The organism is Dactylosporangium maewongense (genome assembly GCF_039531485.1).
Lineage (GTDB): Bacteria > Actinomycetota > Actinomycetes > Mycobacteriales > Micromonosporaceae > Dactylosporangium > Dactylosporangium maewongense.
The window spans coordinates 730,025-785,283 of the sequence record NZ_BAAAQD010000001.1 but is presented as its reverse complement, the minus strand read 5'-3'; the positions used below and the strand labels follow the sequence as shown (position 1 = coordinate 785,283).

The window sequence follows — 55,259 nt, the reverse complement described above, 5'->3', positions numbered from 1 at the left end:
GAAGGAGTCCGTCTGGCAGGCCGTGGTCGTCGACCGCTCGGTGCCGATCAACGAGGTCAAGACCGTCATGGCGGCCTTCTGGCGCCCGGGCCAGGACGCGACGCTCGCGCCGTTCGCCGCCAGGTACCTGGAGCTCGCGCCGCAACTGCACCGCGGCGGGATGACCCCGGCGATGGTGTTCGCGAACCGTCTCTTCCCGCTGCACGGCGTCGACGAGCCTTACCTGCGCCGCGCCGAGACCGTCACCGCCGACGCGGCACCGGTGGTCGCCAAGTACATGACCGAACGCATCGACGTCGTCCGCCGCATGCTCCACACCCGCACCACCTGACCCACCCTCCCAACCAAGGCCAACGCCCCCACCGACGCGGCAAGCCGCCCTCCGCCCCCGAGACGGCCCCTACCCCGGATAAATCCAGGCGCAAGCGCCCGAATTTATCCGACATTTCGCATATGTCCAACCGACTCTCGTCACCGGGGAGCCGGACCATGATCGAATGACGGATCTGGTCGCCCGGACGACCGGATCCGTCCTTCGATCTTCGAAGGAGTTCGGCACTCAGCGGCGGGGCGGTTTATGCGACGGCGATGGTGACGATGTCGTGAAGAGCGACGTTGAAGGTCCTGCCGCTGCGGTTGAGATGGTGGCAGGTGGTGCGGCCGGACGCGGCAGAGAGTGGAGTAATCCCGCCGAACGCGGCTTCGCTGAGGATGCGGCCGTGGGACCAGACGGCGAGGAGAGCGACGACGGGACCGACGCCGGACAGGTCAGGTAGACCTATGCAGTCATGATCAACCAGGGCACGGAGTTGCCGGTCGTTTGACGGCGGTCCGTCTCTCCCCCGACCTTCAGGGCTGGGCCGCCGTGCACCAACCGGCCGGGTGGGTCAGTCCTTGTGCTTGCGGTCCTTGCGGCGGACTATGACGCCGCCCCAAAAGGCGAAGCCCGTGACGACGATGCGGGGGGCGCCGTGGCGGCCGGCGGTGGCGGCGCCGTGGTCGAAGCCGCCCATCACGCCCATGCCGGTGACCTCGACCGCGGCGTCGTCGGGGACGATCACGTCCACGCCGCCCATGACGGCGAACGCGCGGATCTTCAGGTCGCCGTACAGGAAGCGGGCGTCGCGCAGGTCGATGGTGCCGCCGCCCCAGAATGCCAGGCAGGTGAAGAGGCGCGGCGGGATCCAGGCGCCGCGGCGGTGGAAGCCGCTCATGACCGCGACCGCGCCACTGCGCTCGGCCACGTCGCCGGGGCGCGGCGGCTGGACGCCGTCCAGGTTGACCTTGGCCGATGAGTGGGCCGGCAGGTCAGCGAGGAGCGGCTCCAGGTCGGCGTACGTGCGGGAGGCGTACACGGTGCGCAGCCGCTCGTCGAGCTCGTCCAGGTCCAGCCGGCCCTCGGCGGCGCTGGTGCGCAGGACCTCGGCGACCTGCTCCCGGTCCGCGTCGGACGCGCGGAGCTGCCGGTGGTCCACCCGCTCGGGAAGCTCGCTCATGCCGCCCAGCGTAGACGCTGCCGCGCTAATCGGGTTGCCGCCGCCGGTACCGTCGACATTGGACACCGACCGGAGGGGAGCGTCATGCCGCACGCCGAGCTGCTCGACCGCGGGCACCCCTTCCGGCAGTGGAAGTCGTGGGCGATCCCCGGCGCGGGCATCACCATGAGCGGCTACTCCCGGTCCAACGACAAGACGTTCTTCCTGCTGCCGGAGCTGAAGACGGGCGTCGACTGCGGGCTCGTCGAGGGCTGGCAGCCGGACACGGTCTTCCTGACCCACACGCACATGGACCACAGCAAGGACCTCGACTACGTCGCGGTCAAGGAGACCGGCGTCGACATCTACCTGCCGGCGGCCGCGGTCCCGTACGCGGAGGGCTACATCCGCGCGACGAGCGAGCTGAACCACAACGCCGCCTACGACCCGTCGCTCGCCCCGGCGGCGCGGCTGCACGGCGTCCGCGGCGGCGACGAGTTCAGCATCGGCAAGCGCGGCGCGCACCGGGTCAGGGTCGTCGACTGCGAGCACAAGGTGCCGTGCGTCGGCTTCGCGATCTCGTCGGTGAAGCGGGCGATCAAGCCCGAGTTCGAGGCGTTGAAGGCCGACGGCCGACTCCTCGCCGCGAAGCGCCGCGAGGGCGTCGAGATCGACCACGAGGTGGTGACGCCGCTGGTCGCGTTCCTCGGCGACACCCGGCCCGACGTCTTCACCCGGTCGCCGTGGCTGCTGGACCACCCGGTCGTCGTCACCGAGTGCACGTTCCTCGGCGACGACCAGCTGGAGCGGGCCCGCCGCATCGGCCACACCGTGTGGAGCGAGCTGCGCCCGGTCGTCGAGGCCAACCCGGCGACCACGTTCGTGCTGACCCACTTCAGCCTGCGCCACACCGACCCGGAGATCGTCGCGTTCTTCGACAAGCAGGGCCTTCCCAACGTGCTCGCGTGGGCGCACCCGGCCAGCCGGCTGCCGGAGTCGTACCAGTAACTCCGGCAGCCGGCCGGGGTGGGTCAGTTGTTGAAGACGGCAGATCGTGCGTGCCGCCTCAGATCCAGCCGCGCCCGCGGGCGATGCGGGCCGCCTCGTGGCGGTTGGCGGCGCCGGTCTTGGTGACGGCCGAGGAGAGGTAGTTGCGGACGGTCCCCGGGGAGAGCGCGGCGCGGCGGGCGATCTCGTCGACGGGGGCGCCGTCGCCGGCCAGCCGCAGCACGTCGGCCTCGCGGGCGGTAAGGGGGCTGTCGCCGGCGCTGATGGCCTCGGCGGCGAGCTGCGGGTCGACGTACCGGCCGCCGGCGTGCACGGTGCGGACCACGGTGGCGAGGACCTCGGCGGCGACGGTCTTGGCGAGGAAACCGCGCACGCCGCCGGTGAGGGCGCGCTTAAGGTGGCCGGGCAGCCCGTGACTGGTGACGATCATCGTGCGGCAGGTGGGCACCTCGGCGTGCAGGGTGGTGGCGACCGTCACGCCGTCGAGGTCGGGGAGCTGGAGGTCCAGGACGGCGACGTCCGGGTGCAGGGCGCGGGCGAGGCTGAGCGCCTCGGCGCCGGTGGCGGCCTGCGCGACGACCTCCATGTCGTCCTCGAGGCTGAGCAGCGCCGCGATCGCACCCCGGATCAGGTGCTCGTCGTCGGCCAGCAGCACCCGGATCACGCGGCCACCGCCGGAGCGGCCGGCAGGAGCGGCAACGCGACGCGGCCACCGGCCGGAGCGGCCGGCAGCAGCGGCAGCACGACCAGCAGCCGGATCACGCGGCCACCGCCGGAGCGGCCGACAGCAGCGGCAGCGAGACGAGCAGCTGGAAGCCGTCCGGCGGGGTGCGGACCGCGGTCACCGTGCCGCCGAGGGCCGTGATCCGCTCCGTCAGCCCGATCAGCCCGCCGCCGAACACGATCTTGTCCGAGGCGGGGACACCGTTGTTCGTCATCGTGAGCGTCACGGCGTCGGCGCCGGTGCGCAGGGTGACGACGCAGGTGCGGGCCTCGCTGTGGCGCAGGAGGTTGGTGGTGCCCTCGCGGACGACCCACCCGAGCGTGCCCTGCAGCTCCGCCGGGAGGGCGCCGCCGTCGCCGATGACGCGGCACTCGATGCCGGCGGAGGCGAGCAGCGCCCGGGCGCCGGCCAGCTCCACGTCGAGGTCCGCGGCACGGTACCCGCCGACGACGGCACGCAGCTCGGTGAGCGAGTCCTGGGCGATGCGCCGCACCTCCAGCATCTCCGCCACCGCCTCCTCACGGCCCCGGCGGGCGAGCTGCGCGGCCAGTTCGGACTTCAGCGCCACGACGGACAGCGTACGGCCGACCACGTCATGCAGGTCGCGGGCGAACCGCAGGCGCTCCTCGGCGACGGCGAGCCCGGCCTGCACGTGCCGGGCGCGGTCCAGCTCGCGGACCACGCCGAGCATCCACAGCGACACCCGGTACGCGCCGACGATCGGGACGAGCAGGGCGCCGAGCGCGATCGCCGCCCCGGCGCTGCTGGTGACGGTGCTGAAGAGGCAGCTGCCGACCACGACGGCGAGCACGACCCGGGGCCGGACGGCGGCGCACAGCGCGGTCACGTACGTGACGACGAGCACGATGAGGATGGCGGTGGCGGGACCGTCGGGCCGGCCCGGGGTCGCGTGCGGGTAGGCGAGGAAGCCGAGCGCCATGCCGGCGACGGTCAGCGCGCCGCCGGCGAGGATCAGGCCCGTCGGGCGGGGCCGCAGCCCCAGGTACGAGCCGATGCCCGCGTGCACGAGCAGCAGGCACACGACGGTGTGCACGACGAACCCCGCGACGACGACCCCGAGCGCGGTGCGGCTCACCTCCAGCTGCACCAGGAAGCCGATGAGCACCGGCGACAGCGTGAGCTGGCCGTAGAAGGAGCCCCGCACGTACCACTCCAGCCGCGCCGCCTGGCTGCGCCGCCGCCACCACCCGATCAAGACCCCGAACCCCCATCTGCGACTAACGCCGCGGTGACCAGCGGAACCAGCGTCGCACGGCCACCCAGCCGAGCACGGTCCACGCCGCCAGCAGCCCCGCCGGCGCGGCCGCCGCCCCGAGGACGCCGAGGACGCCCGCCCCGGGCTTGCCGAGCCAGCCGAGCCGGACCAGCTCCAGCGTCGGCGACAGTGGCAGCCACCGTAGCGCCTCCGCGACCGGCCCCGGCAGCGCGTCCAGCGGGATCGCGAAGCCGGCGCCGGCGACGCAGACCAGCAGGACCGGCAGCGTCGTCACCTGCGCCAGCTCGACGGTGCGGGTGAAGGTCGTGCTCACCGCGGCGAGCAGCGCGAACACCACCGTCCCGAGCAGCACCCCGAGGAGCAGCACGGGGGCGTTGACCGGTGCGGGCAGCCCGAACGCGGTCGCGCCGACGGCGACGAAGAGCGCCATCTGCCCGAGCGCCACGGCGACCGCGGGGCCGGCGGTGCCGGCGAGGATCTCCAGGTCGGTGAGCACGCCGACCCGCAGGCGCTGGAGCACCAGGTCCTCGCGGCGGGCGACGTAGGTGCTGACCAGCGTGTAGTACAGCACCCCGACGAGGACGAACCCGAGCATCCCGGTGACGACCGCCGTGTCACCGCCGGCATCGCCGCCGGACGCGAGCAGCCCGATGATCATCACCGGCACGAGGACCGAGTTGAACACGGCCATCCGGTTGCGGGCGAGGAGGAGCAGTTCGGACCGGACCAGATGCGTCATGCCGCACCCGCGATCGACAGGAACGCCTCGTCCAGCGTCGCGGACCGCGCGTCGAGCCCGGTGAGCGTGATGCCGTGTGCAGCGGCCCAGCCGAGCAGCGTCGTGAGCGCCGTTTGCAGCTGCTGCGTGTGTACGAAGACCCGCCCGCCGGTCAGGTCGTAGGCGCCGACCACGTCCGGCAGCGCGTCGAGGGTGACGCCGGGCGGCAGGTCGAAGGTGATCCGGGCCGGGAACGCGGCGACGACCTCGGCGACGGAGCCGGTCGCGACCACGGTCCCGGCGCGCAGGATCGCCACCCGGTCGGCGAGCTCCTGCGCCTCCTGCAGGTAGTGGGTGCTGAGCAGGATCGTGACGCCGTCGGTGAGCAGCCCGCGCAGCAGCCGCCACGTGTCGTGCCGGGACTCGGGGTCCAAACCCGTGGTGGGTTCGTCGAGGATGAGCAGGTCGGGCCGGCCGACGACGGCGACGGCGAGGTCGAGACGGCGCCGCTCGCCGCCGGACAGCTGCCGGACCCGCACGTCCGCGCGGTGCGCCAGGCCGACGAGGTCCAGCGTGTCCGCGACTGGCCGGGCCCGCGTGCCGAACGTGCCGGCCCACATGCGCAGCGCCTCCGCCGGCGTCAGGTCGGGTGGGAAGCCGCCCTCCTGCAGCATCACGCCGGTACGGGCCCGTACTGCGGTACGGTCGCGGACCGGGTCACGGCCGAGCACCCGTACCGTACCCGCGGTCGGCCGGTCGAGCCCCTCGACCAGCTCGAGCGTCGAGGTCTTCCCGGCGCCGTTCGTGCCCAGCAGCGCGAACAGCTCGCCGCGCTCGACGTCGAAGGACACGCCCCGCACCGCTTCGAACGAGCCGTAGCGGCGGCGCAGCTCGTACACCTGGACCGCCGCCGTCACGGGAGGAACCGCATCTCGGGGAACGCCGCGCACGGGCCGTCGAGCAGGGTGCCCCCGCGCCCCGACAGCCAGCAGTCGGCCCACGCCAGCAGATAGGCGCGCTGCACCCGCACGGAGCGCTCGCCGTCGATCGTGCCCAGCTGCCCGGCGAGGTCCTCCGCCGGGATCCCGGCCTGCGGGAGCAGCACCTGGTAGTCGGTGAACGACATGTGCCCGGAGTCGCGCAGCTGCAGCTCCAGGCGCGGCCCGCGCAGCACCGCCCAGAACGCGGCCCAGGTCTCGTCGCCGGCGCGGCCGTGCCCGTCCGACCCGACGAGGACGAACGGCCGGTCCAGCCCCTCGGTCATCACGCGGCCCGACATGGCGCCGTCGAGGTTCACGCCGGCCTTGACGCGACGGTCCTCCAGCATGGTCTCCGCGGCGGTGGTACCGCCCAGCGAGTGCCCGATCATCCCGATCGTGCGCTGGTCCACGGCGTACCAGAGACCGCTCGGCAACGCCCGCTGGGGACGGGCGAGCCAGTCGAGGACGAACCGGGTGTCGGCGACCCGGGCGGCGAGGGCCTTCGCGATGAGCCGCTCCTCCTCGCCGGGCTCGCCGGTCGGCGGCGGCACCGCGCTCCTGGCGACGCGCCCGCCGGGGAACTCGACGAGCGGCGAGTCGTGCGTGTGGTCGATGGTGACGACGATGTACCCGTGGCTCGCGAGCTCCTCCGCGACGGCGGTGCTGGCGGTCCGCTCGACACCGAAGCCGGGCGAGTACAGCACGACGGGCCACCCGGCGCGCGGCCCGGGCAGCGCGGGCGCGCCGAGCCGGGCGTGCGTGAGGGGCAGCTCGTAGCCGGAGCCGGGCGGGTTGAGCAGCGCGGCGAACGCCGGCGACACCCACGGCGCGAGCGGCAGCCGCCGCGCGTCGTGGGCGGGGTACCACAGCTGCACCATCAGCTCCCGGACCCGCTCCGCCGGCACCCACGGGTCGGGGCGGGACCGGTCGACGAGGTGCAGCGCGACGGTGCCGATGCGGTGGCGCCCGGTCGGCGCCGGCAGGACCAGCCTCACCGGTCCGGCGGCGAACGCCGGTGCGGGGACGGCCGCCACCGCAGCCGATGCCGCCGCCATCAGTACGACTCTGCGTCTCATATGGACAGTCTTCGTGCCCCCGTGCCGCTCCCGTAGTGCCGTCACACATCGGTTGCGGTGCACCGTGCACGCCCGGCCGGTGACAAATGTCAGACGGCACGTCTCCCCGTTCGCTCCCGTTCCGCACCCGCGACGGGAAGGGATCGGCTCAGGAAGACCGGGCCGGCACCGATCAACGGACCATGTCGGTGAACGCGCTGGAGCAGCACGAAGGCGAGTACCGCGCCCGCCAGATCAGGCTGGGCACGTGGGTCGGCGTCGCGGTGATCGCCATCGGCGCGGTCCGGGTGCACCTGGACTGGCAGGGCGGGCCGCTGCTCGTCGCCGCGATCGCGTTCGTGGGCGTCGCGCAGGCCGCGATGGCGCTCCTGCCGTGGCGCCGGCTGGTCGACCGGCCGTGGCTGCCGCGCGCGCTGTTCGCCTGGTGGCTGGGGAACCTGGCGGTGCTGCTGGCGTTCACCGCGTACGACGTCGCCGCGCTCGCCATCTACCCCGCCGGCGTGACCCTGATCCTGGCGTCCACCGCGGCGCTCGCCTCCGAGCGGGCCGTCATCGGCATCGGCGCGGCGTCGCTGGTCGGGTACGTGTCGCTGGTACTCACCCGGGACCGCCCCGTCACCGGTACCCTCGCCGCGCTGAGCCTCGCGCTGATGGCCGGCGTCATGTGGTTCTGCGCGCGGACCGCCAGCAACCGCCGGCGCCTCGACGCGGCCCGGCTCAGCGCCGAACGGCGGATCGAGGCGCTGCTGGAGAACTCCTCCGACGCGGTCATCGCCGTGCTGCCCCTCGGCGGCGTCACCTACTGCAGCCCGTCGGTGCGCACCGTGCTCGGCTACGAGCAGGGGTTCGTCACCAGCGACCTGCTCATGGACATCACGCACCCCGACTTCCTGCCGGTGGTGATGGAGTGGTGGTTGAGCGTCGCCAACGGCGCCCCCGGCTCCTCCGCGCGGGTCGAGTCACGGATCCGCCGCGCCGACGGCGCCTGGATCTACGCCGACGTGATCGGCACCAACCGGCTGGACGACCCGTCGCTGGAGGCCGCGGTCATCAGCATCAGGGACATCACCGAGCGCAAGGAGCTGGAGGAGGAGCTGACCCGGCAGGCGTTCGCGGACTCGCTGACCGGCATGCCGAACCGGGCCCTGTTCCGCGACCGGCTCGAGCACGCCATCGCCCGCAACCGGCGCGGCGGCGGGCGGATCACGCTGCTGCTCGTCGACCTCGACGACTTCAAGCTCGTCAACGACAGCCTCGGCCACAACGCCGGCGACCAGCTGATCGCGTCGACGGCGCTACGCCTGCACCAGCAGCTGCGGTCCGCGGACACCCTCGCCCGGCTCGGCGGCGACGAGTTCGCGATCCTCGTCGAGGACATCGACGAGTTCGAGGCGATGGACCTCGGGGACCGGCTCCTCGCCGCGATCCGCCGCCCGCTGCGCCTCGGCAACCGCGAGGTCGTCTGCTCGGCCAGCATCGGCGTCGCGACCGCGAAGGCGAGCGAGGGCGAGGACGGGCCGGACCCGGGTGAGCTGCTGCGCAACGCGGACCTCGCGATGTACGCGGCGAAGGCCGCCGGCCGGGACCGCTACGCGCTGTTCGACCCCGCCATGTACGCCGAGATCCTCCGCGAGGCCGACGACCGCGCGGAGCTGGAGCGCGCGCTCGCCGACGAGGAGTTCGTCGTCCACTACCAGCCGATCGTGGACCTGCCGACGAGCCGCCTCATCGGCGTCGAGGCCCTGGTGCGGTGGCAGCACCCGGTGCGCGGGCTGGTCGGGCCGAACGCGTTCATCCCGCTCGCCGAGTCGACCGGGCTGATCGTGCCGCTGGGCCGGTGGGTGCTGCGGCAGGCGTGCCAGCAGCTCGCGCAGTGGTGCGCGGAGTTCCCCGAGTCCGCCGGGCGGATCCGCATGAACGTGAACCTGTCGGCGCGGCAGTTCCAGCACGAGGGGCTCGTCGAGGAGGTCGGGCAGATCCTCGCCGAGACCGGCATCGACCCGCACCAGATGGTCCTGGAGATCACCGAGTCGCTGCTGATGCAGGACACCGACTCGACGATCGAGACCCTCGGCCGGCTCAAGTCATTGGGTGTACGCCTCGCGATCGACGACTTCGGCACGGGCTACTCGTCGCTGTCGTACCTGAAGCGCTTCCCCGTCGACATCCTGAAGATCGACCGGTCGTTCGTCGACGGCATCGACACCGAGAACGGCGACGCGACACTGGCGGAGGCCGTCGTGCAGCTCGGCCGGGCCCTGCAGCTGCAGACGGTCGCCGAGGGCATCGAGACGCAGGAGCAGTGGTCGACGCTGCAGGACCTCGGCTGCGAGTTCGGGCAGGGCTACCTGTTCGCGAAGCCGGGCGCCGCCGAGGCGATCTCTTCCATTCTCGGCGGCGCCAGGTCTGAGTGACTACGCGGGGATCGAGAAGGGGTCCCCGTACACCTTCCAGCTCAGCGGCGGGTTGAGGTCGAAGTTGCGGTTGTTGAGGAACACCCGCTGCGCGGTGTCGACCCGGCTGGTGTCGCTGTGCGCCTCCTCGGTCTTCATCGCCGCGACCCGCGCGTCGAGGAAGGCGTTGAGGTAGGTGAACTCGTCGCCACCCTGTGCGGGGGTGCGGGCCTTGGCCATCGCGGCCCGGCGGATGCCGCCGAAGCTGACGGCACTGTCGCCGGGGCCGTGCATGACGATCGCGTCGTAGTAGGCGAACTGACCCAGGGCCCGCAGGCCGTCGGCCTTCGCCTGCTGCACCGAGGGGTTGAAGTAGACGCGGTCGCGCTCGTCGTTCTGCGCGGTCTGGAAGGCGGGGTCGGCCGCGGCGGTCTTCCAGTCCCGGGTGAAGTTCGGGTCGAGCCCGGCGTGCGAGTCGGTGCCGTCGACGTTGCGCAGCGCCGGCAGGTACTTGGCGAGCACGTTGCCCGGGACGCGTTGCGTGTAGAGCTGGACCAGCTCCAGCATGTCGCCGGTGCCGGAGCAGAAGCCGATGATCCCGGCGGTGTACCCGCGGCCGTCGCCGATGTCCTCGATGTACTTGTACTGCGCCTTCCAGTCCAGCGAGGAGTTCTCCGCGCTGGACACCAGCTGCATGGCGATGTCCTTCTTGCGCGGGTCGGTGAGGTCCTTGCCGGCGCTGGGGCTGCTGCTCGGGGTTTTCGACGGCGTGGGGCTGGCGCTGGGGGTCTTCGACGGCGTCGGGCTGGCGCTGGGCTGCGTGCCCGGCGTCGTGCCGTACACCTTGAACTCCCACAGCGAGTAGCCGTAGGTCGTGCCGCGGGCGGTGCCCAGGACCCGGACGTAGCGTCCCGTGCCGTTCAGGCCGGTGAGGTCGTCCGTCGCCCCGTTGCCGGTGGTGGTGCTGAAGATGGTGGTCCAGGCGCTGCCGTCCGGCGAGGTCTGGATCTGGTACGCCTTGGCGTACGCCGCCTCCCAGCTCAGGTTGACGTGCGTGATCGTCTTGGCGGCACCGAGGTCGACGCGGATCCACTGCGGGTCGACGCCCTCCGCGCTGGCCCAGCGGGTGCCGGTGTTGCCGTCGACGGCGTTGCCCGGGCCGAGCGAGGACAGCTCGTCGGACGACGACGTGGCCGGCCTGCCTTGTGAGAGCAGGCTCTCCGTGGCCGCCTCGGCGCCGTAGGTGGTCACTGCGACCGTCACCCCGCCGATCAGCGCGACCGCGGCACCGATGCCGACCAGCCTGCCGGGAATCTTCACGAGGCCTCCCTCTCGTTAGATAGGTAACTTACCTGACAGATAATCTGATTCGAATCCTTCGATGTCAAGGTGCCTAAGCCAGACTTCAGACTCCGTTAGGTCAGGGAACGTGTAACCCGTGGGTTACACTTCTCGGCGTGGACGACGTGGCGGAGGCGATCGCGGACCCGGTGCGCCGGGCGATCCTCGAGCTGCTGCACACCGGCGGCGCCGCGCCGGCGGGCCAGGTCGCGTCGGCGATCGGCGCCCGGTTCGAGATCAGCCGCCCCGCCGTGAGCCGCCATCTGCGCGTGCTGCGCGAGTGCGGCCTGGTCCGCGACACCCTCGAAGGCCGGCGCCGCGTGTATTCCCTGGACCCCACCCGGCTCGGCGAGCTGACCGGCTGGCTCGCCCGGTTCACGGCGCCGCCGATCTGGCAGCAGCGGATGGACGCGCTGGAGACCGAGGTGTACCGCACCCGCCGCGACCGCCTTCGCAACCCACCCATCGGAGAGGAACGCACCGCATGAGCCCGACCCCCACCGGCCGCTGGATCCCCACCGCCACCGGCGGCGAACTGGTGATCAGCCGCACCTTCCGCGCCCCGATCGAGGACGTCTGGGCCAGCGTCACCGAGTCCGACCGCACGGCCCGCTGGTTCGGCCCCTGGAAGGGCGACGCCCGTCCCGGCGGCCGCATCCGGTACCAGATGATCCAGGAGGAAGGAGCCCCCTGGTCCGAGGCGCGGATCGAGGCCTGCGAGCCCCCGCGACGGCTCGTCCTGACCGACTCGATGGCCCACCTGGAGCTGCGCCTGTCGACCGTGGACACCGGCACGCTGCTGGAGCTGGTCCACCACCTGCCCGGCCCCGACGGCGTCGGCGCCGGCGACTACGGCCCCGGCTGGGAGTTCTACCTCGACGCCCTCGTGGCCTCCCGCGACGACACCCCGATGCCCGACTTCAACGACTACTACCCGTCCATGAAGCCATACTTCGAAGCCCTGCTCGAGTGATGTCTCCGGCGTCCTCCTGACCTTCACCTGCTGTTGTAATCGGCGGCCGCGGCACCGACTTCTTCACCGACGTGCCGCCGATCCGCTCAGGTCGGCGCGTCCGTGGCCGATCGGGGGCGACAGGGCTGGAGCAGGGAGATGGCCGTGAAGCACAGGCTCGTGACGCGCAGCGACTTCGACGGCTTGGTGTGTGCCACGCTGCTGAAGCACCTGGACATGATCGACGAGATCGTCTTCGTGCATCCGAAGGACATGCAGGACGGCAAGGTCGAGATCACCGCGAACGACATCATCACGAACCTGCCGTACGTGCCCGGTGCGCACATGGTGTTCGACCACCACCACTCGGAGACGGTGCGCGTCGGGCCGCAGCCCAACCACATCATCGACGCGTCCGCACCGTCGGCGGCACGGGTCATCTACAACGAGTTCGGCGGCGCCGACTTCTTCACCGACGTGCCGCCGGACCTCATGGACGCGGTCGACAAGGCCGACTCCGCGCAGTACACCGTGGAGGAGATCCTCGACCCGACCGGCTGGGCCCTGCTGAACTTCCTGATGGACAGCCGCACCGGCCTGGGCCGCTTCCGCGACTTCACCATCTCCAACTTCGAGCTGATGATGAAGCTCATCCACGCCTGCCACCAGCTGGACAGCGTCGACGAGATCCTGGCGATGAAGGACGTGCGCGAACGCGCCGACCTGTTCCACGCACACACCGAGCCGTTCATCGACCAGCTGCGCCGCGTCACCACCGTCCACGACGACGTCGTCGTGGTCGACCTGCGCGACGAGGACACCATCTACGCCGGCAACCGCTTCATGGTCTACGCCCTCCACCCCGACGCCCGCATCTCCATCCACGCCCTGTGGGGCCGCGCCAAGCAGAACACGGTGTTCGCCGTCGGCAAGTCCATCGTGGACCGCACGTCCCCGGTCGACATCGGCTCCATCATGCTCAAGCACGGCGGCGGCGGCCACCGCGCCGCCGGCACCTGCCAGGTCGACAACCCCACCGCCGCCCAGGTCCTCACCGAACTCATCCAGTCCCTGTCCACCCCCCGCGTCCCCGCCTGACCGCGCAGCATGCTTCCGGCCGTGGCGTGGCGACCGCAGCCGTCCGGGAGCTGTGCCGGCTGGCGGCGGCCCGGCACGGGCTGCGCACGCTGCGGGCGGCCGCCTCCCACCAGAATGTGGCGTCCCGGAAGGTGCTGACCAAGGCCGGCTTCGCCCCTGCCGGTCCGGCCGACCCGGCACACCTCGGTGGCAAGGCAGGCACCTGGTATCAGCGCGACCTGATGCTCGAGCCGCGCCTGTAGCGGTGCTTGAAGGGCGCGGAGACGCCTGCGGGGAAGGGCGTCAGGAGGCGTTGACGTCGCTGGGGCGCATGAGGCGTTCCCAGCCGGCGTCGGCGGACATGCCGTAGGTGCGCAGGGCGGCGATGGGGTCGGGTTCGGTGGGGTGGTCGGCCGTGGGGAGGGAGACGCAGAACCTGGTGCCGCCGCCGGGGTTGTCCTCGACGGCGATCGAGCCGCCGTGGCGCTCGACGATGCGGCGGCAGATGGCCAGGCCGAGGCCGGTGCCGCCGTAGTCGGCGGGGCGGGCGCGGTAGAAGGACTCGAAGACGCGGGCCTTGTCGCCGTCGGGGATGCCGATGCCGCGGTCGGCGACGACGAGGACGATGCGGTCGGGGTCGGACACGGCGGTGACCTCGATGTGCGGGGTCTGGCCGGCGGGGGTGTACTTGATGGCGTTGCCGATCAGGTTGTCCACGACCAGGCGCAGCAGGCCCGGGTCGGCCTTGATGTGCGGCAGGTCGCCGATGTGGATGCGCGGCGTGGGTGGGAGGGCGACCGTGGACGCCTTCGCCAGTTGCATGGGCGGGGCGAGGGCGGTGCGGTCGGCGACGACGGACGCGACGACGGCGCCCAGGTCGACGTCGGTGAGGTTGAGCGGCGCGTCGCGGGCGGTGGTGTACGCGAGCAGGTCGTCGATGATCGACCGCATCCGGATCGCGCCCTGGCGGACCCGCTCGACCGCGACCTTCGCCGTGTCGGGGCGGCGCGGGGCGGCCTGAGCGGCGTCGGGGCCGGAGCGCGCGACGCCGGCCGAGAGCGCGTCGGCGGCGACGGCGGCGAAGCCGTGCACCGCGGTCAGCGGGCTCTTCAGGTCGTGGGCGACGACGGCGGCGAACTGGGCCAGCTCCGTCTCGTACCGGCGCAGCGCCGTGATGTCGTGCAGGACCGCGACCGCGCCGCGTGGGCCGCCGCCGGAGCGGTCCAGCGGGCGGGCGCTGACGCTGACGAGGATGCCGTCGGGGTGGGTGGGGTTGCGGATCACCATCTCGACCCGGTCGACGGAGACGCCGCGCAGCGCCTTCACCATCGGCAGCTCGGCGGCGGGGAACGGGGTCGCGCGGTCCGGCAGGTAGGCGCCGTAGTGCGCGGGCCAGTCCTCCAGCGTGTCGGGGTCGCCAGCGGTGCCGAGCAGCTGGCGGGCCGCGGGGTTGTGCAGCAGCACGCGGCCGTCGGCGCCGACGACGGTGACGCCCTCGGCGAGGCTGGTGAGGATCGCCTGCTGCAGGGCGGCCTGGTCGCGGGCCTCGCGCTCGGCGGCGCGCAGCTCGCGGGTCGACTCGTGCACCAGGGTCATCGCCTTCGAGCGGCGGGTCGACAGCAGGTACACCAGCAGCGTGACCAGCACGGTCAGCGCGGCGCCGGCGGCGGTCGCGACGAGGGGCCGGTCGGTGTAGGCGCCCGGCAGGTCGCGCGGGTCGGCGCTGACCTCCAGGTGCCACACGCGTTGCGCGATGCCGATGTCCTTGGCCCGGCGCAGGGCGTTGCCGGGCATGGCGAGGCGGTGCACGGTCGCGATCGGCAGGAGCCCGCCGCCGGTCTGGGTCGCGGACAGCGTCGCGGTGACCCGGCGGTGCAGCACCTCGCCGAGCGCCCCGCCGAAGAAGCCCTCGCCGCGCAGGCCGAGCACGACCCAGCCGCGCAGCGCGCCGTCCGCGCCGGTGACGGGCGTGGCGAGGCTGAGCGTGCGCCGCTGCCCGCCGGCGATCAGTGCCGCGTTGGACACCGCCGCGTGTCCGGACAGACGCGCCTGCCGCATGACGTCGGCGAGGTCGGGGTTGTCGCCGAGGTCGCTGCCGCCCTCCAGCGGGGCGTTGCCGTCGAGCTGCCGCGCGTACACGCCGAAGTAGTGCTCCTGAATGCCTTCCGCGGGCTTGAGGGTGAGCCCGGTGGCGCCGGCGGCCCGCCACGCGTCCTGGACGGCGGCGACCTCCGGTACACCGGCGGGAACGACGAACACGAGGGCGGTGGCGCCGGCGAGCGACGGGATGCGGGACGTCGCCCGGTCGAACGCCTGCGGGCTCAGCCCGTCGTGCGAGCCGAGCGCGGCCGCCACGTTGTCGATGGTGTCGACGTACCGGCGGACCTCCCCCGCGACCGCCGCAGCCGCCAGATCCGACTGGCGTTGGATTGCCAGCTGCGCCGAGCGCCGCTCCTTGCCGGTGATGACGCTCGTGACGCCGAGCGTGACGAGCGCCCCGAGGACCAGGACCGCGGCGGCGAGCGCCATCGAGCCGTACCGTCTCATCGCGACCGCCGCATCGCCCGCACCACGACCCGCTCGCTGGGCCGCACCGTCCGCGGCAACGCCACCCGCAGCTCGCTGTCGCCGGCGGCCACGCTGCCGCCGTGCTGCTCGGCGATCGCCCGCACCACGGCGAGTCCGAGCCCCACGATGCCGGCCGGCTCGTCGGCGTCGCCGGTGACGGTGACGGTGACCCACGCGCCGGTGCCGTCGCCGCCGGTGCCGACCCACAGCTCGGCGCACCCGGCGAAGCATCCGGCGGCATGGTTGAGCAGCGCCACCAGCAGATGCTCCAGTTGCCGTGGATCCGCCTGTACGACGCAGCTTCCGGCACTGTCCGCGCACCGCACCGCGGGCTCGCCGGGTCGCGCGTGCGCGTTGTGCGCCCGCACCGCGTGCTCGCACAGGCGGGCCAGGTCGACGTCCTCGACCACCAGCCCGTACGCGCCGGCGTCGACGGACGCGATCAGCAGCAGGTCGTCGATCAGGCTGTCGAGGCGGTGCACGCAGGAGTTGAGCATGGTGAGCATGTGCCGCTGCCGCTCGGTGAGCGGGCCGGCCTGCTCCAGCACCTCGCTGTAGCCGCGGATGCCGGTGAGCGGCGTGCGCAGCTCGTGCGACAGCTGCCGCAGGTACTGCGGCTCCACCGCTGCGGTCATCCTCGCGGCCTCCAGACTCGAACCATCCGGAACCACCATAGTTGAGCCAATTTGTCCATATACTCGGATCGGATGCTTCACATGGGAACGGGAGGTCGGTGCTCGTGTCGACGGTGCTCGTGGCCGAGGACGACCTCGCGATCCGGGAACTGCTGACGTTCCTGCTCGACACGTCCGGCCATCAGGTCATCGCCTGCGCCGACGGCGGCACGGCCCTGGACACGGCCCGCCGCGAACATCCCGACCTGGCGATCCTGGACGTCAGCATGCCCGGCATCAACGGCATCGAGGTCTGCCGCGCCCTGCGCGAGACCACCGACACCGAGCTGATGCCCGTGCTGATCCTCACCTCCCACGGCCAGTGGCTGGACGTGAGCACCGGCTTCGACGCCGGCGCCGACGACTACCTCGTGAAGCCGTTCGAGCCGAGCGTCCTGCTGGAGCGCATCGAGACGCTGCTCTCCGAGGCCCCTGACTAAGCTCCCCGCATGGGGAAATGGACCGGCCGCGCGGCGGCGTTCGCGGACAGCTACGTCCACCTGTGCGCGTACACGGCGCCGGCGCTGCTGTCAGCCGCGGGGCTCGCACCGGGGATCAGGCTGCTCGACGTCGGCACGGGCACGGGGACGGTCGCGGCGCTCGCCGTCGCGGGTGGCGCCACGGTGACCGCGGTGGACGCCGAGCCGGGCATGGTCGAGCTCGCCCGCGCGGTCGTGCCCGAGGTCCTCCACGCCGGCCTGCCCGACCTGCCGCTGCCCGACGCCGCCTTCGACGCGGTGGTCGCGAACTTCGTCGTCAACCACGTCACCGACCCCGGCCGCGCGGTCGCCGAGCTGGTGCGCCTGACCACGCCGGGCGGGCGGGTGGCGGTCACCGTGTGGCCGCACCCGTCGCCGCCGCTGCAGCAGCTGTGGAACGACGTCATGGCCGCCGTCGGGCTCACCCCGGCGCCGTCGATCATCCCGCCGTCGCTGAACTTCGCCCGTACCGCCGAGGGCGTCGCCGGCCTGCTCACCGGTGCCGGCCTGCGGGACGTCGCCTGCCACACGATCAGCTGGACGCACCGCACCGACGTCGACACCTGGTGGATCGGGCCCGCCAACGGCATGGGCGCCCTCGGCGAGGCGCTCGCCGGCCAGGACGCGGCGACGGTCGCCGCCGCCCGCAGCGCATACGAACGCCTCGCCGCCGGGTTCCTCGACGACGACGGCGCGCTCGCCCTGCCGACGGCGGCGCTCCTGGCCTCGGGACGCGCTCCGTCAGTCGTGCGCTAGCGCGAACCCGAGCCCCCGTCAGTCGTGCGCCAGCGCGAACCCGAGCATCACCGCGGCCGACACGATGACGTGGCCTGGGGCGAGGTCCTGGTCGGCGGCCTCGCCCGAGCCGCTGGCATGGCCGCGGTACCGGTTCACGCCCGGCGATTCCGGGTCGACGTCCTCGATGTGCAGCACCGCCCCGACGCGGACACCGGCGGCCTCCGCGTACAGCTCGGCCTTGGCCCGCGCGGCCGCGACGGCCTTGCGCCGCGCCTCGGCCCGCAGCGCCGGCTTGCCGGTGACGTCGAAGTCGACGCCTTCGATCTCGTTGGCGCCGGCCGCGACGAGGTCGACCAGCAGCTGCCGGCTCCCGTCGAGGTCCGCCGACTCGACGGAGAACCCGGCCACGCACCGGTAGCCGGCGAAGCGGCTGTCGCCGTCGACGTACCTCGTCGCCGTCACGAGGCTCAACCGGGACGCCTGTACAGCCGCATCGGGGATCCCGTGCCGACGCAGCACGTGCCTGACCTCGCCGACCGCGGCGCTCGCGCTGTCGAGCGCCTCCGCCGCCGTCTCCAGCGTCCGCACGACCTTGAACCGGATCCGGACCAGCTCCGGCACCGCCTTCACACTCGCCGCACCGAACACGCTGACACCCCACGGCTGCCCGATCGTCTGCATTCCCACCGTCCAATCTGTCTGGGACACGGTCCGAGTATTCGACGCCGCACCCACCCCCGCAGGTTGCCCGCCGCCGTGGCGCGGGCGGCCGCGCCGTCGTAGGGTGCTGCCATGCCCCGCCGCTGGATCGTGCCGCGTCGATGGCGGCCGCCCGCGGCGCGCGACACCGGGCCGACCGGCGCGTTCGTCGTCGCGCGGCGGCTGGCGACGGGTGGGCACGGCCCTGAGGACGTCATGTTCGACGTGTCGGGTGCCGTCGTCACCGGTACCGGTGACGGCCGGCTCCTGCGCCTCGGCCCGGCCGGCTCGCGCATGGTCGTCGCCGACACCGGCGGCCGCCCCCTCGGCGTGCAGCCGTGCCCCGACGGCAGCGTCCTGGTCTGCGACCACGACCGGGGCCTCCTGCGCGTCACCGCGGACGGCACGGTCGAGGTGCTCGTCGACACCGTGGACGGCGCGCCGCTCACGTTCGCCAGCAACGTCGTGCAGGGCGCGGACGGCACGATCTGGTTCACCACGTCGACGACCCGCTGGGACCTCGAACACCACCTCGGCGACATGTTCGAGCACACGTGCACCGGCCGCCTGATCCGCCGCGACCCCGACGGCACCGTCACCACCCTGCTGCACGACCTGAAGTTCGCCAACGGCCTGGTCCTCGTCCCCGACGGCTCTCTGCTGTTCGCCGAGACCGCCGGGTACCGCATCCGCCGCCACTGCCCCGACGGCCGGGTCGAGCCCTTCGTGGAGAACCTGCCGGGCTTCCCCGACAACATGAGCCTCGGCAGCGACGGCCTGCTGTGGGTCGCGATCGCCGCGCCCCGCAACCCGCTGCTCGACCGCCTCCTGCCGCTGCCGGGCCTCCTGCGCCTCCTGGCCTGGAACCTGCCCGCCGCCCTGCGCCCCAAGGCGACCCCGATCGCGTGGGTCATGGCCTTCACCCTCGACGGCCACCTCGTCCACGACCTGCGCACCACCGACGGCTCCTACGGCTTCGTCACCTCGGTCGCCGAACACGCCGGCACGGTCATCGCCGGCAGCCTCACCGCCACCGACGTCGCCGTCCTCGACATCCCGGCACAACCGGCCAGCTGAACAAAGCCTGCGCGGTGGAACGAGAACGCGAAGATGCCGAGGACCAGCAGCTTGACTCGCTTGTTCGTGGCGATCACCCGCAGGCGCCGTCGTAACTTGGTCACGTCGCGGGGCGGGTGTAGACCTCCTTCGGGATCGTGTAGGCGAGGTCGACCGCCGTCTCGATGGCTTCGTCGAGGTCCAGGTGGTGCTGGGCGACCAGGCCCGCCAGGTAGCCGGCGTCGATGCGGCGGGCCAGGTCGTGGCGGGCCGGGATCGAGGCGAACGCGCGGGTGTCGTCGACGAAGCCGGCCGTGTTGTAGAAGCCTGCCGTCTCCGTGACCGAGGCGCGGAAACGGCGCAGGCCCTCGGGGCTGTCGAGGAACCACCACGGGGCGCCGAGGCGGACGGCGGGGTAGACGCCGGCGAGGGGGGCCAGCTCGCGGCTGTAGACCGTCTCGTCGACGGTGAACAGGATCAGGCGCAGCGTGGGGTGGCGGCCGAAGGACTGCAGCAGCGGGCGCAGCGAGCGGGTGAACTCGGCGGTGACCGGGATGTCGAAGCCGCGGTCCGGGCCGTACTGCTCGAACGCATCGGTGCTGTGATCGCGCAGGACGCCGGGGTGCAGCTGCATGACCAGGCCGTCCTCGCAGGACATGGCGGCCATCTGGTGGAGCATGTGGCCGGCGAACGCGCGGGCCTCCGCGGGGGCGACCTGGCCGGAGAGGGCGGCGGCGTAGATGCGGCGGGCCTCGGCCGGCGGTAGCGGGGTGGTGTCGGCGGACTCGTGGCCGTGGTCGGTGGCGAGGGCGCCCGCGGCGATGAAGGCCTGCCGCCGGGCGCGCAGTGCCGCCAGGTAGCCGTCGTAGTCGTCGGTGGGGACGTCGGCGCGCTTGGCGAGGGCGGCCACGTCGGCGGTCCACGTAGGACGGTCGAGGTGGACGAGGGCGTCGGGGCGGAAGGTGGGGATGACCCGGCCCTCCCAACCCGAGGCGGCCAGCCGGGCGTGGGCGTCGAGGTCGTCCAGCGGCGAGTCGGTGGTGGCGAGCACCTCGATGCCGAACCGGGAGAACAGCGCCCGCGGGCGGAACTCCGGCGAAGCGAGGCGCGATGACAGGGCGTCGTACAGCGCGTCGGCGGTGGCCGCGGACGGGACGACGGCGACGCCGAAGACCTCGACGAGCTCGTGGGTCAGCCAGTACCGCGACGGGGTGCCCCGGAAGAGCCGCCAGTTGGCGCAGAACGTCCGCCAGATCGCCCGCGGGTCGGTCGTCGCCGAGGGGCCCACGCCCAGCGCCTCCAGCGGTACACCCGCCGCATGCACCAACCGGGTCACGTAGTGGTCCGGGGTGATCAGCAGTGAGGCCGGGTCACCGAACGGGGTGTCGTCGGCGAGGAGCGCGGCGTCGACGTGGCCGTGCATGCAGACCAGCGGCAGCGACCGGGTCGCGGCGTAGACGGTGCGGGCGAGCTCCCTGGTCGTGGGGTCCGGTGGCAGGGCCCGGTCGGGGTCGAGGTGGAGCTGCGGCACCGTGCTGACTCCTCAGAGGTAGATCCCACAAACGTTCTCATCACTGTGTGCGCACGAAATCGCCGCGTCAAGAGTGAGCGTGAGGAATCTCTTGACATCGACCTACAAACGATTTCATGCTTGCCGTCATCACGAGACCCAGGGAGCGTGCTCGATGCCGGTGACGATCAAGGACGTGGCCCGCGTGGCCGGCGTGTCGCCGTCGACGGTGAGCCGGGCACTGACCACACCCGCGCTCGTCCAGGCCGAGACCAGGTCCCGGGTCGAGCGGGCGGCCGCCGAGCTGGGCTACCAGCCCAACCGCGCGGCCCGCGGCCTGATCACCGGCCGCACCGGAAACATCGGGCTGATCGTGCCCGACCTCACCAACCCGTTCTTCCCGGGCGTCGTCAAGGGCGTGCAGAGCCGCGCCCGCGAGTCGGACTTCTCGGTCTTCCTCGCCGACACCGACGAGGACCCCAACGCCGAGGCCGGCCTGGTCAGGGCGCTGAGCAAGCAGGTCGACGGCATCGTGCTCTGCTCGCCGCGCATGACCGAGGAGGACCTGCGCTCGGTCGCGGGCGAGACGCCGATCGTCATGCTCAACCGCCGGGTCGGCCAGATCCCGGCGATCACCATCGACAACGTCGACGGCATCCGGCAGGCCGTCGCGCACCTCGCCGCCCTCGGCCACCGGCGGATCGCCTACGTCGCCGGCCCGCGGGCGTCGTGGTCCAACCGGGAGCGGGCCAAGGCGCTGCGGGCGGTGACCGCGGCCGGCGACATCGAGCTCGTCGAGGTCGGCAACTTCGTGCCGCAGTTCGCCGGCGGCGTCGCGGCGGCTGACCTGGTGCTGGCGACCGGCGTCACCGCCGTCATCGCCTACAACGACCTGGTCGCGCTCGGCCTGCTGAACTGGTTCGCCACCCGCGGCGTCAAGGTGCCCGAGGCGATCAGCGTCATGGGCTTCGACGACATCGTGCTGTCCCAGATGGTCAGCCCGTCGCTCACCACCGTCGCCCAACCGCAGGAGCCGATCGGCCGCGCCGGCGTCGACATGCTGCTGCAGCTGCTCGAAGACCCCGACCGCGCCGCCCTCGCCCGCCGCGAGCTCCCGTCACAGCTCATGGTCCGCCACTCGACAGGCCGCCCACCCGCGGCCAGCACCATCTGAGCCACGCCGCACGACACCCCCCTGAAGCGTGCACCAGAAGGGAATCCCGCTATGTCCCTGACCCGCAGACACTTCGCCGCACTGCTCACCCTCACGCTCGTCGCCGGTTGCGGCGCCCCGGCGAAGAACACCCCGTCGGCCGCGTCCAGCGGCGACCTGCCGCTCAAGCCCGCGTCCCCCGTGACGCTCAACATCCTCGACGTCGCCGGCAACCTGCAGCTCACCCAGGGCATGATCGACGACTTCGTGTCCGCGCACGGCGACACGATCAGCAAGGTCACCTACTCCAAGGCGACCGCGCCCGAGCTCGCGCCGAAGGTCAAGGCGCAGCAGAACGCCGGACGGGTCGACATCGACCTCGTGCTCACCGGTGTCGACGGCCTCGCCGCCGGTGTGGACCAGGGGCTCTGGCAGCCGTTGCTTCCCACGTACGCCCAGCGCCTGTCCAACATGAACAGCTACCTGCCCGGCGCCGCCGCGATGCAGAAGCTCGCCGGGGACTTCGGCGTCACCGTCACCTACTACCCGTCGGGCCCGCTGATCGAGTACCTGCCGGACAAGGTGCCGAACCCGCCGAAGAGCGCCGATGAGCTCCTCGCGTACGCGAAGGCCAACCCGGGCGCCGTCCAGTACGCCCGGCCCGCGAACTCCGGGCCCGGCCGCACGTTCCTGATGGGGCTGCCGTACCTGCTCGGCGACAAGGACCCGAAGGACCCGGTCAACGGCTGGGAGAAGACCTGGGCGTACCTCACCGAGCTCAACAAGTACGTCGAGCTGTACCCGAGCTCGACCAGCGAGACGATGAAGTCCCTCGCGAACGGTTCCGCGAAGATCATCGCGACGACGACCGGCTGGGACATCAACCCGCGCGTCCTCGGCCAGGTGCCGAAGGAGGCGAAGATCGGCTCGCTCAACGGCTTCCACTGGGTCACCGACGCGCACTACGCCGTCGTGCCGAAGGGCGTCTCCGCCGACAAGCAGGCCGCGATCCTGTTGCTGTTGCAGGACATGCTCAGCCCGAAGCAGCAGGCGAAGGCCTACGACAAGGGCTACTTCTACCCCGGCCCGGCGGTCAAGGACGTGCCGCTGTCGATGGCGCCCGCCGACAGCCAGAAGGCGATCACCGACTTCGGCCGCCCCGAGTACGACCAGCTCATCTCCGGCAACCCTCTGGAGGTCCCGCTCGACGCGAAGGCGCTCGTCGCCGCGTTCGACAAGTGGGACCGTGAGGTGGGCGGCGCGAAGGTGAAGAAGTGACCTTCAACCAGCTGCGGCTCGACGGCGTGACCCGGCGCTTCGGCGGCCAGGACGCGCTCGTCGACCTCAACCTGACGATCGAGCGGGGCGAGTTCATCGCCCTGCTCGGCCCGTCCGGCTGCGGCAAGTCGACCGCCCTCAACTGCCTCGCCGGCCTGCTGCCGCTCACCGCGGGCAGCATCTGGCAGGACGACACCCGCCTCGACACGCTGCTGCCGGAGAAGCGCGGCTTCGGCATGGTCTTCCAGAACTACGCCCTGTTCCCGCACCTGACGGTCGCGAAGAACATCGCGTTCGGGCTCCAGATGCGCCGCCTGCCCAGCGCCGAGATCCGCCGTCGCACCGACGAGGCGATCGCCCTGGTCCACCTGGAGCAGCAGGCGCGGAAGCTGCCCGGGCAGCTGTCCGGCGGGCAGCAGCAGCGGGTCGCGATCGCCCGCGCGGTCGTGCTGGAGCCGTCGCTGGTCCTGATGGACGAGCCACTGTCCAATCTGGACGCGAAGTTGCGGCTGGAGATGCGCACCGAGATCCGCCGGCTGCACCAGGCGCTCGGCCTCACCACCGTCTACGTGACGCACGACCAGGAGGAGGCGCTGTCGATGGCCGACCGCCTGGTCGTGCTCCGCAACGGGCGGGTCCAGCAGGTCGGCACCCCGGAGCAGATGCACACCCAGCCCGCGAACCGGCACGTCGCCGACTTCATGGGCTTCCGCAACCTGCTTCCGATGAAGGTCGTCCACACCGGACCGTCCACAGTGGTGGAGGGCGGCGGGTTGACGTTGCACGGCACCGCCGTCGGCGACCTGGCCATCGGGGATGCCGTTGTCGCCGGTGTACGACCGGAGTCCCTGCGGGTCGCCGACGACGGGTTTCCCGCCACCGTCGAGGTGGTGGAGTACCAGGGCCGCGAGGTGGCCGTCGAGGTCGTGACGGAAGCCGGGCAGCGCCTGCACCTGCGCACCGGGACCCGGCCCGCACCGGGCGACAAAGTCCGCCTCGCGGTGGACCTGTCGGCGCTGCTCGTGTTCCCCGCCGGAGGGGAGAGCTGATGGCCAAGGTGGCGCTGCGGCACCGGCTCGCCGAGCGCGGCGTCGACCGGCAGCTGCTCCTGCTCGGCCCGGCGCTGCTGTTCGTCGTGACGCTGTTCGTCTACCCGTTCTTCTACGGCATCGGGCTGTCGTTCCAACCCGAAGAGGGTGGGCCGTTCGCGGCCTACACGTCGTTCTTCAGCGACGCGTACGAGCGCGGCACCCTCACCACCACGCTGTGGTTGTCGCTGCCGGTGGCGCTGCTCAACGTCGGCGCGTCGGTGCCGATCGCCTACCGGATGCGGGGCAGGTTCCGCGGCAAGCGGCTGCTCACCACGCTCCTCGTCGTGCCGATCACCCTCGGCACGGTCCTCACCGCGCAGGGGCTGCTCAACTTCCTCGGCCCCACCGGCTGGTTCAACCGCACCCTGATGGCGGCCGGGATCATCGACGACCCGGTCCGGCTCACCCACAACTACTGGGGCGTGTTCTTCTCCCTCGTCATCACCGGCTTCCCGTTCGCGTTCCTGCTGGTGCTGTCGTACCTGTCGGGCATCGACCCGACCCTGGAGAAGGCCGCCGCGACCCTCGGCGCCGGCTGGGCGCAGCGCTTCCGGCGGATCACCCTGCCGCTGCTCGCGCCGGGCCTGGCCACGACGTTCTGCCTGACGTTCGTGCTGGCGTTCAGCGTGTTCCCGTCCGCGGTCCTCGTCGGCGACCCCGCCGGCGACACCCGCGTCATCTCCATCGCCGCCTGGCACGCCGGCTACGAACAGTACGACTACCCGAAGGCGTCCGCGATCGCGGTCGTCATGGGCCTCGTCGAGCTCGCCGTCATCGCCGCCGTCCTCGGCTGGCGGTCGCTGCTGTACACCGGATCCACCGGAGGCAAGGGATGAGACTCACCGCGCGTCCTGCCGCCTGGCTCGTCTGGGGTGTCGTCGCGTTCTTCTTCGTCAACCTGTTCGGCCTCGTCGGCTCCGTCGTCGTCAGCTCGTTCGGGACCCAATGGTTCGACACGTGGCTGCCTTCCGGCTTCACCGGCCAGTGGTACGGCGAGGCGTGGCGCGACTTCGGGCTGCTGCCCGTCCTCGTCACCACCCTGGAGGTGTCCGCGCTCGTCGTCGGCATCTCCGTGCTCGTCGGCGTGCCCGCCTCCTACGTGCTGGCCCGCCGCGCGTTCCCCGCCCGGCGCGTCCTGTACCTGCTGTTCCTGCTGCCGATCCTGATGCCGCCGATCACGTACGGCATCCCCCTGGCGACCGTGCTCTACAAGTACGGGTTCGCCGGGCACATGACCGGGGTGGTGCTGGCGAACCTGGTGCCGTCGGTGCCGTTCGTCATCCTCACCATGACCCCGTTCATCGAGCAGATCGACCCCACCATCGAACGCGCCGCCCGCATGTGCGGCGCCGGCACCCGCCAGATCTTCACCCGCATCCTCGCCCCGCTGCTCGTCCCCGGCATCCTCGCCGCGTCGATCCTCGTCCTCGTCCGCACCGTCGGCATGTTCGAGCTGACGTTCCTGACCGCCGGGCCCGACTCGACCACGCTCGTCGTCGCGCTCTACAACTCGATGTCCGCCGCCGGCATCCGCGCGCAGCAGTCCGTGGACGCGATGGCCGTCATCTACACCGGCACGATGCTCGTGCTGCTCGTCCTGGCGCTGCGCCTGGTGAACCCGACCCAGCTCGTCGCCCGGGTCAAGGAGGAGGACGTCACATGAGGATCAGCGAGGCCCGGGTCATCGTCACCTGCCCCGACCGCAACTTCGTCACGCTGAAGATCGTCACCGACGAGGGCGTCACCGGCGTCGGCGACGCCACCCTCAACGGCCGCGAGCTCGCCGTCGCCAGCTACCTCACCGACCACGTGGTGCCACAGCTCATCGGCCGCGACCCGACCCGCATCGAGGACACCTGGCAGTACCTGTACAAGGGCGCGTACTGGCGGCGCGGGCCCGTCACGATGAGCGCGATCGCCGCCGTCGACACCGCCCTGTGGGACATCCTCGGCAAGATCGCGGGGCTGCCGGTGTACAAGCTGATCGGCGGCCGCTCCCGCGAGGGCGTCACCGTCTACGGCCACGCCAACGGATCCACGGTGGACGACGTGCTGGTGGAGGTCGCCAGGTACGTCGACCTCGGCTACAAGGCCATCCGGGTGCAGACCGGCGTCCCCGGGCTCGCCAGCACCTACGGCGTCTCCGGCGACAAGATGTACTACGAGCCCGCCGACGCCACCCTGCCGACCGAGAACGTGTGGTCCACGGCGAAGTACCTGAAGCACACGCCGACGGTGTTCGCCCGCGTCCGCGACGAGTTCGGCCCCGACGTCAGGCTGCTGCACGACGTGCACCACCGGCTCACCCCGATCGAGGCCGCCCGGCTCGGCAAGAGTTTGGAACCGTTCGACCTGACCTGGATCGAGGACCCCGTCCCCGCCGAGCTGCAGGACGGGTTCCGGCTCATCCGCCAGCACACCACCACCCCGATCGCCGTCGGCGAGGTGTTCAACACCGTCTGGGACTGCGAGCAGCTCATCCGCGAGCAGCTCATCGACTACATCCGCGCGACCGTCGTGCACGCCGGCGGGATCACCCACCTGCGGCGCATCTTCGACCTGGCGGCGCTGCACCACGTGCGGTCCGGCTCGCACGGCGCCACCGACCTGTCCCCGGTCTGCATGGCGGCCGCCCTGCACGTCGACGTCGCCATCCCGAACTTCGGGCTGCAGGAGTACATGCGGCACACGACCGCGACGGACGAGGTGTTCCCGCACGGGTACCACTTCGACGGCGGCTACCTGCACCCGTCCGAGGAGCCGGGGCTGGGCGTCGACATCGACGAGGAGCTCGCCGCGCGGTACCCGTACAAGCCGGCGTCGCTGCCGGTGAACCGGCTCGAAGACGGGACGATGCACAGTTGGTGACCCGCCTGTCGATGTCCGCCCTGCGGTCACTGCCCGCGTTGCCGTACGACCCGGCTGACGTGCGGGTCGGCATCGTGCACCTCGGCGTCGGCGCGTTCCACCGGGCGCACCAGGCCGTCTACACCGACGCCACCCTGGCCGCCGACCCGACCTGGGGGATCGCCGGCTTCACCCAGCGGTCCACGACCGTCCGGGACCAGCTCGCGCCGCAGGACTGCCTGTACACCGTCCTCGAACGGGGCGTCGGCGCCGGACCTCCGCGGATCATCGGCGCCCTGCGCGAGATCGGCCTGGCGTTCGAACTGGTGAACAGGATCGCCGACCCGGCCGTGCGCCTGGTGACCCTCACCGTGACCGAGAAGGGCTACCGGCCCGGCAACGCGGTCGAGCGGCTCGTCGCCGGCCTGGAGCTGCGCCGCCGCGCCGACGCCGGGCCGCTCAGCGTGCTGCCGTGCGACAACCTGCCCGCCAACGGCGCCACCCTGCGCCGGATCGTCCTCGCCCACGCCGCCACCGTGCCGACCGGTGACCGGCTGGTCGAGTGGATCGGCTCCTCGGTCGCGTTCCCGTCGTGCATGGTGGACCGGATCGTCCCCGCGACCTCCGCCGCCGATCTCGCCGATGTACAGCGGATCCTCGGCGTCCGCGACGAAGGCACGGTCGTCGCGGAACCCTTCAGCCAATGGGTCATCGAGGACACGTTCGCCGCCGGGCGGCCCGCGTGGGACGCCACGTTCACCACTGACGTCGCGCCGTACGAGGCGGCGAAGCTACGGCTGCTCAACGCGACCCACTCGCTGCTCGCGTACACCGGCGCCCTCGCCGGCCACGAGACGATCGCGTCGGCGCTGACCGACCCCGTCCTCGCCGACGCCGCGTGGCGGCTCATGACCGAGGACGCCGCGCCGACCCTGACCCTGCCGGACGGCTTCGACCTGCGCGGCTACCAGGAGTCGATCCTGCGCCGGTTCGCCGACCCGGCACTCGGCCACCGGACCGCCCAGGTCGCCGCCGACGGCTCGCTGAAGCTGCCGATCCGGCTGCTCGGCACCGCCCGCGACCGTCTCGGTTCGGGACACACTCCACAGTGGACCGCGCTCGCCGTCGCGGCGTGGATGGTGTACGTCGCCACCCGCCAACCCGTCGAGGACCCGCAGGCGGCGGCGCTGGCGGCCGCGGCGGCCGGCCGCTCCACCCCCGCCTCGCTCGTCGACGCACTCCAGCCGTTCCTCGGGGAACCGCTCGGCACCACCTGGCGCGACCTGCTCGTCGAACAGGTCGCGCGCCTGCGTCTCAACTGAACACGGCACCTCACCGCTGCCCCGCCCGGGGCGGCGCGTACCGCCATACGTCCCGTTCGGGAGTGAACAATGCCCAGGATCGTCACGTGGCTCGCCACGGCCGTCATGGTCGTGGCCGCCAACGTGATCGCGGCGCCCCACGCGTCCGCGGCCACGTACACCCCGCCCGCGCTCCGGCAGCGGGTCGACCTCAACTCCGGCTGGCGCTTCACCAAGGGCGACGTCGCCGGTGCCGAGGCCACCGCCTTCAACGACAGCGGCTGGCAGCAGCTCAGCGTCCCGCACACCTGGAACGCCGCCGACGGCGCCGACGGGGGCAACAACTACTACCGCGGCGTCGGCTGGTACCGCCGGCACTACACCGTCCCGGCGTCCTTCGCCGGCAAGATGCTGTTCCTGCAGTTCGCCGGCGCGAACCAGGTCGCCGACGTGTGGGTCAACGGCACCTACCTCGGCAAGCACTCCGGCGGCTACTCCCGCTTCCGCTTCGGCGCCACGTCGGCGTTCAAGGTGGGGCAGGACAACGTCATCGCGGTCAAGGTGAACAACGCCAACAACGCCGACATCCCGCCGCTGTCCGCGGACTTCACGTTCTACGGCGGCATCTACCGCAACGTCAGCCTGCAGGTCGTCGACCCCCTGGCCGTGCGGATGCTCGACTCCGCCGGCCCCGGCGTGTACCTGCGGCAGCGGTCCGTCACCGCGGCGTCGGCGACGGTCGACGTGACCACGAAACTGTTCAACAACTCCACGTCGAGCCGCTCCGTCGTCGTCCGCACGGTCGTCACCGACGCGGCGGGCAACATCGTCGCGGACCAGTCGCTGCCCGCCCGTACCGTGGCCGCGAACGCCGGCGTGGACGTCGTGCAGACCGTCACCATCGCCGACCCGCACCGGTGGGACGGGCTCGCCGACCCGTACATGTACAAGGCGAACGTCGAGATCCGCTCCGACGGCCAGGTCACCGACGTGGTCACCGAGCCCCTCGGCCTGCGCACCTTCGGCGTCGACCCCAACACCGGCTTCACCCTCAACGGTCACCCGTACGACCTGCACGGCGTGAACCTGCACCAGGACCGCGCCGGGGTCGGCTGGGCCGTCGACGACACCCAGCACACCCAGGACTTCGACCTGATCCGCGAGATCGGCGCGACCACCATCCGGATGGCGCATTACCAGCACGACCAGAAGGACTACAACCTCGCCGACGAACGCGGTCTCGTCGTCTGGGCGGAGATCCCGCTCGTCAACGACACCACCAACTCCGCCGGCTACACGGCGAACGCCCGCCAGCAGATGATCGAGCTGATCCGGCAGAACTACAACCACCCGTCGATCGTCTTCTGGGGCCTCGGCAACGAGCAGCGGGTCGACAACGCCGCCACCAACGCCCTGCTGGACAGCCTCGCCGGCCTCGTGAACACCGAGGACCCCGACCGGGTCTCCGTCTACGCCAGCTGCTGCGTCAGCGACACCGGCGCCGTCAACAACCACGCCGAGGCCAGCGGCTACAACAAGTACTTCGGCTGGTACAACGGCGGCTACAACGACCTCGGCGGGAACCTGGACAGCCTGCACGCCGCGAACCCGTCCCGCCGCATCGCCCTGTCCGAGTACGGTGCGGGCGCCAACACCACCCAGCACGCCCTCAACCCCGCCGCGCCCAGCCCCGGCGGCCAGTACCACCCCGAGGAGTACCAGGCGCTGCTGCACGAGGCGTCCTGGAAGCAGCTCGACGCCCGCCCGTACGTGTGGGGCACGTACGTGTGGAACATGTTCGACTTCGCCGCCGACGCGCGCAACGAGGGCGGCCAGCCCGGCATCAACGACAAGGGTCTCGTCACCCGCGACCGGGTCACCCGCAAGGACGCCTTCTACTTCTACAAGGCGAACTGGTCGGCGGCGCCCACCCTGTACATCACCAGCCGCCGCTGGACCCAGCGCACCACCGCCGCGACCGAGCTGAAGGTGTACTCGAACGCGGCATCCGTCACCGCCACCCTCAACGGCGTCTCGCTCGGCTCCCGCACCAGCGCCGATCACATCTTCAAGTGGACCGGCGTGACCCTGCGCGCCGGCGCCAACACCGTCCAGGTCACCGCCACCGTCAACGGCACCCCCGTCACCGACACCGTGACCTGGAACTTGAACTGAGTGCCACGGGCGGTCCTTCCGATGTCGAGAACGTGTTGCCGGCTCCGTCCATGGGGTAGGAACAACCGGTACCGTCCGCATCAGAAAGGACCGCCCGACATGGCTGTCGCCGAAGACCTCGACCGCGCCACCGACTCGAAGTGGGACTGGGTCGCCGAGCACACCCGCAAGTACCTGGCCTCCGGCGGCACCGAAGGGCACGAGTCGAACGGCGTGCTCACCCTCGTGCTCGCCACGACCGGCCGCCGGACCGGCGAGCCGCGCCGCAACTGCCTGATCTACGGCACCACGGGGGACGACTTCGTCGTCGTCGCCTCCAAGGGCGGCGCCGACGACGACCCGGCGTGGTTCAAGAACCTCGAGGCGGACCCGAGCGTCGGGGTGCAGGTCGGCACCCGCCGGTTCACCGCCCGCGCCCGCGTCGCGTCCCCGGCCGAGCGCGCCCCGCTCTGGATCCAGATGGCGGGCATCTTCCCGCTGTACGACGAGTACGCCCAGAAGACCGACCGCGAGATCCCGATCGTCCTGCTCACCCCGGTCGCCTAGTCGAGCTGGCGCAGGATCGACGGATCGGTGATCTTGTGGTCGTCGGCCAGCAGCATGGCCTTCGACAGCACGATCGACAGCATGGCGTCGCCCTCGAAGGGGATGAAGCGCACCCCCGGGGTCTTGCCGGCGCCGGCCGGCACGATGCACAGGTAGCGGTCGTTCGGGGACATGAGGATGTTGCCGCTGCCGATGTGGATGCGGTACGTGTGGCGGCGGCCGTCGACGACGAGGTAGTGGCCGTCGAGCCGGGCCCGGTCGCGGATCTTCAGCCGCGGCAGCAGGTGCTCCAGGACCTGCCGGCGGACCTGGCCGTTGGCCGTCAGCTCGCCGAACGCGAACGCCTGCCAGTAGCCGAACCGGGCGTCGTCGGTGCGGTGGTCGGCCCAGGTCGGGTCGGTGGCGATGGAGGTGACCCCGACGAACAGGTCGACGTCGCGCATCGCCTCGCTGAAGACCCGTCCCGGGACCTCCGCCAGCGGGACGTCCTGCCGCGCCCGGCCACGCCCCCGCTCGAACCGGACCCGGTCGGTCGAACAGAACTGCACGGGGTCGCCGCCACCGTCGACGGCCTGCTCGTGGTGGAAGACGGCCGTCAGGCCGGCCGCGGCGAACTCCCGCTTCGCCTCGCCGTCATAGCCGCCGTCCCAGCCGCCGAGGTAGTTGCTGCCCCACCGGCGCTCCTTCATGAGCGCGTAGGCCTGCTGGTACCGCAGGATGTGCGCCGCGAACCGGTTGGAGTGGAGGCGGGTCTCCTCCTCGGCGGGGGTCAGCAGGTACACCTCCCGGAATGCCTGCTTGAACGGCTGCGCCAGCTCGTGGTCGAGGATGTGCGCGCGCCAGGCGCGGACCTCCTCCGCATCGGCGTCCACCGGGTGCCACAGCCGCACCCGCGCCGCGTCGCCCGGCTTTTCCCCGCCGGGCAGGGTGAACCCGCCGTCCGCGTCCGGCAGGCCGGTGTACCGGTGGGCCCCGTCGCTGACCGTCCACAGCAGGCGGGTGGCGAGGCTGCCCGTGACCGGGTGCTCGGCGTACCGCTGCCGCCACACCGCAAAGGGCCAGTCGCGGTCCTCGACGAGCAGGTCCTCGAGGCGGGCGCGCTCGTCGGCGAGGGCCTTCTTCAGGTCGGCGGTGGCGCGGCGTACCTCCGCATCGGTCCTGTCCGCGCCGTCGTCCCAGGTCACGCGGACCCGGGCCCGCTCGTCGACCTCGATGAGCGCGGCTCCGATGCGCCGCTGCCGCCGCCGGTCGAGGCCGCAGTCGGGGATCGTCAGCTCAGTGAGCTCCGAGCGGCTGATCCCGGCGGCGGCAGCGGCCTCGTCCAGCGCGGCCGCGATCTGCTTGAGCTTCCCGCGGTGCCGGGTGCCGCGCTGCATCCGCACGAGCGCGGCGATCGCGTCGGCGTCGCCGCGCCGGCCCAGCACCGCGTAGCAGGCGTTGAGCGGCTTCGGCTCGTGCAGCGTCGGCTCCAGCGCCAGCACGACGTGCACCAGCCACTCCTCGCCGGACACCTGCGCCGCCCACAGCAGCCCTCGCAGCAGGTCGGCGTTGTCCCGGCTGAGCCGCAGGTGGAACGTCGCGTAGTCCTGCTCGACCGGCTCGGGCCGGCAATTGTGGGCGAGATGCAGCAGGCGGTGCAGCAGTTCGAGCAGCCCGGCCCGGCCGTCCAGCAGCTCGGCGGCGCGCTGTACCCACGCCTTCGTCGGCCGCGGGCCGGACGTCAGGGTGAGCGCGTGGTCGAGCAGCGGGCCGAGGTCGTCGGTGCCGGCCGGCGCGGACCGCAGCAGCGCGACCGCGGCCCGGCTCCAGCCGTCGCCGAGTCGGATCCGCCCCGCCCAGTCGGGCACGCCGCTGCCGGTGGTGTCCGCGAGCAGCATCAGCCGCCGCACCAGCTCCGCCCGAGCCGCGGTGGGCGCGTCGATCGCCTGCGCCTCCCAGAAGCGCTCCACGAGCTGGGCCCGGCCGGCCGCATCCAGTCCTTCGGCGGCGCCCACGGCGACCCGGAGCACGGCCTCTGCCGACCTGCTGGACGCCTGCCGGACGAGGTCGAACAGCAGCCCGACGTCGGTCACCGTCCACGCCGGCCGGCGGGCCTCCAGGTCGGGAAGGAGGCGGCCGGGCGCCCACGCTCCCCACCCGTAGTTGGCCGCCGCCCGCTCGACGAGCGCGACCGTGACGGACCGGACGTGCTCGTCGTCGAGGGAGGGCAGCACGCGCCGCCGCACGTCCTCGACCGCGTCGGCGTTCAGCCCGGCGGGGTTGGGGAGCACCTGCGCGGCCCGGGCCTGGTGTCCGGCGAGGGCTTCGGCGGCGGTCATCCGCCGACCAGCTGCACGAGGCGGATGAACACCACGCGGGACGCCTCGTCGAGCGTCAGCTCCTCGTCGAGATCCTCCACCTGCCGGTCCCCGACGAGCACGAAGAACCCGTTCCGCTCGAAGGCGGCCTCCGCCGCGTCCGCCTGCCGCTCCCAGTCGATCCGCGCCGGCGTGGGCATCAGGTACCCGTTGAGATCCGCCTCGGCCGCCGTCGGCCGGACCAGCCCGTGGAACCGCTCGACCGGCCGCGCGTTGTACCGCGCGACCTCCTCCCGCACCCGCAGCCGGATCAGCTCCCGCAGCCGCACCGGCCCGGCAACGTCCAGCTCCAGCGCCCCGACGACCCGCCCGCCGGCCGTCTCGTCATGGATCATCACCCGCACGGCCGGAGCCTAGGCCACCCCGCCGACCCCGTCACGACCCGCCCGCACCCCGATCCCGATCCCGATCAGGGTCCGGTAGGCCTCCCGGTCCTGGGGCAGCCCGACCCCGGCGAAGCGCGACGGCGTATCCGTCGCCCCGCCGCCCCAGACGGAGTCGTTGCCGACCAGCCGGCGCAGGAACTCCCGCTGGTTGCCGGTGAGCGGCCGCTCCTGCCACCCGGGCGGGAACGCCACCCGCAGCAGCAGCGGCCCCCACCCGTTGTGGCACGAGTCCGCGGCGAGCAGGGCCACGGACGCAAGCAGCGGCGACGAACCGGTACACGATCCCGAAGGAGGTCTGCACCCGCCCCGCGACGTGACCAAGTTACGATGGCGCATGCGGGCGATCGCCACGAACACGCGGGTCAAGCTGCTGGTCCTCGGCATCTTGGCGCTGCTGCTCGGCGGCGTCGGCACCGCGGGTGCGGCCATCACGACGGTGCCGGCCTGGCGGGCGGCACAGGGCGCCGGGGTGACGGGCACCTTCACCCTCACCGACCCCCGGCCCTGCGACCGCTGGGATCCACCACGGCAACGATGCGGATGGGTCGGCGACTTCGTCAGCGACGACGGCACCGTGGTGCGCCGGGACACGGGGTTGTCCGGAGGACTGCCGCCCGGCGCCAAGGTCGGGGACACGCTCCCCGCCCGCGACACCGGAAGCCCAACCGTGATCTATCCGCTGGCCGGCGCCCAGAGCTGGAAGGACGACGCCATGACCCTCGCCATTTCCGTGGCCGTCTTCGTCCTCGGCCTCGTCCTCACCCGGCCCTGGTGCTGGTGCTGGTCCTGGTGGCGCCGCCTACGGCAGCTCAAGGCGCGAGGCCAGGAACCATCGGGGGCATCCGTCTGAGTGCGCTCGTCGCCGGGCACCGCGGCCGGCGCAGGACTGGGACACACCGTCACGGCCGGTGACGACCTGCTCGCCGCCAGCCGGCACTGACCGGTCAGCGGCGACGAACCAACCCGGCCCGGTCAAGGCGTCGTCAGGTCGACATCAGCAGCAGGGCGGCCACGGCCAGGGCGCCGAGGGCGAGCTCCGCCAGGGTCAGGATCAGCACCACGCGGCGCCTCGTCCACCAGGAGACGGAGAGCACGACCATCGGGGCGATGAGGACGTAGGAGAACGTCGTCCAGTGCGCGACGCGCAGCGCGCGGGACTGCTCGGGGGTCGGGTCGACGTTGGAGTCGGGACCGATCTGGCCGATGGCGTAGAGCCAGATCATCGGGCTCAGCAGCCACAGCAGCATGAGCGCGAGCAGCAGCATGGACAGGGGTGCCCGGCGCCAGGTGAATGGCGCCGGGGCGGGCCGGGCGGTCATGCCGGTCAAGGTAGCCGCGGCGATCAAGTGCGCCGCCGGAGCGGTTCAGCGGCGGCTGACGGCCGAAGCCGCGGGTGGCCGCACGCGGTTCCACCACTGGGACAGCGCGACGGCGAGCAGGACCAGCAGGGCGCCGGCGAGGGCGAACCACGACGTCAGCTCGGTCTTCTTGCGCTGGAGGGTGACCTGGCTGGGCAGGTCGCGGAGCACGTCGCCGAGGGCTTCGGCGTCCTCGGCCTTGAAGTACTTGCCGCCGGTGGTCTCGGCGACCTTCGTGAGGGTGCCCTCGTCCATGTCCTGGAAGCGGCCGCGGCCGCCGAACTGGCCGCCGGGGCCGGGGCCGCCGCGGAACTGGCCGCCGCCGCTGCTGATCTGGTCGCTGGAGCAGACCATCGGGGAGGGGACGGAGGTGCCGAAGCCGATCGTGTAGACGCGCAGGCGGCGGGCCTCGGCGGCGGCCGCGGCGGTCATCGGGTCGACGCCGTCGGTGTTGCGGCCGTCGGTGAGCACGACGATGGTGTCGGGCTCGTACTCGCCGGTGGCGACGCCGTCGTCGGGGACCTCGACGCCGGTCGGTGGGACGTCGGGGTTGATCTCGGCGATCGCGTCGATGGAGGTGAGGATGGCCAGGCCGATCGCGGTGCCGCGGGCGGTGCGCAGGCCGTCGATGGCGTCGAGGAGCTGCCTGGTGTCGGTGGTCGGCGGCACGATCAGCCCGGCGATGCCGGAGAACGCGACCAGGCCGATCTTCTGGTTGCCGTCGTGCTCCTTGATGAACTCCCGGGCCGCCTTCTGCGCGGCGGTGAGCCGGTTGGGTGAGACGTCGGTGGAGCACATCGAGCCTGACACGTCCATCGCCAGGATGATCGTCGCGGCGCTGTCCGGCACGACGACGGAGGCCTCCGGCCGGGCTGCGGCGGTGCCGGTGACGAGCAGTCCAGCGGCGAAGAGCCACAGCGGGATCCGGCGTTTCCATGATGTACGGCCGGGCAGCGCCGCCCTGATCAGCCCCACGCTCGGCAGCCGGACCGCGGCGCGGCGGCGACGGCGGCGGGTCCACCAGCGGACCGCGAGGAGCAGCGGAAACGCCAGCAGCGCGACGAGGGCCCACGGCCAGTGCAGCGACATCAGAGGATCCGTCCGAACCAGGTGGTCATCAGTACTCCCCCGATGGTGAGCAGCAGCACGGCGAGCGCCGCGGCGGCGCCGGTCAGCTCGACCGGCTTCGTCTGCACGGTGAGCCGGAGGTCCAGCGACTCGTACACGTCGTGGAGGGCCTCGGCGTTCTCGGCGCGGTGGTAGCTGCCGGTGGTGGTCTTCGCGACCTCGGTGAGCAGCTCCTCGTCCAGGGATGTCGCGACCTGGAAGCCGTCGACCTCGACGGTGGTGCCGTCGACGGTGCCGACGCCCACGGTCTCGATGTGGACGCCCGCGGTCGCGGCGAGCTGGGCCGCGGCGACGGCGTCGGGTCCGCCGGTGTTCTCGCCGTCGGAGAGCAGCACGATGGTGGCGTTGCCCCAGTACCCGAGGTCCGGCGCGGGCTGGCCGTCCTCCGGGAGGGTGGCGGGCTTGCCGGCGATGACCGTGAGGGAGGCGAGGATCGCCTGGCCGAGGGAGGTGCCGCCGTTGACCCGGAGGCGTTTGATGGCGGCGGTCGTCGCGGCCCGGTCCTCGGACGGCTGCTGGGTGGTGAGCGCGCCCTCGTCGAACGCGACGACGCCGATGCTGACGCTGTCGGGCTGCGCGTCGGCGAACTCGATCGCGGCGGCCTGTGCGGCGGCGAGCCTGGTGGGTGCGACGTCGTCGGCGCCCATGCTGTTGGACACGTCGAACGCGAGGATCACGGTCCCGGCGGCGCGGGCGACCGGCAGCTCGGCCTGGGGACGGGCGACGGAGAGCAGCAGCAGGGTCAGCGCGACGAGAAACAGCACGGGCGGCAGGTGGCGGCGGAGCCCGTCCTTCTTCGCCGTGGCAAGTCCAGCCGAAGAGAGCGCGAGGCTGCGCTGCCGCTGCAGCCACCAGTACGCCACGAACACCGCAAGAGCGACAACCACTCCGGCAACCAGCAGCCAAGGGTTCTGAAAGCTCATGAGCGGCGCCGCTTCGACCAGCGGACCATGTCGACCAGGGCGAGGAGCGGGTCCTGGTCGGTGGTGACGAGGTGCGGGGTCACGCGCGCCCGGCGCATCGCCGCCGCGACCGCGGCCTCGCGGCCGTCGACCTGCTCGCGCAGCCGCTGCTGGAAGAGCGGGTCGCTGGTGTCGACGAGGACCTGCTCCCCGGTCTCGGCGTCCTCGACGAGGACCAGGCCGAGGTCGGGCAGGTCCAGCTCCATCGGGTCGACGACCCGGATCGCGACGACCTCGTGCCGGTGGGTGAGCCGCGTCAGCGACGACTCCCAGTTGACGGCGTCGCCGCTGATGAAGTCGGAGATGACGAAGACCAGGGACCGGCGGCGGGCCTGCGACGCGGCGAGGCGCAGCATCCCGTCGACGTCGGTGGCGGCGCCCGGTTTGTCCCCGACGGCCGAAGCAGCCCGGGAGATCTCGTGGGCCAGCCGCAGGACGTGGTTGCGGCCGGTGCGCGGCGGGACGACCCGCTGCAGCCCGTTGTCGTAGAGGACGGCGCCGATCCGGTTGCCGCCCTGCGTGAAGAGCCGCGCGAGGCAGACCGCCAGCTCGGTGAGCAGGCCGTCCTTGCCGCCGGAGGTGCCGAAGCGCATCGAGGCCGACAGGTCGAGGACCAGCCAGGCGGTGAGCTCGCGGTCCTCGGTGTACTGGCGCACGTAGGGCTCGTCCAGGCGCGCGGTGACGTTCCAGTCGATGTGGCGGACGTCGTCCTCGTGCGTGTACTCGCGCAGGTCGGCGAAGTCGATGCCGGAACCGCGGAAGACCGTGCGGTAGGAGCCCAGCAACTGCCCGTCGAGTCTTCGGATCACCTGCCACTCCAGGCGCCGCAGCAGCCGGTCGGGTGCGCTCGTCACGGTCAGCGGCTTCCGCTGCGCACCGGCGCCGGCACCGGCAGCGCCGCCATGACCCGGGTGAGGATCGTGTCGGCGGTGATGTCGTCGGACAGCGCCTCGTAGGACAGCACGAGCCGGTGCCGGAACACGTCGAGGGCGAGCTCGGTCAGGTCGCGTGGGATGACGTAGTCGCGGCCGCGGATGAACGCGAGGGCGCGCGCGGCGAGGACCAGGTTGATCGAGGCGCGCGGGCTGGCGCCGAAGCTGATGTACCGCGCGAGGTCGCCCTGCCCGACCTCCTCGGGCCGGCGGGTCGCGTTGGCGAGGCGGACGGAGTACTCGATGAGCGCCGGGTCGACGTAGACCTGCTCGACCTCGCCCTGCATCTCGATCAGCCGGGTGGGGTCGACGATCGCCTGCAGCAGCGGCGCCGGGGAGATGGCCCGCTCGACGATGACGAACTCCTCCGTCGGGCTCGGGTAGCCGACGACGACCTTCATCATGAACCGGTCGACCTGCGCCTCGGGCAGCGGATACGTGCCCTCGGACTCGATCGGGTTCTGGGTGGCCATGACCAGGAACGGCCGCGGGATGTGGTGCGTCTCCCGGCCGATCGTCACCTGCTGCTCCTGCATGACCTCCAGCAGCGCGCTCTGCACCTTCGCCGGCGCCCGGTTGATCTCGTCGGCGAGCAGCAGGTTGGTGAACACGGGTCCGAGCGACACCTGGAACTGGCCGCTGACCTGGTGGTACACGCGGGTGCCGACGATGTCGGCGGGCACCAGGTCGGGGGTGAACTGGACGCGGTGGAACTGCCCGCCGATCGCCGACGCGAGCGCCTTCACGGCGAGGGTCTTGGCCAGGCCGGGGACGCCCTCGACGAGGATGTGCCCGCGCGACAGCAGGGCGACCATGAGCCGCTCCAGGAGCGCGTCCTGCCCGACGATGGTCTTCTTGACCTCGTACAGGACCTGCTCGACCGCGCTGGTGATGCCGCTTTCGGATGGTGTGTCCACGTATCGTCCTTACGTCTGCGAGCGGGTGCTTACTGCTGTGGTGCCTGGTCTCCGCCACCCGCGCCGAGGGCGGCGCCGATCGGCACGGCGAAGCCGACGCCGACGAACGTGCCGGCGGAGGTCGGGTTGGCGAGGGCCACGACGATCGCGATCGTCTCGCCCTTGGCGTTGAGGAGCGGGCCGCCGGAGCTGCCGGGGTTCACGGCCGCGTCGAACTGGATGAGGCCGGTGAGCTTGGTGCCGTCGGGGTTGGTCGCGGTGCGTTGCAGGCCGGACACGACGCCGGCGGTGGCGCTGCTGGTGAGCCCGAGCTGGTTGCCGATCGCGATGACGGTGTTGCCGACGGCGAGCCGCTCGGAGTTGCCGATGACGGCGGGGACCAGCACGTCCGGCAGCCCTTCGGGGGCGAGCGCGGCGATGTCGAGGGCCGGGTCGGACTGGGCGACCTTCGCCGGGGTCTTGGTGCCGTCGGCGAAGATGACCTGGATGCCGGCGGCGCCCTCGACGACGTGGAACGCGGTCAGGATGATCCCCTGCGCGCTGGCGACGACGCCGGTGCCGGTCGCGGTGACGGCCTCGCCGTTCATGGCCTGGATGGTGACGACCGACGGGGCGACGGCCGCGTAGACCTGCGCGATCGTGGGCGGCCCGGACGCCGACGGCGAGGGCGACGCCGACGGGCGCGGCTTCGCCGTCTCGGCTCCGCCGCCGCCGGCCTGGAACGCGACGTAGGCGGTCAATGCCAGCGCGAGCAGGACCACGGCGGCGAGCAGCACGTTCCTGCGGGGGGCGGGCAACTTCGGCCACTGCCGGGGCGGGCGCGGCGGGGCGTCGTCACCTTGGGCGAGGACGTCGCCCTGGGCCGGGACATCGAACTCGACCTCAAGGTCGCGTGGTGCCTCCTCGCGGCGCATGCAACCAACGTAACGGTGCTTCCTGGGAGCCAGGTAAGAACTTTCTGCCAAATCAAATTCTCATCCGGCAATCACCGGGTCCTGATGTCCTTTCCCGGCGGGTGCCGATCGTTCCATGGTTGAGTTCCCGAGATGGAAGGAGCGGTCCGATGCCGCAGTACCTCGCACTGACCTACACCGCCGACGTCGACTGGTGGGCGCCGGAGCAGGCGGCCGAGCTCGCCGAGTACCGGCAGTTCGCGGTCGACAACGCCGGCAGCCTCCGGGCGAGCGCCGTCCTGCACCCGACGGCGACGGCCACCGTGGTCCGGGTGGAGGGCGCCCGCGGCGGGAAGGTCGTCACGACCGACGGCCCGTACGCGGAGACGAAGGAGGCCCTGACCGGCTACTACCTGATCGAGGCCGCCGACCTGGACGAGGCCGTCGCGATCGCCGCGCAGATCCCGGCGGCGTGGGGCGGCGCCGTCGAGGTCCGCCCGGTCATCGCCGCCAGGTAGGCGGCGTGCACGACACCGTCGCCGAGACGGTCCGGGTGGAAGGGGCGCGGATCCTCGCGACCCTGATCCGGACCGTCGGCGACGTCCAGATCGCCGAGGACGCCGTGCAGGAGGCGGCCCTCGCGGCCCTCGGGGCGTGGCCGGTGACCGGGGTGCCGCCGCAGCCCCGCGCGTGGCTCACCGTCACCGCCCGCCGCAAGGCCATCGACATCCTGCGCCGCGAGCAGGCCCGCCGCGGCAAGGAGGAGGAAGGCACCCGGATGATCGAGCTGGCCCGCGCCGACCTGCCGCCCGACGAGGTCGTGCACGACGACCTGCTCCGGCTCATCTTCACCTGCTGCCATCCGGCGCTGTCGCCCCCGACGCAGGTCGCCCTCGCGCTGCGGACGCTGTGCGGCCTGTCGCCCGCGCAGATCGCGGGGCTGCTGCTCAGTACCGAGGCGGCGACGGAGAAACGGCTCACCCGCGCCCGGCAGAAGATCGCCGCCGCGCACATCCCCTACCGGGTGCCGGCGCCCTCGGAGCTCCCGGCGCGGCTCCCCGCGGTGTGCGGCGTGATCCACAGCCTGTACACGTCGGGGCACGCCACCTATGACGTGGACGCCTGCCGCGAGGCGGTCCGGCTCGCCGAGCTGCTGCACGCGCTGCTCCCCGGCCAGCCCGCGCCCGCCGCCGTCCTCGCGCTGCTGCTGCTCACCGAGGCCCGCCGGCCCGCCCGCCTCGACGCCTCCGGCGCCGTGGTCACCCTCGACTGCCAGGACCGCACGCAATGGGACGCGGCGGCGATCGCCCGCGGGATCGCGCTGCTCAACGCGTCGCTGGAGGCGTCGCAGCGGCGCGCCGACCCGTATCAGCTGCAGGCGGCGATCGCCGCGGAGCACGCCCGCGCCGCCTCTTACGACGGCACCGACTGGCCGGAGATCCTGCGCCTGTACGACCTGCTCATGTCGGTCGCCCCGAACCCCGCGGCGGGGCTGGCCCGGGCCGTCGCCGCCGCGGAGGCGTCGGGTCCGGCGGCCGGCCTCGCCCTGCTCGCGGACCTGCCGCCGGATCCGCGCTGGCACGCGGTGCGCGCCGACCTGCTCGCCCGGGCCGGCCGCCACGCGGAGGCGGTCGAGGCCCTCACCTCGTCCCTCGCCGGCACCGTCACCGACGTGGAGCGCCGCCACCGCGAGCAACGCCTCGCCGAGCTGCGCGGGATGGCCTGACATGTCCGACATCCTGGCGGCGGCGCTGCGCCGGTACCCCAGCGACGAGATCGGCCGGATGCTGGGTTCCCCGGCGCTGCGGGCCGGCGGGCGCTGCTACGCCTTCGTCGCCGGCGACGACCTGATCCTGAAGCTGCCGGCGGCCCGGGTCGCGGAGCTCGTCGCGGGCGGGGCCGGCCGGCCGTGCTCGCCGCGCCCGGGCCGGCCGATGCGCGAGTGGGTCCGCGTCCAGCCCGACCTGTCCTACGTCGTGGAGGCCCGGACGTTCGTCGCCGGGCCGTCACCGGGCTGATCTCCGGGCTGATCTCCAGGCTGATCACCGGCGATGGCCCGCAGCATCGGCAGGTTCTTGCTGATGATGCCGGAGACGCCGAGCTCGCGGGCCCGGGCCAGGTCGCTCTCGGTGTCGACCGACCACACCATGACCAGGTCGCAGTGCTGGTGCAGCTCCTCGACGACCTGCGGGGTGAGCAGGCTGAGCCGGATGGACAGCCCGGCGACCCGCTGCCGGCGCACCAGCAGCCGCGCCTTGGCCAGCTCGCGCTTGTTGCCCGCCGAGTAGACCCGCCGTACGTGCGGCTGGTCCTCGAACGCGTCCAGCATCCGCCACTGCCTGGAGCACACCGCCACCGGCGCCCCGGGCGCGGCCTCCCGCAGCGCGGCCGCGGTCGCCGGCGCCACCCCGAGGAACGGCCCCTTCAGGTCCAGCATCAGCCGCGGGTCCCCCGCCGCCGTCGCGAGCACCTCGGCCAGCAGCGGCACCGGCGTGTCGCGGCGGCGCGCCACGTCCCGCCACGGCTCCCACAGCAGCTGCGGCCCGAGCGCCTTGGCGTGCCGCATCTCCAGGGCACCCCGGTACAGCCTGACGTCGGCCTCGACGAGGTCGACCCCGGCGTCGAGCGCGTCCCGCAGCTCCGCCAGGTTGTTGCCCGCCCGGTGCGCACACAGCAGCATCCCCGTCACCGCGACACGATAACGCGCCCGGCGGGCGGCCCGGCAAAGCCCGGCCGCCCGTGTGGCGAACGGTCAGTAACCGATCGCCGTGGCGGCGACGTCGCGCATCGAGGTGGCGGTCGCGGCGGCGGCGTACAGGTTGCTGAGCGGGCGGGGCGACTCGCGGAACAGGATGCCGTAGAGGGTGGCGGCGTCCAGGTAGACGGCGGTGTCGTCGGGGTGCCTGCGCACGCCTGTCAATCCCTCGGAGAGCGCTCCCCCACCGAGGCGATCGGCCGCAGGGCGCGGCGGCGCACGTCGTCGCCGCGGTCCCAGACCAGCTCGTCGAACCGCGCGCCGGCCGGGTCGTTGCCCTCGGCGATCAGCTCGCGCCGGGCGGCCCGGGCCGCCGACACGCGGTGCCGGTAGTCGTTGAACACCTGCACCTCGCCCTCCGGCCACTCCAGCTCCAGGTAGTCCATGCCCCGGTGCGCGTTCTGGCCGAGCAGGTAGACGCCGGGGGCGTAGGCGCGCAGGTCGGGCGCGGACGCGGTCAGCGCGAGCAGCCCGCCGACCCGGCCGATCTGCGTCCGCGGTCTCCGCGCCGGCACGAACGGCGGCGACTCCACGCTGCGCGTCCGCTCATACCAAGGGATCGCCCGCTCCGCCGCCACCGGGTCGAGGCCGTGCGTGTGCCAGCGGACGGTGCCCTCGGGCGCGCCGCGCAGCGGCAGCTGACGCCGCAGGTCCCGGAACGCGCGGGTGCTCATGCCGGTCAGGTCCGACGGCATGAGCACGATCGGGTCGCCGGGGGCGGCGTCGAACGGGTTCGGGTCGATGTGCGGCAGGTCGATGACCACGAGGGTGTCCTGGCGCCGCTGGAACGACAGCCCCCACAGCAGCCGGCCCAGCAGCCGCGCGCTGCGCCAGTCGCCCAGGATGTGCCACGTCCCGTGGTGGAAGTTCGTGCTGAACCGGCAGTCGGTGCCGGCCCGCGGCGAGATGACGGTGCGCGCGCGACCGTCCAGCCACACCGTCCTGCGGTGCAGCTTCATGCGGTCCCCGACGTGACCGGCGCCCGCCGGCCGCTGTTGACGTTGCACGTCCACCTCCGGCGCACAGTGCAGCACCGGCGCCGCCGCACCGGCAACGCATTTCGATGCCGGGTAAGGTCGGCCGGGTGTTCGACGCGTTCTTCCGGCGCGCGACGGGTGGCCCGCCGGACCCGGTGCTGGCCGGGCTCGCCCGCGACGGTCTGCCCGGCACGGTCCCGGCCGTCCCTGACCCGTCGCACCTGGTGCTCGTGTGGCTTTGGCGGCGTCTGTACGAGCTGGCGCCGCGCCGGCTGCTGCTCGCGCTGCCGCACGGGGTCCCGCTGGAACCGGTCGCCGGGGACGTCGCGCGGTGGCTCGACGCGCTCGACCTGACCGGCGAGGTCAGCGTGCACGTGGTGATGGGCGGCGCCGGCGAGGCTGACCGGCGGTGGCGCCTGCACCCGCACCGGCCCGCGGTGGTGATCGGATCCGCCGACGCGCTCGCCAGCAAGGCACTCAACCGCGGCTACGGACTGTTCCCGGGGGCGTGGCCGATCGACTTCGCCCTCGTCACCAACGGCGCGCACTGGATCGTCGCCGAGCCGCACCGGTCCCCCACCGCGACCGCCACCCTGCTGCGGCTGCTGTCGTTCGCCGCACCGGACGGGCCGTGGCCGACCGCCGAGCCGCTGTCGCTCACCTGCGTGTCGCCGGCTCCCGCCGCCGCGCCGCCGTCGCTGTCGCCGTCGCTGTCGCCGTCGCTGTCGCCGTCGCTGTCGCTGTCGCTGTCGCGGGCGGACCTCCTCGCCCTGTTCGACACGACGGCCGAGGTCGACGTGACGCCGTACCTCTCCGAGACCGGCGACTTCGACGTGCAGGTCGCGTGGGCGCGGTGGACCCCGGCCGACGGCTCGGGACGGCCCGTGCCGGAGGTCCGGCCGCCGGAGCAGCGGTGGCGGACCCCGGTGCCGTCCCGCGCCGTCCGGGCCTTCGCCGGCCGGGTCGCCGTCTGGTGGTTCGACCACGCCGACGGCGGCTGGGCCCGGGTGACGGCGGACTCGCCGCTGCGGCCCGGGGAGACGGTCCTCGTGGCCGCGCACGACGGCGGCCTCGACGCGTCCCCGGGCGGGCCGGTGGACCCGGCGCCCGACGTGGACCCGGTCCCGCGGCCGGTCGGTCCGGGCACCGGTCCGGGCACCGGGTGGCTGTCGCTCGACCAGCACAGCGCCGACGTCCGTGACCAGGTCCGGGCGCTGCTGAGCACCCTCGGCCCGGACCTGCCGCCGGGCGCGGCGCACGCCGCCGTCACCGCCGGGTTCACGCACGACCTCGGCAAGGCGCACCCGACGTGGCAGGACGCGCTGTGCTGCCTGGCCGGCGACCCGGAGCCGGCGTGGATCACCGCGGGCCGGCCGTGGGCGAAGTCGGGGATCGACGCGCCGCTGCGGTTCCGCGACGACGTCGCCTACCGGCACGAGTTCGGGTCGCTGCTGCTGCTCGACGGGCCGATGCGCGGGCTGCTCGACGGCGTCGACGACCCCGATCTCGTCCGCTACCTGGTCCTGGCGCACCACGGCAACCTCCGCCTGCACGTGCCGCCGCCCGGGGACGTCGGCGCCGGCCTGGCCGTCGCCGTGCCGGCGCTGCTCGGGCAGCCCGCCGGCGTCCTGGCGGGCGACCCGACGGTCGGGTGGCCGGCGACGGCGGCCGGGCTGCGCGACCGGCACGGGCCGTTCGTCCTCGCATACCTGGAGATGCTGGTCAGGGTCGCGGACTGGCGGGCGAGCGCGGGGCTGCCGGACGCGTCGTGACCGGGCTTGACGGCGGGTGTCAGGCTCGGGGCCATGCCTTCGAAGCCGGCGCCTCCGGTCGGGGCGGCGGCGCCGGCGCGCCGGCGCTGGTGGCAGTGGCGCACCGTCCGTGGCCTGGCGATGCTCGCCGCCGCCGGCCTGCACAGCGTGCTGCTGCTCATCGTCGGCAGCGTGCTCTGGGTCCGTTCGTCCGCCGACGGCCACCTGTACACCGAGCAGACGGTGCCGGTCGCGCCGGTCGCGCTGGTGTTCGGCGCTCAGGTGTACGCCGACGGGACCCCCTCGCCGTTCCTGGAGGCGCGGCTGGAGCTCGCCCGACGGCTGCTCGAGACCGGGAAGGTCAAGGTGCTGCTCGTCTCCGGCGACAACATGCACCACGACTACGACGAGCCCACCGCGATGCGCGCCTGGCTGATGGAGCACGGCGTGCCCGACCGGAAGATCGTCCGGGACTACGCCGGCTTCGACACCTACGACACGTGCGCCCGCGCGAAGCGCGTCTTCGGCGTCACCCAGGTGACCGTGGTGACGCAGTCGTTCCACCTGCCCCGCGCGGTCATGCTGTGCCGCCGGCTCGGCCTGGACGCCGCCGGGGTCGGCGACGACAGCGTCAGCAAGTTCAAGTCCGTGTGGCGGGCCAACGCCCGCCGCGAGTACCCGGCCTGCGTCAAGGTCGTCTACGACGTGGCGTCCGGCCGCGACCCCGTCTACCTCGGGCAGCACGAGACCGGCGTGGAGGACGCGCTGCGCTCCGGCTGATTTCCGCGGACCGCTCAACCTCCGCCGCGTCCGCCCCCGTCGGACGGGGTGAAGGCGACAGGGAGGAGCCCGGATGCGCGGCGACAGCGAGGCCGACTACACGACGTACGTGTCGGCGCGGCTGACAGCGCTCCATCGCGCCGCATATCTGCTGTGCGGCGGGGACCAGGACCGTGCCGACGACGTCGTGCAGGTCACCATCACGAAGCTGTACCGGCACTGGCGGCGGGCCAGCGGCGCCGAGAACCTCGACGCGTACGTGCACCGGATGCTGGTGCGCACCTACATCGACGAGAAGCGGCGGCTGTGGTCACGGGTGCGGCTGCTGCCGCACGCCGACGACGAGCGGCCCGGCGCCGACCGGCCGTATGACGCCGCCGACGACCGGGGCGTGCTCATCGCCGCGCTGCGCAGTCTGCCGCAGCGGCAGCGCGCCGTGATCGTGCTCCGGTTCCTCCTCGACCGGCCGGTCGAGGAGGTCGCCGAGACGCTCGGCTGCTCCGCCGGCACCGTCAAGAGCCAGTCCTCCAGGGGCCTCGCCGTGCTGCGGGCCGCGCTGACGCCTGCGCCCGCTCCGGCCAAGACGATGGGAACACTGCGATGACCACAGATGACGAGCTCCGTGACCTGCTGCTGGCGGTCGAGGTGCCACCGACGACCGCCGACGTCGGGCTGGCCATCGCCACCGGCCGCCGCCAGGCCGCCCGGCGTGGCGCGATCCTGGCCGGTGCGGCGGCCGCGCTGGTCGTCGCCGGCGGCACCGCCTACGCGCTCGGCGCCGCGGCACCGGACGAGCACCGCGGCGCGCCCGCCGCGCATGGGCCGCAGGACCCGCCGTTCGCGGCGTGCGCGGTCGACACGATCCAGGTCCCGGGCGCTCCCGGCATCCCGGTGGTCGACCCCTCGGGTCGTTACGTCGTCGGTTCCGTCGGGGGGATCGCGTCCCGGATCACGGACGGGCAGGCCGTGGCCTACCCCGGCGCGACCGGCGAGGTGGTGGCGGTCAACGTCGACGGGGTGATCGCCGGCTACGACGACGTCGTCAGTTCGAGCCAACAGCTGGCGTGGACCTACCGCGACGGCGCGAAGACGATGCTGCCGAAGCTCGCCGGGTACCCGTACACGACGCCGACCGCCCTCAACGCCCGCGGCGACGTCGTCGGGTACGCCTCGGGCGAGGCCGGCGACGACAACGTCCCGGTCCTGTGGCCGGCGGACCGCCCCGGCACCGTCGTCGCGCTGCCGGTGCCGCCCGGGTTCGGCACGCCGGGCACCGGCGGCTCGCACGCCAGCGGCGTGTCCGACGACGGCGTCGTCGTCGGCGTGGTCCGTGGGGCGGCGGTCCGCTGGGTGCACGAGGGCAGCCCGGCGCTGCTGCCGCTGCCGGCCGGCTACGAGGGCGCCGAGGCCGTGACGGTGCGTGGCACCTTCGCGTACGGCTGGGCGGCGGTCACCGGCGGCAACCGGGTCGTGCCGGTCCGCTGGTTCCTCTCCTCCGCGGCGGGCGACTCCGCGTTCGTGATGGAGGGCGCCCCGTCCGACATCGCCGACGGCACCCCGAACGGCTGGTCGATCACCATCGGCGGCGACCTGCGCGAGCCGGTCCGGCTCTCCCCCGGTGGCATCGTCCAGCGGCTGCCGCTGCCGCCGGGCGTGCGGCCGCTGCCCGCCGGATCCGGTGCCGGCGCGCGCTCGATCAGCGACGACGGCCGCACCGTCACCGGCGCGACCGGGGACCGCCGGCTGCTGATCTGGCACTGCGACCCCCCGTCCTGAGCTCTGGGGGGGCTCCGTTGCCGGGCCGCTTCTTTGGCGGCCCGGCTTCAGGGGCGCTTCGTCAGGTCCTTGCCCTCGATGCCGAGCAGGGGCGCGGTCGTCGGGCAGTCCGTCGACGGGCACTCGCGCGGGTGGGCGAGGAACGCCGCGTGGTCGATCGGGACCACCGTGACGGCGAGGGGCTGGAACGGCCCGCGGGACCAGTAGCGCTCGGTGCTGGCCGCCCGTCGCAGCGCGCGCTCCAGGGTCGGGCTGAACTGCGTGAAGTCGTGGCAGACGAGGACCGGACCGTAGCCCGGCCAGTCGATGCGCACCGCGAACCCGTCGCCTGGCGCCGAGCGCCGCAGCACCGCGCGGACGAGATCGGTGAGGTCTTTGCGAGGCATCGGCGAACCACCCTTCCAAGGACCAACGACCGACCAACGTAGACGTTATTCGTACACGTGTACGAACGCCAGCGTTGCGGGTGGTCTTTGTCAGGACGGTTCGGTGACCTTCTCCACCAACGGCGCGGGGGTCGCCGTGAAGTGGTCGCTGAGCCGGCGGTACGGGCGGCTGCGCAACGCGACGACGCTGGCGGCCAGGCCGACGAACCCCGTCAGGACGAACACGAGCGCCAGGCCTCGGTCGGCGCCGGTGCCGAACCAGTCGCCGATCAGGCGGGCGCCGGCGCCGTCGGTCATCAGCGGGATGAACACGAACTGGGCGACCGGCGCGATCAGGAACGCGGTCAGCGGCGACGCGGCCTGTTCGACGCTCTGGGCGAAGCCGAACACGCGCCCCTGCCGCTCGTACGGGACCACCTTCTGCAGGATCGTCTGCTCGGCGGCCTCCGCGTAGGGGACGAGCACCATGTACACGAGCATCCCCGCGCCCAGCAGGACGATCGACGACCTGGCCGGGAACAGCACGGTGACGGTCCACAGCACGACGTTGACCAGCAGGAGCAGGCGGACCGGGCGGCTGCCGAGGCCGGTCCGGGCGACGCACAGGCCGCCGACGATGAGCCCGGCGCTCAGCGCGCCCCACAGCAGCCCCCACGTCCGCACGTCGACGAGCGACAGCCCGTACGCGTCCATGAGCGCCATGTAGACGCCGCCGAGGAAGTTGTTGAACGTCGAGAACAGGATGAGCGCGGTCAGGCCGGGCACCTCACCCACGACGCGCATGGTGCCCTTGAGGTCGACGCTGCGCCGCGGCTCCTCGCCGTCCTCGGCCGTCGCCACGGCCGCCGGGACCACGCGCAGGAGCGACATGTGCACGACCGCCGCGGCCAGCACCGCGAGGGCCATGACGAGGACCCAGAACATGCCGCCGATCGCCACCAGGAAGCCGCTGATCACCGACGTCACCAGGAACGACACCCCCGACGTCGTGCCGACGAGCCCGTTGGCCCGGTCGCGGTCGCCCTCCTCGATGAGCGCCGTCACCATCGTCGGCAACGCGATCGTGCGGATGTTGCCGGCGATGACGCCGAACATGAGCAGCACGATCATCACCCACAGCGGCACACTCGCCGGGTCCTTGAACTCCTCCCGCGGCACCGTCTGGTAGACACCGAACGCGGCCGCGTACAGCAGGAACGATGCGACTGCCGACACCTGCATCATCGTCGTCTTGCTGTGATGGTCGACGAGACTGCCGAACCAGATCCCGGTCACGGCCGTCATGACCAGGAAGATGCCGGACACGAGCCCGGTCGCGAACACCGACCGCGTCTCCAGGTACACGTAGAACGTGATCGCGAACCACACCGTGAAGTTGACCACCGACACGAGCAGCGTGTTGACGAGCAGCTGGTAGAAGGTCCTGCGATCTCCCCGAATGGCGGCCATGCAGACGATCGTAGGACCTCACCGGGACTTCAGGTCCAGTACAGATCACCTACGATGCGCCGATGCAGATCACCATGTGGGTGCCCTACGACGAGCGGCGCCTGCGCCGCACGATCACGGTCGTGATGCGCCCGCAGGTCCGCCGGATGCGCATCATGGGCGGCATCCTCCTCGCGCTCGGCGTGCTGTTGATCGCGACCGGCGGCCCGCTCGAGCTGATCGTCATGACGCTCGTCCTGGGCGTCCTGATCGGCACCGTGATCGGCCCGCTCACCGCGAGCCGGGCCGTGCGCATGCAGTCGCACGTCATCAAGGACGGCTTCCAGATGACGCTCACCGACGAGTGGGTCGGCGTCGTGTACCCGCTCGTCGAGTCCCGCTACCGCTGGGCGGGCGTGGACAGCGTCGTCGAGACACCGGACGCCTGGTACATGCTGCTCGGCAAGGTCCAGTCGCTCACGATCCCCAAGGACACGATGACCGACGAGCAGCGTGCCGAGTTCGCCGCGTTCCTGCTCGCCGAGCAGCAGCGCCAGGCCGGCCGCGCCTTCCTGGGCCACCCCCGCTGACCTCCCTCGCAGCGAGGGACCGGGCCGCCCGGTCCCTCGCTGTCGGCCTGCCCCGGCTACATCCCCCACTTGCGCAGCAGCGCCCGCATCCGCCGGTCGATCCCGGGGTCCGGTTCGACGCGCGCCGCGGCGGCGACGGCCTCCGCCGCGGCCGGGGTCCCGGCGGGCCAGGCGTCCAGCGCCCGCACGGCCATGTTGCGGTTGCGGACCGTCGCGTTGGCCAGGGCCGCCGCGATCAGGGGCCAGCCCTTGCCGGGGTGCGCGTCGAGGCGGCTGACGACGATGTCGAGGACGTGCTCGGGCCGGTCGCTGCCGAGCCCGAGGTCGAGGGTGGGCCCGGTGGCGAGGTCCGCCAGCGGGAGGAGTTCGGCCGCGAGGTCGAGCACGCCGTCGATGTCGCTCGTACCGTCGACGAGCGAGAACCACAGGTAGGTGTCGAACGGCTCGCGGCGCAGGTGCGCCCGGAGCAGGCCGTCCATCGGCACGTGCAGCTTCTCGGCCACCCAGATCGCCCGCTGGAACTCCTTGGGGTCGGCGCTGTGCAGCGCCCGGTCGAGCAGTTCCCGCCAGGCGGGCCGGGCGGTCAGGGCGTCGCAGGCGTCGCGGAGCCGGGCCCGCTCGGCGGCGGACCACGCCACCGCGTCCGCCTTCGGACCTGAACCCGACGGCCGCACCGTCTGCCCGGCGATGAAGTCGCTCAGTGTGCCGACGACCCCGACCCGGCTCAGGTCCGGCGGGTGGTTGCCGGCGTGGGTGAGGTACCGGTCGATGACCCGCGGCGCGTCCGGGTAGTGGGTGATGTCGGCCGCCGGCCCGCCGTGCAGCAGCGCGAGCAGAATCCCGTCGGCGCCGGACAGCAGCGGCTCGTCGATCGCGTCGGGTGCCAGCGCGTCCAGCAGGCCGCCGGTGGTGGCGGCGAGGTGGGCGAGGTACTCATCCATGATCGTGTTGCGGTACCCGTCGCGGAGCAGCCACGCCCGGATCTCCGGGTCGCCGGTGCCGCGCAGCTGCTCCACGGCGTGGATGCGTCCCCAGCCGTCGACCCGGCGGGCCAGTTCGTACACGGCGCGGTCCGGGTCGGGCTGCGAGCCGCGCAACGCGGCCACGGCGTAGCGGGTGAGGGTGTCGAGGGCGCCGAGCAGGAGCAGCAGGTCGCGGTCGCGCCGGTCGCCGCTGACGCCGAGCAGCATCACGCCGGTGGCGACCTCGTCCCGGCCGGTCCCGTGCCGCGCGAGATGCAGCGCCAGCTCGCGCAGGCGTCCGGCGGGCAGGTCCCGGCCCTGCAACTGCCGGACGAGGTCGTCGGAGCCCGCGGCCGTCGCCGCGGCGCGCAACCGCCGGACAGCGCCGGCTTCCGGCGGGCGGCGTACGACCGCCTCGATGAGGTCGGCCAGGCCGGGGCTCGCGGTGGGCGCGGCGGCCCGGGTCATGTGCTGGGAGCGGATGCCCTCGAGGACCGTGTCGGAGATCAGCGGTGCGGCCGGCCGCGCCTGCCGGTCCGGGAGTGGGTCGCCGCCGTCTGGCCAGGGGCCGGGGCCGTGCGCGGCCCGCAGCGCCAGTGCGTGCGCGAGGACGGTGGGGCGGTCGTCGTCGGGCGGTGGCAGGTGCCACCCGTGCGGGCTCATCGAGCCGGGCGGAGGCCGCCCTTCCGGTTGATCATCATGCGGTCATGATGCCGGATCGTCGATGGGCCCGCAACAAGCGCGGTCAGCAGGGGCGGCCGTAGTCGTACGGGAGAGCCTGCAGCCGCTCGACGGGGATGTCGCCGAGGATCAAGTACTTCTCGGCGCCGTCCGGGACGATGTCGTCGGGGTCCATGAGGGCGAAGTACGGGTCGACACCGCCGTTGGCCGCCATGTACGGTCGCGGGTCCTCGGCGTACGTGACGAGCGCGCCCGCCTTGTCGGTCATGATCAGGCCGTACTCCTGCATGGCGCGGGCGATCGTGCGGGCGGCCGGGCTGCGCACCACGCTGATGTCGAACGCCGGGTCGAGGCGGAACCGCTGGCCCTCGCACGGGATGTCGGCGCCCTCGGTGTTGCCGTCGTTGCGGGTCGCCGGCCACGAGTTGCAGTCCTTGCGGGTGCGGACTGTGGCGATGTTGACGGCGTGGTCGATCCTGCCGCGGCGCAGCTCGTCGATGCGGATCGTGAACGCGCCCATCGGCAGGCCGGTCGCGGTCGCGCCGAGCGGGTTGGTGAAGACGCCGGGGTTGCGGGAGTAGTGCTCGATCTTCCCGCCCCAGCACGCCGACCAGTGCCCGGCGGCGTCCCGCTCGGCGCGCCAGAAGTCCCAGTACGTGTCCGTCGACGGCTGGTAGATCGTCACGGCGGCGTCGGTGCCCTTGGACACGATCAGGTCCGCGGGGGTCGGCACCGCCGCGAGGCTGTCGGCGATGACCGGCGCAAGGTGCGGCAGGTTCAGGCAGTCGGAGAACGTCCACCGCTGCGTCGGGGTGTCCCTGCCGACCGTGAAGATCGGCGTGGAGTACTCGTCGGTGTTCACCGCCCACGAGCCGTAGTTGTTCACCTTGTCGAGGCGGATGTTCTCCACGACCGCGGCGGAGTTGGCGGCGAGCGGCACGTGCCGGGGCAGTTTCGTGTTCCACGGCCCTTGTCTGGAGAACCCGTTCACCGGCTTGGTGTGCTGCCCGCCGGCGTGTGCCGGCGCTGCTGTCGCTGCTGTCGCTGCTGTCGCTGCTGTCGCTGCTGTCGCTGTGAGCACCGTTGCCAGCGCCGCCAGGATGCGTGGGAGCATGCCGCGCAGCGTAGGGCCACGATGACCGGCCGTGGTGTTCCGTTCGTGCGGGGTGTCCCGGACCTGGGCCGGACGGTGAAACTTCCACTCACAGGCGGGTGCGCAGCCACCTGAACGCGCCCCGTCCGAGGCGGAGCTTCTCCGCCGTGATCCGTTCGAGGCCGGGCAGCGGCTCTGCCAGGCCCCCCGCCAGCAGGAATCCGGTGTGTGCGGCAAGGATCGCCGTGGTGGCGGTTTCCGGCGTACCGACGGGCAGGAACGGCTCGGGGTCGATGCCGTCGGCGGCCACGCTCGACAGGAACGCCACCAGGTCGATGACGGGCGAGCCCCGGCGGGCGTGCGGCCAGTCGACGAACACCACCCGGTCGCCGGTCAGCAGGATGTTGTGCGGGTACAGGTCGCCGTGCACGAGCGACTCGCCGCGCGCCGCTTCGAGGCCACTGCGCTCCAGCCCGGCGAGGCGCTGAACGTTGGCGGCGGCCCATTCGTCGTACCGGCGCAATTCGGACAATCGTGAGGAGTCAGACGCAAGGTCGGACCACCCGCCGAGCCGCGGATGGCTGGTGGGGAGCGGGACCGGCGACGGGGTGGCGGCCCGGGCCAGGTCGCCGATCGCGCCGACGACCCGGCGGATGTCCTGCGGCGTCCACGGGCGGCCCGGCGACCGGCCGTCGACGTCGTCGAAGGCGAGCACGCACCAGTGGCCGTCGTCGTGCACGCCACGCAGCCGCGGCGCGGGCACCGCCGGCGGCAGGGCTTCGCCGATCCTCGCCTCGGTCCGGTACGCGTCGACCTCGTGCGGCCAGGCGCCGGCGTCGATCCCTTTCACGAACCGGCGTTGCCCGTCCGCGCGCGTCAACCGCACCGCGAACCCGGGCGAGAACCCGTCCGGGCACGCGTCGACACGGCCGGCACCTCCCACCAGCGCTTCGACTGTCTTCCGCACGGCCTCCGGCAGATCTGTCCACTGTGGACGCATTCGGTCCTCCCTTGCGACTGCGTGCGGATCGCACGTAATATCTGTGCGATGCGCACAGAAATTGATTCGGGTGGCGGGCCGGCGCTGTTCCGGCTGGTCCGGTTCTGGTCGCGGCGGTGGGCGGCCGGCATCACCCACGACGAGGGCGGCGACGTCACGCACATCCTGGTGCTGGAGGCGATCTCCGCCGCGGGCCGGCCCGCACAGATCGGCGCGGTGGCGGTCGAGCTCGGCCTGGACCGCTCCAACGCGAGCCGGATGCTGGCCGCGACCGTCGCCGCCGGCCTGGTCACGAGGACCGTGTCGCCCCAGGACGCCAGGCGGACGTGGCTCGACCTGACACCTGCCGGCGAGGACCTTCTCGCGGGGGCTCGGGCGTGGCAGGAGCAGACGTTCGCGCGGCTGGTCGCCGACTGGCCCGCGGCGGACGCCCGCCGGTTCGCAGCCTATCTGGTCCGCCTGGCTTCGTCGCCTTCTCCGTCTTCTCCGCCCGCGTCTTCCTCGGACCGTCCTTCAGGAGCGTCATGACCATCGTGCTGAACCACACCATCGTCCCGGTCGCCGACCGCCACCGTGCCGCGCAGCTGCTCGCCGACCTTCTCGGCGTAGAGGCGGCCCCTCCCGCCGGCCCTTTCGCCCCTGTACGCGTGAACGCCGACCTCACCCTCGACTTCGACGACCGGTCCGGCGCCCGCCCGGGCCACTACGCGTTCCTCGTCGACGACGCCGTCTTCGACGCCGCGCTCGCGTACGCCGAACGAACCGGCCTCCAGTGGAGCTCCGCCCCACACGTCATCGACCACCAGATCAACCACCTGTCCGGCGGCCGCGGCGTCTACGTCCTCGACCCGGACGGCATCGCCTACGAACTCTTCACCGCCGTGCCCTGACCCCCTTGCGGCGGCCGCACCCCGTGCACCGGCGGGACGGCTTGCCCGAGGACGCGACAATTGCGACCACGACCGGCGCCTGCGGCTACCCGGCGGCCGTGCCCTTTGCCCCCGCACCGGCCGCTATCCGACGACCCGGCAGTTGCGACCACCCCACGACC

The 55,259-nt window shown here is 72.6% G+C and carries 59 protein-coding genes (1 of these 59 cut by a window edge); 31 read left to right on the top strand and 28 right to left on the bottom strand.

Annotation, left to right across the window (positions count from 1 at the left end; translation table 11 throughout):
* Both pepN and ABD332_RS03405 read left to right on the top strand, forming a co-directional pair.
* A protein-coding gene (gene pepN, locus ABD332_RS03410; RefSeq protein ID WP_344499374.1) for an aminopeptidase N crosses the window boundary here: on the top strand, positions 1-331 show its 3' end. 2,090 nt of this gene lie to the left of the window's left edge; 331 of the gene's 2,421 nt are visible here — the last part of the coding sequence; its start codon lies off the left edge, out of view; its stop codon occupies positions 329-331.
* 166 nt (positions 332-497) lie between these two features.
* Positions 498-776, top strand: a complete 279-nt coding sequence (locus ABD332_RS03405) for a hypothetical protein (RefSeq protein ID WP_344499372.1) — start codon at positions 498-500, stop codon at positions 774-776.
* A gap of 111 nt (positions 777-887) precedes the next feature.
* On the opposite strand, the gene ABD332_RS03400 is transcribed toward ABD332_RS03405, so the two are convergent.
* Entirely contained in the window at positions 888-1,496 is a 609-nt protein-coding gene (locus ABD332_RS03400; protein WP_344499370.1) for a DUF1707 SHOCT-like domain-containing protein, read from the bottom strand.
* 84 nt (positions 1,497-1,580) lie between these two features.
* Between ABD332_RS03400 and ABD332_RS03395 the strand changes: the two genes are divergently transcribed.
* Positions 1,581-2,483, top strand: a complete 903-nt coding sequence (locus ABD332_RS03395) for an MBL fold metallo-hydrolase (RefSeq protein WP_344499368.1) — start codon at positions 1,581-1,583, stop codon at positions 2,481-2,483.
* Positions 2,484-2,541: 58 nt separating this feature from the next.
* Here the strand turns inward: ABD332_RS03395 and ABD332_RS03390 are convergent, their stop codons facing one another.
* From ABD332_RS03390 to ABD332_RS03370, 5 genes are all read right to left on the bottom strand, one after another.
* Positions 2,542-3,147 carry a response regulator transcription factor gene (locus ABD332_RS03390; protein ID WP_344499366.1) on the bottom strand — a complete coding sequence of 202 codons (606 nt, stop codon included), beginning with the start codon at positions 3,145-3,147 and terminating at the stop codon, positions 2,542-2,544.
* Between the two features lie 94 nt (positions 3,148-3,241).
* On the bottom strand, positions 3,242-4,423 hold the full coding sequence (locus ABD332_RS03385) for a sensor histidine kinase (RefSeq protein WP_344499364.1): 1,182 nt from the start codon (positions 4,421-4,423) through the stop codon (positions 3,242-3,244).
* Between the two features lie 22 nt (positions 4,424-4,445).
* Entirely contained in the window at positions 4,446-5,183 is a 738-nt protein-coding gene (locus ABD332_RS03380; protein ID WP_344499362.1) for an ABC transporter permease, read from the bottom strand.
* On the bottom strand, positions 5,180-6,079 hold the full coding sequence (locus tag ABD332_RS03375) for an ABC transporter ATP-binding protein (protein ID WP_344499360.1): 900 nt from the start codon (positions 6,077-6,079) through the stop codon (positions 5,180-5,182). Before ABD332_RS03375 ends, ABD332_RS03380 begins: the two co-directional genes overlap by 4 nt.
* A complete protein-coding gene (locus ABD332_RS03370) occupies positions 6,076-7,218 on the bottom strand; it encodes an alpha/beta hydrolase family protein (RefSeq protein ID WP_344499358.1) in 1,143 nt (380 codons plus the stop codon). Before ABD332_RS03370 ends, ABD332_RS03375 begins: the two co-directional genes overlap by 4 nt.
* Positions 7,219-7,400: 182 nt before the next feature.
* On the opposite strand from ABD332_RS03370, the gene ABD332_RS03365 reads away from it, so the two are divergent.
* Positions 7,401-9,632 (top strand): putative bifunctional diguanylate cyclase/phosphodiesterase, encoded by a 2,232-nt coding sequence (locus ABD332_RS03365; RefSeq protein WP_344499356.1) that lies wholly within the window; start codon positions 7,401-7,403, stop codon positions 9,630-9,632.
* Here ABD332_RS03365 and ABD332_RS03360 read toward each other — a convergent pair whose 3' ends face one another.
* Complete coding sequence (locus tag ABD332_RS03360; RefSeq protein WP_344499354.1) at positions 9,633-10,931, bottom strand: chitosanase; 1,299 nt, start codon at positions 10,929-10,931, stop codon at positions 9,633-9,635.
* Positions 10,932-11,068: 137 nt separating this feature from the next.
* On the opposite strand from ABD332_RS03360, the gene ABD332_RS03355 reads away from it, so the two are divergent.
* From ABD332_RS03355 to ABD332_RS03340, 4 genes are all read left to right on the top strand, one after another.
* Positions 11,069-11,440 carry an ArsR/SmtB family transcription factor gene (locus ABD332_RS03355; protein WP_344499352.1) on the top strand — a complete coding sequence of 124 codons (372 nt, stop codon included), beginning with the start codon at positions 11,069-11,071 and terminating at the stop codon, positions 11,438-11,440.
* Complete coding sequence (locus tag ABD332_RS03350) at positions 11,437-11,925, top strand: SRPBCC family protein (protein WP_344499350.1); 489 nt, start codon at positions 11,437-11,439, stop codon at positions 11,923-11,925. Before ABD332_RS03355 ends, ABD332_RS03350 begins: the two co-directional genes overlap by 4 nt.
* Before the next feature lie 138 nt (positions 11,926-12,063).
* Positions 12,064-13,002, top strand: a complete 939-nt coding sequence (locus ABD332_RS03345; protein WP_344499348.1) for an exopolyphosphatase — start codon at positions 12,064-12,066, stop codon at positions 13,000-13,002.
* Positions 12,921-13,244 (top strand): GNAT family N-acetyltransferase, encoded by a 324-nt coding sequence (locus tag ABD332_RS03340; RefSeq protein ID WP_344500702.1) that lies wholly within the window; start codon positions 12,921-12,923, stop codon positions 13,242-13,244. The genes ABD332_RS03345 and ABD332_RS03340 overlap by 82 nt, the downstream gene beginning before the upstream one ends.
* A gap of 40 nt (positions 13,245-13,284) precedes the next feature.
* Here ABD332_RS03340 and ABD332_RS03335 read toward each other — a convergent pair whose 3' ends face one another.
* The gene (locus tag ABD332_RS03335; RefSeq protein WP_344499346.1) at positions 13,285-15,528 is read right to left on the bottom strand and encodes an ATP-binding protein; all 2,244 of its coding nucleotides are present in this window, start codon (positions 15,526-15,528) and stop codon (positions 13,285-13,287) included.
* Positions 15,525-16,184 carry a sensor histidine kinase gene (locus ABD332_RS03330; RefSeq protein ID WP_344499344.1) on the bottom strand — a complete coding sequence of 220 codons (660 nt, stop codon included), beginning with the start codon at positions 16,182-16,184 and terminating at the stop codon, positions 15,525-15,527. Before ABD332_RS03330 ends, ABD332_RS03335 begins: the two co-directional genes overlap by 4 nt.
* Positions 16,185-16,288: 104 nt before the next feature.
* Here ABD332_RS03330 and ABD332_RS03325 point away from each other — a divergent pair, with 104 nt between their 5' ends.
* Together ABD332_RS03325 and ABD332_RS03320 are read left to right on the top strand one after the other, a co-directional pair.
* Complete coding sequence (locus tag ABD332_RS03325; protein ID WP_344499342.1) at positions 16,289-16,663, top strand: response regulator transcription factor; 375 nt, start codon at positions 16,289-16,291, stop codon at positions 16,661-16,663.
* 9 nt (positions 16,664-16,672) lie between these two features.
* Positions 16,673-17,458, top strand: coding sequence for a class I SAM-dependent methyltransferase (locus ABD332_RS03320; RefSeq protein ID WP_344499340.1), 786 nt, complete (start codon positions 16,673-16,675; stop codon positions 17,456-17,458).
* A gap of 18 nt (positions 17,459-17,476) precedes the next feature.
* Here the strand turns inward: ABD332_RS03320 and ABD332_RS03315 are convergent, their stop codons facing one another.
* Positions 17,477-18,148, bottom strand: a complete 672-nt coding sequence (locus ABD332_RS03315) for an SIMPL domain-containing protein (RefSeq protein ID WP_344499338.1) — start codon at positions 18,146-18,148, stop codon at positions 17,477-17,479.
* Positions 18,149-18,232: 84 nt separating this feature from the next.
* Between ABD332_RS03315 and ABD332_RS03310 the strand changes: the two genes are divergently transcribed.
* Entirely contained in the window at positions 18,233-19,216 is a 984-nt protein-coding gene (locus ABD332_RS03310) for an SMP-30/gluconolactonase/LRE family protein (protein WP_344499336.1), read from the top strand.
* 100 nt (positions 19,217-19,316) lie between these two features.
* On the opposite strand, the gene uxaC is transcribed toward ABD332_RS03310, so the two are convergent.
* Positions 19,317-20,726 (bottom strand): glucuronate isomerase, encoded by a 1,410-nt coding sequence (uxaC, locus tag ABD332_RS03305; RefSeq protein WP_344499334.1) that lies wholly within the window; start codon positions 20,724-20,726, stop codon positions 19,317-19,319.
* Positions 20,727-20,880: 154 nt separating this feature from the next.
* On the opposite strand from uxaC, the gene ABD332_RS03300 reads away from it, so the two are divergent.
* From ABD332_RS03300 to ABD332_RS03260, 9 genes are all read left to right on the top strand, one after another.
* Complete coding sequence (locus tag ABD332_RS03300; protein WP_344499332.1) at positions 20,881-21,879, top strand: LacI family DNA-binding transcriptional regulator; 999 nt, start codon at positions 20,881-20,883, stop codon at positions 21,877-21,879.
* Positions 21,880-21,930: 51 nt separating this feature from the next.
* Entirely contained in the window at positions 21,931-23,136 is a 1,206-nt protein-coding gene (locus ABD332_RS03295) for an extracellular solute-binding protein (protein ID WP_344499330.1), read from the top strand.
* A complete protein-coding gene (locus tag ABD332_RS03290; RefSeq protein WP_344499328.1) occupies positions 23,133-24,185 on the top strand; it encodes an ABC transporter ATP-binding protein in 1,053 nt (350 codons plus the stop codon). Before ABD332_RS03295 ends, ABD332_RS03290 begins: the two co-directional genes overlap by 4 nt.
* Complete coding sequence (locus ABD332_RS03285; protein WP_344499326.1) at positions 24,185-25,063, top strand: ABC transporter permease; 879 nt, start codon at positions 24,185-24,187, stop codon at positions 25,061-25,063. Before ABD332_RS03290 ends, ABD332_RS03285 begins: the two co-directional genes overlap by 1 nt.
* Entirely contained in the window at positions 25,060-25,890 is an 831-nt protein-coding gene (locus tag ABD332_RS03280; protein ID WP_344499323.1) for an ABC transporter permease, read from the top strand. Before ABD332_RS03285 ends, ABD332_RS03280 begins: the two co-directional genes overlap by 4 nt.
* Complete coding sequence (manD, locus tag ABD332_RS03275; protein ID WP_344499321.1) at positions 25,887-27,095, top strand: D-mannonate dehydratase ManD; 1,209 nt, start codon at positions 25,887-25,889, stop codon at positions 27,093-27,095. The genes ABD332_RS03280 and manD overlap by 4 nt, the downstream gene beginning before the upstream one ends.
* Entirely contained in the window at positions 27,092-28,396 is a 1,305-nt protein-coding gene (locus ABD332_RS03270; RefSeq protein WP_344500700.1) for a mannitol dehydrogenase family protein, read from the top strand. The genes manD and ABD332_RS03270 overlap by 4 nt, the downstream gene beginning before the upstream one ends.
* 69 nt (positions 28,397-28,465) lie before the next feature.
* Complete coding sequence (locus tag ABD332_RS03265; protein WP_344499319.1) at positions 28,466-30,550, top strand: glycoside hydrolase family 2 protein; 2,085 nt, start codon at positions 28,466-28,468, stop codon at positions 30,548-30,550.
* A 99-nt stretch (positions 30,551-30,649) separates the two neighbouring features.
* Positions 30,650-31,096, top strand: a complete 447-nt coding sequence (locus ABD332_RS03260; protein ID WP_344499318.1) for a nitroreductase family deazaflavin-dependent oxidoreductase — start codon at positions 30,650-30,652, stop codon at positions 31,094-31,096.
* Here ABD332_RS03260 and ABD332_RS03255 read toward each other — a convergent pair.
* Genes ABD332_RS03255 through ABD332_RS03245 form a run of 3 tightly spaced genes read right to left on the bottom strand, consistent with a single transcriptional unit; the run spans position 31,093 to position 34,088 of the window.
* The gene (locus ABD332_RS03255; protein WP_344499317.1) at positions 31,093-33,414 is read right to left on the bottom strand and encodes a DUF4132 domain-containing protein; all 2,322 of its coding nucleotides are present in this window, start codon (positions 33,412-33,414) and stop codon (positions 31,093-31,095) included. The two genes, ABD332_RS03260 and ABD332_RS03255, sit on opposite strands and share 4 nt — an antisense overlap.
* Entirely contained in the window at positions 33,411-33,788 is a 378-nt protein-coding gene (locus ABD332_RS03250; protein WP_344500699.1) for a hypothetical protein, read from the bottom strand. Before ABD332_RS03250 ends, ABD332_RS03255 begins: the two co-directional genes overlap by 4 nt.
* Positions 33,789-33,806: 18 nt before the next feature.
* Positions 33,807-34,088 carry a hypothetical protein gene (locus tag ABD332_RS03245; RefSeq protein ID WP_344499315.1) on the bottom strand — a complete coding sequence of 94 codons (282 nt, stop codon included), beginning with the start codon at positions 34,086-34,088 and terminating at the stop codon, positions 33,807-33,809.
* 85 nt (positions 34,089-34,173) lie between these two features.
* Between ABD332_RS03245 and ABD332_RS03240 the strand changes: the two genes are divergently transcribed.
* Complete coding sequence (locus ABD332_RS03240) at positions 34,174-34,689, top strand: hypothetical protein (protein ID WP_344499313.1); 516 nt, start codon at positions 34,174-34,176, stop codon at positions 34,687-34,689.
* A gap of 133 nt (positions 34,690-34,822) precedes the next feature.
* On the opposite strand, the gene ABD332_RS03235 is transcribed toward ABD332_RS03240, so the two are convergent.
* From ABD332_RS03235 to ABD332_RS03210, 6 genes are read right to left on the bottom strand one after another with little or no spacing between them, the layout of a single operon-like run.
* Positions 34,823-35,158, bottom strand: coding sequence for a hypothetical protein (locus ABD332_RS03235; protein WP_344499311.1), 336 nt, complete (start codon positions 35,156-35,158; stop codon positions 34,823-34,825).
* Positions 35,159-35,203: 45 nt separating this feature from the next.
* Positions 35,204-36,286, bottom strand: coding sequence for a vWA domain-containing protein (locus tag ABD332_RS03230; RefSeq protein WP_344499309.1), 1,083 nt, complete (start codon positions 36,284-36,286; stop codon positions 35,204-35,206).
* A complete protein-coding gene (locus ABD332_RS03225) occupies positions 36,286-37,212 on the bottom strand; it encodes a VWA domain-containing protein (protein ID WP_344499307.1) in 927 nt (308 codons plus the stop codon). Before ABD332_RS03225 ends, ABD332_RS03230 begins: the two co-directional genes overlap by 1 nt.
* Positions 37,213-37,244: 32 nt before the next feature.
* The gene (locus ABD332_RS03220) at positions 37,245-38,141 is read right to left on the bottom strand and encodes a DUF58 domain-containing protein (RefSeq protein WP_344499305.1); all 897 of its coding nucleotides are present in this window, start codon (positions 38,139-38,141) and stop codon (positions 37,245-37,247) included.
* Between the two features lie 2 nt (positions 38,142-38,143).
* A complete protein-coding gene (locus ABD332_RS03215; RefSeq protein WP_344499303.1) occupies positions 38,144-39,136 on the bottom strand; it encodes an AAA family ATPase in 993 nt (330 codons plus the stop codon).
* Between the two features lie 29 nt (positions 39,137-39,165).
* Positions 39,166-40,050, bottom strand: coding sequence for a S1C family serine protease (locus ABD332_RS03210; protein ID WP_344499301.1), 885 nt, complete (start codon positions 40,048-40,050; stop codon positions 39,166-39,168).
* 149 nt (positions 40,051-40,199) lie between these two features.
* On the opposite strand from ABD332_RS03210, the gene ABD332_RS03205 reads away from it, so the two are divergent.
* The 3 genes from ABD332_RS03205 to ABD332_RS03195 are packed head-to-tail and all read left to right on the top strand — an operon-like array spanning position 40,200 to position 42,047.
* A complete protein-coding gene (locus ABD332_RS03205; protein ID WP_344499299.1) occupies positions 40,200-40,547 on the top strand; it encodes a YciI family protein in 348 nt (115 codons plus the stop codon).
* A 5-nt stretch (positions 40,548-40,552) separates the two neighbouring features.
* On the top strand, positions 40,553-41,755 hold the full coding sequence (locus ABD332_RS03200) for an RNA polymerase sigma factor (protein ID WP_344499297.1): 1,203 nt from the start codon (positions 40,553-40,555) through the stop codon (positions 41,753-41,755).
* Position 41,756: 1 nt separating this feature from the next.
* A complete protein-coding gene (locus ABD332_RS03195) occupies positions 41,757-42,047 on the top strand; it encodes a hypothetical protein (protein ID WP_344499295.1) in 291 nt (96 codons plus the stop codon).
* Here ABD332_RS03195 and ABD332_RS03190 read toward each other — a convergent pair.
* The 3 genes from ABD332_RS03190 to ABD332_RS03180 form a co-directional block, all read right to left on the bottom strand.
* Positions 41,999-42,709 (bottom strand): glycerophosphodiester phosphodiesterase, encoded by a 711-nt coding sequence (locus tag ABD332_RS03190; RefSeq protein ID WP_344500698.1) that lies wholly within the window; start codon positions 42,707-42,709, stop codon positions 41,999-42,001. The two genes, ABD332_RS03195 and ABD332_RS03190, sit on opposite strands and share 49 nt — an antisense overlap.
* A 72-nt stretch (positions 42,710-42,781) precedes the next feature.
* Positions 42,782-42,940: a hypothetical protein gene (locus tag ABD332_RS03185; protein ID WP_344499293.1), complete on the bottom strand. Its 159-nt coding sequence runs from the start codon at positions 42,938-42,940 to the stop codon at positions 42,782-42,784.
* A 5-nt stretch (positions 42,941-42,945) separates the two neighbouring features.
* A complete protein-coding gene (locus ABD332_RS03180; protein WP_344499291.1) occupies positions 42,946-43,791 on the bottom strand; it encodes a hypothetical protein in 846 nt (281 codons plus the stop codon).
* Positions 43,792-43,847: 56 nt separating this feature from the next.
* On the opposite strand from ABD332_RS03180, the gene ABD332_RS03175 reads away from it, so the two are divergent.
* The 4 genes from ABD332_RS03175 (at position 43,848) to ABD332_RS03160 (ending at position 48,068) form a co-directional block, all read left to right on the top strand.
* A complete protein-coding gene (locus tag ABD332_RS03175; RefSeq protein ID WP_344499289.1) occupies positions 43,848-45,533 on the top strand; it encodes an HD domain-containing protein in 1,686 nt (561 codons plus the stop codon).
* 33 nt (positions 45,534-45,566) lie between these two features.
* Positions 45,567-46,292 (top strand): SanA/YdcF family protein, encoded by a 726-nt coding sequence (locus ABD332_RS03170; protein ID WP_344499287.1) that lies wholly within the window; start codon positions 45,567-45,569, stop codon positions 46,290-46,292.
* 73 nt (positions 46,293-46,365) lie between these two features.
* On the top strand, positions 46,366-46,896 hold the full coding sequence (locus tag ABD332_RS03165; RefSeq protein ID WP_344499285.1) for a SigE family RNA polymerase sigma factor: 531 nt from the start codon (positions 46,366-46,368) through the stop codon (positions 46,894-46,896).
* Positions 46,893-48,068 (top strand): hypothetical protein, encoded by a 1,176-nt coding sequence (locus tag ABD332_RS03160; protein WP_344499283.1) that lies wholly within the window; start codon positions 46,893-46,895, stop codon positions 48,066-48,068. Before ABD332_RS03165 ends, ABD332_RS03160 begins: the two co-directional genes overlap by 4 nt.
* Before the next feature lie 47 nt (positions 48,069-48,115).
* Here ABD332_RS03160 and ABD332_RS03155 read toward each other — a convergent pair whose 3' ends face one another.
* Both ABD332_RS03155 and ABD332_RS03150 read right to left on the bottom strand, forming a co-directional pair.
* Positions 48,116-48,454, bottom strand: a complete 339-nt coding sequence (locus tag ABD332_RS03155; RefSeq protein WP_344499281.1) for a hypothetical protein — start codon at positions 48,452-48,454, stop codon at positions 48,116-48,118.
* 90 nt (positions 48,455-48,544) lie between these two features.
* Positions 48,545-49,903 (bottom strand): MFS transporter, encoded by a 1,359-nt coding sequence (locus tag ABD332_RS03150; RefSeq protein WP_344499279.1) that lies wholly within the window; start codon positions 49,901-49,903, stop codon positions 48,545-48,547.
* A gap of 62 nt (positions 49,904-49,965) precedes the next feature.
* On the opposite strand from ABD332_RS03150, the gene ABD332_RS03145 reads away from it, so the two are divergent.
* Positions 49,966-50,472: a YcxB family protein gene (locus ABD332_RS03145; RefSeq protein ID WP_344499277.1), complete on the top strand. Its 507-nt coding sequence runs from the start codon at positions 49,966-49,968 to the stop codon at positions 50,470-50,472.
* A 56-nt stretch (positions 50,473-50,528) separates the two neighbouring features.
* Here the strand turns inward: ABD332_RS03145 and ABD332_RS03140 are convergent, their stop codons facing one another.
* The 3 genes from ABD332_RS03140 to ABD332_RS03130 form a co-directional block, all read right to left on the bottom strand.
* A complete protein-coding gene (locus tag ABD332_RS03140) occupies positions 50,529-52,097 on the bottom strand; it encodes a hypothetical protein (protein WP_344499275.1) in 1,569 nt (522 codons plus the stop codon).
* Between the two features lie 82 nt (positions 52,098-52,179).
* Positions 52,180-53,106, bottom strand: coding sequence for a hypothetical protein (locus tag ABD332_RS03135; protein WP_344499273.1), 927 nt, complete (start codon positions 53,104-53,106; stop codon positions 52,180-52,182).
* Between the two features lie 211 nt (positions 53,107-53,317).
* On the bottom strand, positions 53,318-54,208 hold the full coding sequence (locus tag ABD332_RS03130; RefSeq protein ID WP_344499270.1) for a phosphotransferase: 891 nt from the start codon (positions 54,206-54,208) through the stop codon (positions 53,318-53,320).
* A gap of 48 nt (positions 54,209-54,256) precedes the next feature.
* On the opposite strand from ABD332_RS03130, the gene ABD332_RS03125 reads away from it, so the two are divergent.
* Positions 54,257-54,736: a MarR family winged helix-turn-helix transcriptional regulator gene (locus ABD332_RS03125; protein WP_344499268.1), complete on the top strand. Its 480-nt coding sequence runs from the start codon at positions 54,257-54,259 to the stop codon at positions 54,734-54,736.
* Positions 54,733-55,098, top strand: a complete 366-nt coding sequence (locus tag ABD332_RS03120; protein WP_344499266.1) for a VOC family protein — start codon at positions 54,733-54,735, stop codon at positions 55,096-55,098. Before ABD332_RS03125 ends, ABD332_RS03120 begins: the two co-directional genes overlap by 4 nt.
* Positions 55,099-55,259: the final 161 nt, after the last annotated feature.

Bases quoted from the DNA above. Each gene is read 5' to 3' on its own strand.
- ABD332_RS03405 (WP_344499372.1), top strand. From the start codon at position 498: ATGACGGATCTGGTCGCCCGGACGACCGGATCCGTCCTTCGATCTTCG.
- ABD332_RS03400 (WP_344499370.1), bottom strand. From the start codon at position 1,496: ATGAGCGAGCTTCCCGAGCGGGTGGACCACCGGCAGCTCCGCGCGTCC.
- ABD332_RS03395 (WP_344499368.1), top strand. From the start codon at position 1,581: ATGCCGCACGCCGAGCTGCTCGACCGCGGGCACCCCTTCCGGCAGTGG.
- ABD332_RS03380 (WP_344499362.1), bottom strand. From the start codon at position 5,183: ATGACGCATCTGGTCCGGTCCGAACTGCTCCTCCTCGCCCGCAACCGG.
- ABD332_RS03370 (WP_344499358.1), bottom strand. From the start codon at position 7,218: ATGAGACGCAGAGTCGTACTGATGGCGGCGGCATCGGCTGCGGTGGCG.
- ABD332_RS03365 (WP_344499356.1), top strand. From the start codon at position 7,401: ATGTCGGTGAACGCGCTGGAGCAGCACGAAGGCGAGTACCGCGCCCGC.
- ABD332_RS03350 (WP_344499350.1), top strand. From the start codon at position 11,437: ATGAGCCCGACCCCCACCGGCCGCTGGATCCCCACCGCCACCGGCGGC.
- ABD332_RS03345 (WP_344499348.1), top strand. From the start codon at position 12,064: ATGGCCGTGAAGCACAGGCTCGTGACGCGCAGCGACTTCGACGGCTTG.
- ABD332_RS03335 (WP_344499346.1), bottom strand. From the start codon at position 15,528: ATGAGACGGTACGGCTCGATGGCGCTCGCCGCCGCGGTCCTGGTCCTC.
- ABD332_RS03330 (WP_344499344.1), bottom strand. From the start codon at position 16,184: ATGACCGCAGCGGTGGAGCCGCAGTACCTGCGGCAGCTGTCGCACGAG.
- ABD332_RS03320 (WP_344499340.1), top strand. From the start codon at position 16,673: ATGGGGAAATGGACCGGCCGCGCGGCGGCGTTCGCGGACAGCTACGTC.
- ABD332_RS03310 (WP_344499336.1), top strand. From the start codon at position 18,233: ATGCCCCGCCGCTGGATCGTGCCGCGTCGATGGCGGCCGCCCGCGGCG.
- ABD332_RS03300 (WP_344499332.1), top strand. From the start codon at position 20,881: ATGCCGGTGACGATCAAGGACGTGGCCCGCGTGGCCGGCGTGTCGCCG.
- ABD332_RS03295 (WP_344499330.1), top strand. From the start codon at position 21,931: ATGTCCCTGACCCGCAGACACTTCGCCGCACTGCTCACCCTCACGCTC.
- ABD332_RS03285 (WP_344499326.1), top strand. From the start codon at position 24,185: ATGGCCAAGGTGGCGCTGCGGCACCGGCTCGCCGAGCGCGGCGTCGAC.
- ABD332_RS03280 (WP_344499323.1), top strand. From the start codon at position 25,060: ATGAGACTCACCGCGCGTCCTGCCGCCTGGCTCGTCTGGGGTGTCGTC.
- manD (WP_344499321.1), top strand. From the start codon at position 25,887: ATGAGGATCAGCGAGGCCCGGGTCATCGTCACCTGCCCCGACCGCAAC.
- ABD332_RS03265 (WP_344499319.1), top strand. From the start codon at position 28,466: ATGCCCAGGATCGTCACGTGGCTCGCCACGGCCGTCATGGTCGTGGCC.
- ABD332_RS03260 (WP_344499318.1), top strand. From the start codon at position 30,650: ATGGCTGTCGCCGAAGACCTCGACCGCGCCACCGACTCGAAGTGGGAC.
- ABD332_RS03255 (WP_344499317.1), bottom strand. From the start codon at position 33,414: ATGACCGCCGCCGAAGCCCTCGCCGGACACCAGGCCCGGGCCGCGCAG.
- ABD332_RS03250 (WP_344500699.1), bottom strand. From the start codon at position 33,788: ATGATCCATGACGAGACGGCCGGCGGGCGGGTCGTCGGGGCGCTGGAG.
- ABD332_RS03240 (WP_344499313.1), top strand. From the start codon at position 34,174: ATGCGGGCGATCGCCACGAACACGCGGGTCAAGCTGCTGGTCCTCGGC.
- ABD332_RS03235 (WP_344499311.1), bottom strand. From the start codon at position 35,158: ATGACCGCCCGGCCCGCCCCGGCGCCATTCACCTGGCGCCGGGCACCC.
- ABD332_RS03230 (WP_344499309.1), bottom strand. From the start codon at position 36,286: ATGTCGCTGCACTGGCCGTGGGCCCTCGTCGCGCTGCTGGCGTTTCCG.
- ABD332_RS03210 (WP_344499301.1), bottom strand. From the start codon at position 40,050: ATGCGCCGCGAGGAGGCACCACGCGACCTTGAGGTCGAGTTCGATGTC.
- ABD332_RS03205 (WP_344499299.1), top strand. From the start codon at position 40,200: ATGCCGCAGTACCTCGCACTGACCTACACCGCCGACGTCGACTGGTGG.
- ABD332_RS03195 (WP_344499295.1), top strand. From the start codon at position 41,757: ATGTCCGACATCCTGGCGGCGGCGCTGCGCCGGTACCCCAGCGACGAG.
- ABD332_RS03190 (WP_344500698.1), bottom strand. From the start codon at position 42,709: ATGCTGCTGTGTGCGCACCGGGCGGGCAACAACCTGGCGGAGCTGCGG.
- ABD332_RS03175 (WP_344499289.1), top strand. From the start codon at position 43,848: ATGCCGGGTAAGGTCGGCCGGGTGTTCGACGCGTTCTTCCGGCGCGCG.
- ABD332_RS03170 (WP_344499287.1), top strand. From the start codon at position 45,567: ATGCCTTCGAAGCCGGCGCCTCCGGTCGGGGCGGCGGCGCCGGCGCGC.
- ABD332_RS03165 (WP_344499285.1), top strand. From the start codon at position 46,366: ATGCGCGGCGACAGCGAGGCCGACTACACGACGTACGTGTCGGCGCGG.
- ABD332_RS03160 (WP_344499283.1), top strand. From the start codon at position 46,893: ATGACCACAGATGACGAGCTCCGTGACCTGCTGCTGGCGGTCGAGGTG.
- ABD332_RS03155 (WP_344499281.1), bottom strand. From the start codon at position 48,454: ATGCCTCGCAAAGACCTCACCGATCTCGTCCGCGCGGTGCTGCGGCGC.
- ABD332_RS03150 (WP_344499279.1), bottom strand. From the start codon at position 49,903: ATGGCCGCCATTCGGGGAGATCGCAGGACCTTCTACCAGCTGCTCGTC.
- ABD332_RS03145 (WP_344499277.1), top strand. From the start codon at position 49,966: ATGCAGATCACCATGTGGGTGCCCTACGACGAGCGGCGCCTGCGCCGC.
- ABD332_RS03140 (WP_344499275.1), bottom strand. From the start codon at position 52,097: ATGAGCCCGCACGGGTGGCACCTGCCACCGCCCGACGACGACCGCCCC.
- ABD332_RS03130 (WP_344499270.1), bottom strand. From the start codon at position 54,208: ATGCGTCCACAGTGGACAGATCTGCCGGAGGCCGTGCGGAAGACAGTC.
- ABD332_RS03125 (WP_344499268.1), top strand. From the start codon at position 54,257: ATGCGCACAGAAATTGATTCGGGTGGCGGGCCGGCGCTGTTCCGGCTG.
- ABD332_RS03120 (WP_344499266.1), top strand. From the start codon at position 54,733: ATGACCATCGTGCTGAACCACACCATCGTCCCGGTCGCCGACCGCCAC.